At 69.2% G+C, this 57671-nt stretch carries 34 protein-coding genes (1 of these 34 running past the window's edge); 13 read left to right on the top strand and 21 right to left on the bottom strand.

Features of this window, described 5'->3' with window-relative positions; translation table 11 throughout:
* The 13 genes from QHF89_RS25280 to QHF89_RS25340 form a co-directional block, all read right to left on the bottom strand.
* Positions 1-2694: hypothetical protein (locus QHF89_RS25280; protein WP_284720918.1), on the bottom strand; the 2694-nt coding region annotated here is incomplete at its 3' end.
* A 180-nt stretch (positions 2695-2874) separates the two neighbouring features.
* Positions 2875-3933: a type VI secretion system baseplate subunit TssG gene (gene tssG, locus QHF89_RS25285; protein WP_136969116.1), complete on the bottom strand. Its 1059-nt coding sequence runs from the start codon at positions 3931-3933 to the stop codon at positions 2875-2877.
* A complete protein-coding gene (gene tssF, locus QHF89_RS25290; protein WP_136969117.1) occupies positions 3897-5705 on the bottom strand; it encodes a type VI secretion system baseplate subunit TssF in 1809 nt (602 codons plus the stop codon). The genes tssG and tssF overlap by 37 nt, the downstream gene beginning before the upstream one ends.
* The gene (gene tssE, locus QHF89_RS25295) at positions 5702-6178 is read right to left on the bottom strand and encodes a type VI secretion system baseplate subunit TssE (protein WP_136936135.1); all 477 of its coding nucleotides are present in this window, start codon (positions 6176-6178) and stop codon (positions 5702-5704) included. The genes tssF and tssE overlap by 4 nt, the downstream gene beginning before the upstream one ends.
* A gap of 36 nt (positions 6179-6214) precedes the next feature.
* Positions 6215-6709, bottom strand: a complete 495-nt coding sequence (locus QHF89_RS25300; protein ID WP_136936134.1) for an Hcp family type VI secretion system effector — start codon at positions 6707-6709, stop codon at positions 6215-6217.
* A 104-nt stretch (positions 6710-6813) separates the two neighbouring features.
* Positions 6814-8316 (bottom strand): type VI secretion system contractile sheath large subunit, encoded by a 1503-nt coding sequence (gene tssC, locus QHF89_RS25305; protein ID WP_136969118.1) that lies wholly within the window; start codon positions 8314-8316, stop codon positions 6814-6816.
* Between the two features lie 20 nt (positions 8317-8336).
* The gene (gene tssB / locus QHF89_RS25310; protein WP_136936132.1) at positions 8337-8837 is read right to left on the bottom strand and encodes a type VI secretion system contractile sheath small subunit; all 501 of its coding nucleotides are present in this window, start codon (positions 8835-8837) and stop codon (positions 8337-8339) included.
* Between the two features lie 174 nt (positions 8838-9011).
* Positions 9012-10097 (bottom strand): type VI secretion system protein TssA, encoded by a 1086-nt coding sequence (gene tssA / locus QHF89_RS25315; RefSeq protein ID WP_136969119.1) that lies wholly within the window; start codon positions 10095-10097, stop codon positions 9012-9014.
* Between the two features lie 14 nt (positions 10098-10111).
* Positions 10112-14164 (bottom strand): type VI secretion system protein, encoded by a 4053-nt coding sequence (locus QHF89_RS25320; RefSeq protein WP_136969120.1) that lies wholly within the window; start codon positions 14162-14164, stop codon positions 10112-10114.
* Positions 14161-14916: a DotU family type IV/VI secretion system protein gene (locus QHF89_RS25325; RefSeq protein WP_136969121.1), complete on the bottom strand. Its 756-nt coding sequence runs from the start codon at positions 14914-14916 to the stop codon at positions 14161-14163. The genes QHF89_RS25320 and QHF89_RS25325 overlap by 4 nt, the downstream gene beginning before the upstream one ends.
* 4 nt (positions 14917-14920) lie before the next feature.
* On the bottom strand, positions 14921-16249 hold the full coding sequence (gene tssK / locus QHF89_RS25330) for a type VI secretion system baseplate subunit TssK (protein ID WP_284720919.1): 1329 nt from the start codon (positions 16247-16249) through the stop codon (positions 14921-14923).
* 1 nt (position 16250) lies between these two features.
* A complete protein-coding gene (locus QHF89_RS25335; protein WP_136936127.1) occupies positions 16251-16577 on the bottom strand; it encodes a hypothetical protein in 327 nt (108 codons plus the stop codon).
* Positions 16578-16930: 353 nt separating this feature from the next.
* On the bottom strand, positions 16931-17374 hold the full coding sequence (locus QHF89_RS25340) for a hypothetical protein (protein ID WP_136969123.1): 444 nt from the start codon (positions 17372-17374) through the stop codon (positions 16931-16933).
* Between the two features lie 93 nt (positions 17375-17467).
* On the opposite strand from QHF89_RS25340, the gene QHF89_RS25345 reads away from it, so the two are divergent.
* The 3 genes from QHF89_RS25345 to QHF89_RS25355 all read left to right on the top strand — a co-directional run bounded on the left by QHF89_RS25345 (position 17468) and on the right by QHF89_RS25355 (position 24587).
* Positions 17468-17626, top strand: a complete 159-nt coding sequence (locus QHF89_RS25345; protein ID WP_284720920.1) for a hypothetical protein — start codon at positions 17468-17470, stop codon at positions 17624-17626.
* Positions 17627-17832: 206 nt separating this feature from the next.
* The gene (locus QHF89_RS25350) at positions 17833-24177 is read left to right on the top strand and encodes an FG-GAP-like repeat-containing protein (RefSeq protein ID WP_136969124.1); all 6345 of its coding nucleotides are present in this window, start codon (positions 17833-17835) and stop codon (positions 24175-24177) included.
* On the top strand, positions 24174-24587 hold the full coding sequence (locus QHF89_RS25355) for an SMI1/KNR4 family protein (RefSeq protein ID WP_136969125.1): 414 nt from the start codon (positions 24174-24176) through the stop codon (positions 24585-24587). Before QHF89_RS25350 ends, QHF89_RS25355 begins: the two co-directional genes overlap by 4 nt.
* Positions 24588-24740: 153 nt before the next feature.
* Here QHF89_RS25355 and QHF89_RS25360 read toward each other — a convergent pair whose 3' ends face one another.
* From QHF89_RS25360 to QHF89_RS25370, 3 genes are all read right to left on the bottom strand, one after another.
* A complete protein-coding gene (locus tag QHF89_RS25360) occupies positions 24741-25673 on the bottom strand; it encodes a LysR family transcriptional regulator (RefSeq protein ID WP_136969126.1) in 933 nt (310 codons plus the stop codon).
* Between the two features lie 83 nt (positions 25674-25756).
* Positions 25757-27340: a hypothetical protein gene (locus QHF89_RS25365; RefSeq protein WP_136969127.1), complete on the bottom strand. Its 1584-nt coding sequence runs from the start codon at positions 27338-27340 to the stop codon at positions 25757-25759.
* Between the two features lie 288 nt (positions 27341-27628).
* Entirely contained in the window at positions 27629-29188 is a 1560-nt protein-coding gene (locus tag QHF89_RS25370) for an FG-GAP repeat protein (protein WP_284720921.1), read from the bottom strand.
* A 117-nt stretch (positions 29189-29305) separates the two neighbouring features.
* On the opposite strand from QHF89_RS25370, the gene QHF89_RS50220 reads away from it, so the two are divergent.
* Together QHF89_RS50220 and QHF89_RS25375 are read left to right on the top strand one after the other, a co-directional pair.
* Positions 29306-29635: a DUF7677 family protein gene (locus QHF89_RS50220; protein ID WP_136969129.1), complete on the top strand. Its 330-nt coding sequence runs from the start codon at positions 29306-29308 to the stop codon at positions 29633-29635.
* 11 nt (positions 29636-29646) lie between these two features.
* Positions 29647-30039 (top strand): hypothetical protein, encoded by a 393-nt coding sequence (locus QHF89_RS25375; RefSeq protein WP_136932028.1) that lies wholly within the window; start codon positions 29647-29649, stop codon positions 30037-30039.
* Positions 30040-30256: 217 nt separating this feature from the next.
* Here the strand turns inward: QHF89_RS25375 and QHF89_RS25380 are convergent, their stop codons facing one another.
* A complete protein-coding gene (locus tag QHF89_RS25380; protein WP_136932029.1) occupies positions 30257-30547 on the bottom strand; it encodes a hypothetical protein in 291 nt (96 codons plus the stop codon).
* Positions 30548-31183: 636 nt separating this feature from the next.
* Positions 31184-32215 (bottom strand): hypothetical protein, encoded by a 1032-nt coding sequence (locus QHF89_RS25385; RefSeq protein WP_136969130.1) that lies wholly within the window; start codon positions 32213-32215, stop codon positions 31184-31186.
* A 256-nt stretch (positions 32216-32471) separates the two neighbouring features.
* On the opposite strand from QHF89_RS25385, the gene QHF89_RS25390 reads away from it, so the two are divergent.
* Both QHF89_RS25390 and QHF89_RS25395 read left to right on the top strand, forming a co-directional pair.
* On the top strand, positions 32472-33152 hold the full coding sequence (locus QHF89_RS25390) for a family 16 glycosylhydrolase (protein ID WP_136969131.1): 681 nt from the start codon (positions 32472-32474) through the stop codon (positions 33150-33152).
* Positions 33153-33359: 207 nt separating this feature from the next.
* On the top strand, positions 33360-35444 hold the full coding sequence (locus QHF89_RS25395; protein ID WP_136969132.1) for a hypothetical protein: 2085 nt from the start codon (positions 33360-33362) through the stop codon (positions 35442-35444).
* A gap of 583 nt (positions 35445-36027) precedes the next feature.
* On the opposite strand, the gene QHF89_RS25400 is transcribed toward QHF89_RS25395, so the two are convergent.
* Positions 36028-40404, bottom strand: a complete 4377-nt coding sequence (locus QHF89_RS25400; protein ID WP_136969133.1) for a tetratricopeptide repeat protein — start codon at positions 40402-40404, stop codon at positions 36028-36030.
* 182 nt (positions 40405-40586) lie between these two features.
* Between QHF89_RS25400 and QHF89_RS25405 the strand changes: the two genes are divergently transcribed.
* From QHF89_RS25405 to QHF89_RS25425, 5 genes are all read left to right on the top strand, one after another.
* The gene (locus QHF89_RS25405) at positions 40587-41165 is read left to right on the top strand and encodes a peptidylprolyl isomerase (protein WP_136932035.1); all 579 of its coding nucleotides are present in this window, start codon (positions 40587-40589) and stop codon (positions 41163-41165) included.
* Between the two features lie 27 nt (positions 41166-41192).
* A complete protein-coding gene (locus QHF89_RS25410) occupies positions 41193-41489 on the top strand; it encodes a polyhydroxyalkanoic acid system family protein (RefSeq protein WP_136932036.1) in 297 nt (98 codons plus the stop codon).
* Between the two features lie 208 nt (positions 41490-41697).
* Positions 41698-46440, top strand: coding sequence for a tetratricopeptide repeat protein (locus QHF89_RS25415; RefSeq protein ID WP_284720922.1), 4743 nt, complete (start codon positions 41698-41700; stop codon positions 46438-46440).
* Between the two features lie 32 nt (positions 46441-46472).
* Entirely contained in the window at positions 46473-51479 is a 5007-nt protein-coding gene (locus tag QHF89_RS25420) for a tetratricopeptide repeat protein (protein WP_136969134.1), read from the top strand.
* Positions 51480-51588: 109 nt separating this feature from the next.
* Positions 51589-52494, top strand: coding sequence for a formylglycine-generating enzyme family protein (locus QHF89_RS25425; protein ID WP_136969135.1), 906 nt, complete (start codon positions 51589-51591; stop codon positions 52492-52494).
* Between the two features lie 48 nt (positions 52495-52542).
* Here the strand turns inward: QHF89_RS25425 and QHF89_RS25430 are convergent, their stop codons facing one another.
* The gene (locus tag QHF89_RS25430) at positions 52543-53970 is read right to left on the bottom strand and encodes a haloacid dehalogenase-like hydrolase (protein WP_284720923.1); all 1428 of its coding nucleotides are present in this window, start codon (positions 53968-53970) and stop codon (positions 52543-52545) included.
* Positions 53971-54136: 166 nt separating this feature from the next.
* Here QHF89_RS25430 and QHF89_RS25435 point away from each other — a divergent pair, with 166 nt between their 5' ends.
* Positions 54137-55786, top strand: a complete 1650-nt coding sequence (locus tag QHF89_RS25435) for a hypothetical protein (protein ID WP_136969136.1) — start codon at positions 54137-54139, stop codon at positions 55784-55786.
* 112 nt (positions 55787-55898) lie between these two features.
* Here the strand turns inward: QHF89_RS25435 and QHF89_RS25440 are convergent, their stop codons facing one another.
* Positions 55899-57671, bottom strand: the final stretch of a protein-coding gene (locus QHF89_RS25440; RefSeq protein WP_136969137.1) for a M36 family metallopeptidase. Its footprint extends 2727 nt past the window's final position; 1773 of the gene's 4500 nt are visible here — the last part of the coding sequence; its start codon lies beyond the right edge, outside the window; the stop codon is at positions 55899-55901.

Consider the following 57671-nt stretch of genomic DNA (forward strand, 5'->3'; position numbering starts at 1 on the left):
GCCCGCCGCCGCGCCATCCGCGCCGCCGGCCCCGGCCTGCGCGCCCGCGCCGGCTTGCGCGCCGTCGCCGCCCTTGCGCGCGTCCTGGGCCTCCTTCATCGATTGCATCGCGGTCTTGCCGGCTTCCTTGACGATGTCCTTCGCCTTTTCGAGGCCCTTCGTCAGGTTCTCCGCCGACGCCTTGACCGCGTCGCCCGTCGCATTCGCCGCCTCCACGACCTCCGCGGCCGCGGCCTGCGCCGCCTGCGCCGCCTGCGTACACGTATCGGTCGCCTCCTTGGCGACCGCCGTCATCTTCTCCTTGGCCGCGGCAATGACGTTCTTGGCCTTCTCGCCCTCCGTCCGCACCTCGCCCATCTGCTGCGAGAGCACGCCCGTCAATGCATTCGCCGCGCCTTCGAATCCCGCCGCGCTCATCGCGGCCGCCGCCTGCTCCGCCGCCGAATTCACGGCCTCGGCCGCATTCACGCCCGCCGTCACCACGGCCGACGCCGCATTCGCCGCCGACGCGATCATCCCCTCGAGCCCGCCCGACACCGCGAGGTTGATCGCGCCCGCCGCGTCGAGCCCCGCGCCCGCCGGGATCACGAGCGCGAGCGAGCCCTGCACGGCGCCGAGATCCCCCTGGATCCCGCCGAGGACGCCATACGCCGCTTTCTTGATCTCCGAGAGCGCCGTCCGCGCCTTCAGGAGAATGTCTTCCTTCGTCGCATTGGCGAGCCCCTTCGCCAGCGCGATTTCCCGATCGACCGCGACCCGCGCGACCTGCTCCAGCTTCATGAGCCGCGCCGGGATGTCGTTGATGAGCGCGTTCGTCTTGTCCTCGAACGCCTTGCCGAGATCCTTGAAGCGCTGGATCGAGGTCTCCACCGTCCTGCGAATGGAGGCCACGAGCTCGAGGACCTGCGTCTCGATGAGGTCCTTCATCTCCGACGCGAGCTTCTTGAAGCGCGCCTCGGCCGCCTTGATCGTCGCCATGAGGTCGGCGAGCGTCTTCTCGTAGAACGTCTTGCCCGCCTCGACGAGCGCGTCCGCCGCGGCCTTGATCTGCTTCTTGCAGTTGTCGAGGTAATCGGGGATCTTCTTCGTGATCGCGTCGACGAGCGTCTTCTGCAGCTCCTCGAACGTCTTCTTGACCGCCTCGCCCTTGTCCTTGATGCTCGAAGCGATGCTCGTCGCGATCTGAACCGCCTGCATCGCGAGCTTCGGCCCGAGCGCGGCGATCTGCGCGACGACCTTGATGCCCTGCGCCTGGATCTTGGGCTTCAGCAGGGTCGCCTGCATCTCGAAGTCCTTGATCAGCTTCTCCCCTTGGGCCTTCGTCTTGGCCTCGATCTGCTTGATCGCAGCCTCGCCCTTCGCGCGGATCTTGGGGATGACCGAGGTGTCCTCGGAGTACCCGGCGCTGATGAAGTCGGCGAGCGCGTCGTCGTGGCCCTTCGCGCCCTCGGCCACGAGATCCCGGACGATCTTGTCGGCGTCGAGGTTCAATTCGGCCTGGAGCGCCTTGATCGAGGCGTTCATCTTGCCGCCGAGCTCCTCGACCGAGCCCACGACCGAGTCCTCCATCGTCTGGAGGATCTTCTTGCATTCGGTCTCGAACGTGCCGAGCAGCTCGTTCGCCGCCTTGCGCACGTCTTCCAGCGTGCCGAGCGTCAGGTCGCGGATCTGCTCGAGCAGCTTGTCGAGAAGACGATCGAGATCCGCCTTGATCCCTCGCACGAGCGCGAAGCCGTCCGCGAGGAGTTTGTCGATGGTGCTCGTGATCGTGAGCAGCGCCTCGTTGAGCAGCTCCGCCGTACGCGCCACGAGCCCGTGCGCGAGGTTCGAGATCTCGTCGATCGTCTTCTGGATCGCGTCATTGACCTTCGCGATGATGTCCTGCGCGCACTTGTTGATGCGCTCGGGGACCTCGCCGATCGTGCGCCGCACGTCGCCGATCGTCTGCTTGATCGTGTCGTTGGTCTGCTTGACCAGCGACTTCAGCGTCTCGCGCGCCTGATCGATCGAGTCCTTCGTCGCCGAGCGCAGCTCCGCGACGACAGCGTCGACGTTCGCCGACATCTCGACCTTCGCGCCGTCGTGATCCGGCACCTTCGCGAGCGAAAGCTCGAACTTGGCGCGCAGATCGGCGCCGATCCCCTCGATCTTGCCGTCGATCTGTCCGCCGAGATCGCCGAGCTTCTGATCGACCGTGTCCGACTGCGCCTTCACCGCGTCGAGGACCTTCGTCGCCTGATCCTCGCCGAGCTGCCCGATCTCGTCGATCTTGCCCTTCGCCGCGTTGGCCGCGCTCTGAATCTGATCCTGCGCCGTCTTGACGAGGGTGTCCTTCTGCGATTCGAGTTTGCCCTCGACCTCGTCGACGAGGCCGTCGAGCTTGCCCTTGGCCGTCGAGATCGCGTCCTGGCCCATCTTCTTGAGCTCAGGCGTGATCCCTTTGAGCTGGCCCTCGGTCTCCTTGATCGCCGTGTCGATGCCGGACGAGATCCCGTTCTTGGTCTCGTAGAGGGCCTTGTTGAGCTTGAGGATCTGCTCTTCGGCCTTGCCGATGATCTGGTTCGTCGAGTCGCGGACGGTCGAGACGCCCTTCGTGACCGTGACCTCGGCCTTGTCGATCTGCTCCGAGGCGAACTTCCCGAGCTTGCTCGGAATGCTCTCCGTGGCGCCCTGGCTCTGTTCTGCGGTCGTCATGCGGCTAGGAACCGTCCTCTCCCAATGGCGCGGTCACGGCGAGCGATGCCCACGAAATCGGGATGTCACGATACCGCGGCGCGCGCGCGCTTGACAAGCCTCACCCCCTGCCAGACGCCTCTTCTCCCCTCTCCCGCGAGGGGCAAGGGGTGAGGGGGAGGGCGGCGGTGAGGGAGTCCTTCAGCCCAGCGCCTCGCCGAGCCCCTTCCGAATGGCCGCACGGGACAAACGGACCTCGCGGTTCTCGCCGCCGTTCTTGTTCACATTTCCGAGCCAGGCGATCTGGCCGAGGAGCGCGCACGTGGTCCTCCCGAGCTCGATCCGCGGCGCCTCGCCCTCGGCGAGGACGAGGATGAGGCCGAAGTGGAATCGTGCGCCTGCATAAAAACGCACGAGGGAGCAGAGAGGCGCGAGCGCGTCGCCGTCCGGCAGGAATCGAAGGAATTCCCCGAGCTTCATGGGCCCGATGCGCAGATCGAACGTCGACTCCTGATCCCAGAAACGCCCCCCGAGGCAAGCATCACGGCCGAGCGCGCGGTTCTGGCCGGATCGGCCGATCGCCGTGCGATCGGCGTCCTCGATCGGGTGAAAGGCCCCGGTGAGCGGGATCGGCTCGATCGCAACGCCGAAATGCCGGCGGAGGATCGCGACGAGGCCTTCGAGCGAGCGGGCCTCGCTCCCCAGGTTCGCCGCGTGTTCGAGCAGCGCCCGATCCTGGACCGCGAGCCGGCCTTCGAGCGCCTTGAAGCCGAGGCCGAGCAGGGCGAAGAGGTGCCGCGCCGCATCGTCCTTCTCGGGCGAGGAGGCGCCGAGGCCGACGCGGTGGCCCTTGCGGATGCGATAAGCGAACGAGACGAGGCGGTGGTTGAAGATGTCGAGGAAATCACGCGCCGCGGTGTCGCCGCGGACGGCGCGCATGTAAATCGACTCGACGATGGGCGGCGGCAGCGGGCCGAGGGCGCCGCCGAGGCTGAGGAAGTTCACGAACATCTTCGCGGGCTCGCCCTCGCGGTGCGGCGGGCGAATGCGCGCGACGTCGGTCTCGGGGAAGTCGAGCGCGACGCTCCCGGCAAACCGCACGGACTCGCGCGACGGATCGGAGCCCTCGCCGAGGGGAACGGCATCCCCCTCGCGCCAGTGTTCGAGGAGGGAGACGGCCTGATAAAAATCGAAGGCGTGCCCCTCGTCGAAGAGCCAGGCCTCTACAGAAGGGCTCTTTCGCCAGCCGTGGGCGGCCATCGTTTCCAGACCTCCGCGCGCGACGCGCGCTTCAGCACGAGCTCGGTGAACGCATTGATGTGCGCTTGCAAGGCGAAGAATCGGCTCAGGATCGAGGCCAGGAGGACCGGGCTCGATCCGGCAAACTGCTCGTCCGCGAGCGTGAGCGTGATCTCGAGGCCCCGGCAATACCCCCGCCACGCGTCGCTGCCGAGGCGGCGCGTGACCACGCGGCTCGACACTTCGAGGAGCGCGTCGATCTGGCGCTCGGCGTCGGGCGCGTCGCCGAAGACGTAGGCGCGCAGGATCTCGCGCAGGGCCATGACGCCGGTCTTGCCGTCCGTGATCGAGAGGTGGTTCTGCGAGAGGTTCGAGACGAGCCGCCAGAGCGCTTCGCCGCCCATGGGCGCGGCGCGCTGGGGCGTCGGTTTCGTGAGACAAACGATTTTCCGCGCCGGGACGGGGCGCTCGGGCGAGAGCTGCGTGTCCTTGGCGATCTCGTTCGCGAGGTCGCGGTTCGTGCAGAGGACGCCGGCGTAGACGGTCTCCGACGGGGGACGCGCGAGCTTGAAATCCGTGTCGACGAACGTGAGCCAGAGGTCGGTGCCCGGCAGCTCCTTGCGGCCCGTGGCAACGCGACGCGCGTGCCAGAACGCGCGCGGCCGCTCGCCAGCGCGGTGGTGCACGAAGGAGAAAAAAGGCGCGTAGTCGATCTGCTTGGGCTCGCCGGGCGCGGTGGCCGCGACGCGCGTGATCGAATGGACCTCGGTGGTCCGCTCGCGGCGCGCGTCGGCGACGAGGCGATACTCGGGCCGCGTGTGATCGACGCGGATGGGCTCGGCGCTGCGCGGGAAGAGGTTGATGATCGGCGTGCAGCCGAGCTTCAACGTCGTCGGGCGGACCGCGACGCCGGCCGGCGGCTTCTGATCGAAGAGGACCAGGATCTTCGCGTTCTTGCGCGGCGGGAGCTTCGGCAGGTCAACGTCGAAGAAATGAAACTTCTCCGGGAACGCGAAATACTCCTGCACGAGGCGATGGCCGCGGTGCGCGTGCGGAGGATAGGGCAGGACGTCCTCGTTCGCCTCGAAGCCCACGGGCCGAATCTTGCCGTACGTCCAGTCGTGGGAGGGGTTTTCCCCGACGACGAGGACCTGCACGGCGTGCGCCGCGAGCAGATCGTAGAGGCGCGCCGCGCCCATGCCGCCGCCCGTGATGTGGAAGCGCAGCGAGCGCATGCCGAGTTTGTCGAGGGGGACGCCGCCGGTCGAGATCTCGATCTCGAGCGCCGCCGCGGCGTTCGTGAGCAGCCACGAGGGGACGTCGAGGTTCTCGGGCGGGACCATGCCCGCATTGACGATCTCGATCGGCCAGAGCGTGACCGGAAACGCCGTACGGAAATAACAAACAGGGCCGCTCTGCGAGGCCGCGAAGAGCGGCGTGTGCTTCTCGACCGTGTACCCGGAGCCGAGCTTGGCCTCCTTCGGGTCGATCTCGAACCCGGCGATCGCCATCGCCGGCACGGGACACGCGAGCTGCGGATAGAGCGCGCCGAGCAGCGAGGTCGTGTAAATCGGCAGCTCGGCCTCGATGTCCCGCGTGAGGCGCGCCGAGAGGAACGCAAAGGCCTCGACGAGGCGCTCGACGTGTGGATCGGACGAGGCCTGGCTCGACGTGCCGAGGCGCGCCGCGATCTTCGGATAGTCCTTCGCGAACTCGGCGCCGCGCTCGCGCAGATACGCGAGCTCACGCGCGTAGAGCTCGAGCATCTCGCGATCCGGATCTCCCTTGCTCATGACGCCCCCTGGCTCCCGTCGAGCGGAGCCTCGAACGAGAGCGGCTCACGCACCTCGTCCGTGACGAGCGTCGCCGAGAGCGCGACCACGAGGCGCGCATGCGGCGGCGCGTCCTCGCGTCGCTTGATCTCCACGCGTACGTTCTGGAGCCTCGGCTCGTACGCCTCGATCGTCTTTTGCACGAGGCGCACGAGGCGCCGAAGCTCCTCCGGGACGAGCGCACGGCCGCCGAGCTCGAGGTCGGGCAAACCGTAATCGATGGTCGTGCGCTGTCGGGAGAGAGCCTCGTCGCCGGAGATGGGGCTGCGGGTGCCGAGGATTCGACCGAGCTCGCGGGCCACCGAGGCGCGCAGCCCGTCTCGATCGAGGGTGCAATAGGGGACCGCTTCTTGTTTTTGAGCAGGGTTCTCGTCGACCAACCGGTCGAACAGGGGAACCCTGCCCGCGCTCGTGGATCCCCACGCTTTCGCCATTCTGTCGTTCCCCTGGGACGATGAAACGTCCTCGGGTTAGAGCTTCTTGTTCTCTTCGAGCGTCCAACCCGCCTCGGCCGTGCCCTTCTTGCCGGCCGGCGAAGGCTGGCCCTGCTGGGCGTACGACCACTTGATCTTGCGGTAGTTGAACGTGACCGTCTCGATGGGACGACCGCCGCTGCCGCCGCTCACGGAGACGTTCGTCAGGATCACGTCCTCGAACGTGATCTTGTAATAAAGGACCATGTCGCCGTCGTTCTTGTCGGCCTGGAAGACGGTGAGCTCGGCCTTCTTGATGTTGTCGCCGCCGCTGCACTTGAGGTTCAGCGTGGGCGACGTGATGTCGAGGAACTTGCTGAACGTGAAGTCCTGATGAACCGTGCGGCCATGCGAGCGCGCGTTCGCCGAGGCGCCCGCCGTGAGGGGCATCGCGACACCGTGGCTGAAGGAGAGGATCTCGACCTTGTCCTTGCCCTGGCTCGCCGTGCTCTCGCCCTTGACGCCTTCAATCTCCAAAAAACTCGTTTCCATCGTTCACTCCTCCGCGTCCCCGTCGACGGTCACCGCCCGCGCGCTCCGTTCGAGCGCGGGGCGGTAACTTCCTGATCATACCCTACACTGATTTGCGAGGCCCGTCACGCCACAGGAGGCGGGAGCTCCGCCACGAGGCGCATCGAGACCGTGAGCTCGTTGAGCTGGAAGTGAGGCTTCAAGAAAACGACGGCACGGTACGCCCCCGGCTTGCCGGGAACGTCGGTGACGTCGATCCGCGCCTCGCGTAGCGGCAGCCGCGCCTTCGTCTCCTGACCCGCGTCGTCGTTCAGGAGCACGTAGTCCGCGATCCAGTTGTTGAGGTACGACGACACGTTGTCCTTCGTCATGAAGCTGCCGATCTTGTCGCGCATCATGACCTTGATGTAATGGGCGAACCGGCTCGTCGCCATGATGTACGGGAGCTGCGCCGAGAGACGGGCGTTCGCCGTCGCCGAGGGCAGGTTGTACACCTTGGGCTTGTTCGCGGTCGCGCCGCCGAAGAACGCGGCCTGGCCGCTGTTCTTGCGATAGCAGAGCGAGATGAACCCGAGCTCGGAGAGCTCGTTCTCGCGACGATCGGTGATCGACACCTCGGTCGGCGTCTTCACCGCGAGATCCCCCTCGCTCGTCTTGAAGACGTGCACCGGGAGGTTCTCGACGAGGCCGCCGCCCTCGACGCCGCGGATCGCCGCGCACCAGCCATAATGCGCGAACGCGTTCGTGATCCGCTGGCCGAGCGCGTACGCCGCGTTGCCCCAGAGGAAGTTCTTGTCCTCCGCGCCGACGTTCTCCTCGTACATGAAGCCGTCCACGGGCACGCCCTTCGGGCCGTAGGGCAGGCGCATGAGGACGTGCGGCAGGACGAGGCCGACGTAACGGCTGTCCTCGGTCTCGCGGAACTCCTTCCACTGGATGAGCTGCGTGCTCTCGAAGAGCTTGGCGAGATCACCGGGCACGCCGATCTGGCCGAAGTTCTCCATGTCGAAGAGGTGCGGGCTCGACGCCGAGATGAAGGGCGCGTGCGCCGCCGCCGCGACCTTCGAAAGCTCGGTCAAAAGGCCGACGTCCGGGCTCGAACCGTCGAACTCGTAGTCGCCGAGGAGCAGGCCGTAGGGCGCGCCGCCGAACGTGCCGTACTCCTCCTCGTACACCTTCTTGAAGAGCGAGCTGCGATCGAACTCGGGCGAGGCCTCGAAATCCTTGCGGAGCTCGTCCTTGCGGACGTTGATCACGCGAATCTTGAGCCGCGTGCTCGTCTCCGTGTTCATGACGAGGTAGTGCAGGCCCCGCCACCGCGCTTCGAGATACTGGAACTCGGGCGCGTGCAGGATCGCGTCGAGCTGCTTGCCGATGATCTCGTCGATCTCGTTGATGCGATCCTGAATGGCCGCCACCGCGCCCAGATCGATGGCGCGCTGCTTGTCCTTCGGATCCCGCTCGTCGAGGATCTGCTGGCAGAACTCTCCGACGATGTCGCGGGCGTGCTTCTTCTGAACGGGGTTGTCCCCCCGAACCATCGCGCCCTCGGAGAGGATCTGATCGATGATCGCCCCGCCGTCCGCGCTCGAGGCGATGAGTTCTTTGACGCTCGTAGTCTCCGGCATGTTCGTATCCTCCGCGCGGCCTAGCTCTGATCCTTGGAAACTTCCGCCGTGATCTTCTGGAGAGCCTCGGTGCTCTCCATGACCTCACGCAACGCCGCCGAGAGCTCGTCGTTGCCTTCGAGCTTGCCGAGGAGGTCGTTCAGGCGCTCGCGCGCGCGGAGCAGCTTGCGGAGCTCCGGGATGCGCTCGACGAGGCGCTCGGGCCGGAAATCGTCGAGGTGCGTGAACGTCAGCGGGATCGAGATCTTGCCCGCCCCTTTGATCACGTCTTCGACCTTCACCGTGATCTCCGGCTTCGTCGAGGCGAGGACGTCGTTGAAATTGTCGCGGTCGATCTCGACGAACTTGCGCTCCTTCAACTTGGGCAGCGGGTTCGCCGGGTTCTGCCCCAGGTCGCTGAGCACGCCGACCACGAACGGGATCTCTTTCTTCTCGATTGCGTTGCCCGTCTCGACGTCATACGTGATCTGCACACGCGGCGGACGGTTTCGGTCCAGCCAGTGCTGCTTGCTCTCTGCCATCGATGGCTCCCTTCCTCGGCTCTCGCGGCGACGCCGCGGCTTTTGAAGTCTCCGAAAAACCGCCCGCGCACGGCGTGTACTCGTGGGCATTACCCTTTTACCGTGCCCGGGCTCGTCAACACAACACCCTCGTGAGGGCGCTCGCTCCCTCCCGCCTCGGGTCCCTCCCCCCGGTTACTCCTCCCTCCCGCGCATCCCGAGCAGGCGCTGTATCGCCACGAGATCGTCGGGGTTCCCCACGAACTCGTAGAGGAGCTGGGCGAGCGACATGTTGCCCCACTGCACCGCACGTTTGACCAGGTACGGCACCGGGCTGTGCGGCTCGGTCCGCATGAGGTACTCGGCCGCCTCGGCGAGCCGATAATAAGCGTCGGCGCGGCTCGAGATCGCAAACGATCCGCCGCCTCCCCCTCCCCCGCCCGGCGTCGTGAACCCCGCCGCAGCCGCGACCGCCGCGGCCGATCCGAGCGGCGGCGCGCTCGCCGCGGGCGCGCTCACCTCCAGGCTGCTCTCGCCGTTGATGCGCGCCGCGTCGCGGGCGAGCACCTCGATCTGCCCGAGGACCTCGCGCACGCGGCGGAGCGTGGGCGAGCGCGGGACGTGCGCCGCGATCGCCGCCTCGGCCGCCTCGGCCGCCATGATCGACGTGCCCGCGTCGAGCGCGATCTCGGACCAGCGCGTCACCGCGCCGCCGAGCGAGATCTTGGCGAGCAGCGATTCTCGTGTCGGCCGCGCGCCCTCCCCGTCCCCGTCGGGCGCAGCCTGCCCGCCGAGCTCCCAATCGAGCAGCGAAAACGACCCGTCGCCGTCCCCGAAAGGCGTGCGGCGCAGGCGATCCGAGAGGATGTCGTCCATCCACTCGTAAAGCGCGACGCGCGCCGAGGCATCGTCGTCGTCGCCGAGCGCGGGGAAGAGGCCCTCCCAGTACCGCTCGCAGAGCCCCGCGACGAGGGACAAACCCTGGCCGAGGCCCTTCACGCGGGAGCGCCGCAGCCAGGCCTCGACGAGCCAGGCCGCGATCTGGAGGTCCTTCGATTTCTTGCGCAGCGCCTCCTGGCAAAGTTTGTCCACGAGCGCGAAGTCGGCGACCTTGAGCTTGGTCTCCCATTCGCCCATGGGCAGCGAGGGATCATCCTCGCGGCGCGCCTCGCGCACGCGGTCGTACGTGCCTTCGTACCGGAGAGACGTGCCCGTGGGCGCCTCCTCGGAGATGGGCAGGAGGAGCGTCTCCAGATCGATGAGCGGGGCCTTCGTCGACATCGAGGCTCTGTCTCCTAAAGGTTCGGAGCGGTCGCGGGGAACTCGGGGTACTTGAGCATCCGGTCTTTCTCGACGCCGGTGAGCGCGAGGCGGACGAAGACACGGACGGTGTTGGCGTCGGTGCCGACGCGCTCGATGAAGCCGCCCGTGGAATCGGGCGACGATTGCACGACGAAGCCGAGCACGTGCGATCCACCCTCGGTCTTCTGCGAGCCGTCACGCGCGGAGCTCTGGTGGAATGCGATCATGCGCAAGAGCGCCCAGGGACCACGCTCCTCGAACGTGACGGTCCGCTCGTTCACGAAGACATTCGGGCCCTGCGTCGAGAGCGGCACGTCGAGGCTCGTCTTCGCCCAGCGCAGATCGACGCGGACGGGGTCGTTCACGCGCCAGCTCGCCTCGGCCTTGGGGCCGTCGCGGAAGAGGCGTTCGTCCGCGAGCCGCATGGCCCACTCGGCGATGCGGTTGCCGCCGACCTCGAGGCCGGGATTGACGCGGAACTCGACCTTGACGTCGTAGATGCCGTCCTCGGCCGACTCCACCTGCGCCCACATGGGCATCATGAAGGCGCGGACGGCCTCGATCTTTTCGAGGAAGCGCCCGACCTCGCCGGCCGAGGCCTTCGTGTCCTTGCCGAGGACATACCCGAAATCGGAGCGGAAATCGGCCGCGTCCTGGAGGAAGCGCCGCACGGTCTCGGGGCGCGCGTCCTCGACGCGGATGCCCGGCTCGATCTTGACGAAGGGGAACTTGCCCGACAGCTCGCGGTTGAAGGTGCGGCGGAGCGCGGCATAACGATCCCGCATCTCCTCGCTCGCGAGGACACGGCAGCGCTCGCGCAGCTCCTCGACGATGTACTTCTGTTTGCCCGCGAAGAAGCCGCCCGCGCCGTCGACGCCGGCGCGTTTGTCGAGCTCGGCGATGCAGTTCTTCGCCGTGATGAGCGGCAGGTCGGAGAGCATGAGGGTCTCCAGGTTCGAGACCCCGTTGCCCGCCTTCTTGTTCTCGTAATCCTTGAGCGGCCAGGCGACGTTTTGCCAGAGCGAGACGTTGGGATCGCCGCTCGCGTCGCCCGCGATCTCGGGGCTCTCCATGGCCGCGAGCAAGGGCTCGGCGAGCTCCTTGTGCATCGTGGCCGCGCGCGTGCGCTGGGCCGCGGCATACTCGGACAAACGGCCGGCGTCGGGGACGCTGAACGCCTCGAAGGCGGGCGTGGATTTGCCGTCCCACCAGGTGAAGCCGCCCTTCTTCAGGCCGTAGAGGTTCTCGGCGCGGAGGACGTCGGCGGCGCGCCCGAGCACCTCGGAGCCCTGGCCGCGCATGAGCTCGCGCAGGCGATCCCGCGTGTCGTCCATGCGCAGGCGGACGAACGCGCCGATCATCTCGCGGATGGGGGCCATCGCCATGCCGAGGTTCGCCGCGTCGCCGCGGACGGTTTCGAATTGGCGATTGTTGTTCCCGGGCAGCGGCGTGGCCGGGCGCGCGGCGCGGGCGACGGCGCCGAGGGTGCTCGCCTTGATCTGGCGGACCGTGAGATCGGAGATCGTGTTGCGGATGCGCGCGTCGACCGTCTTGAGCACGCCGCCCTGGAGGAAGCCCTCGTAGTCCTTGGGCAGGCGCGCGGCCTCCTTGAGGACCTCGGCGTCCCAGTCGACGCGCGACCGATCGAGATCGGTCGTGAGGGTCTTCTCCTCCTCGGCCGTCATGAACGTCTGCTGGCGGAGCGCGTCGATGGGCGCCTTGAGCCCGAGGATGAAGGGCGAGAGGCGCATGAGCAGGACGCCGCCCTTGCGCTCCAGGATGGGCCCGGAGAGGGGCGCGCCGGCACTCGCGACGTAGGTCTTGAGATCGAGCAGGCGCGCGTCGACGCCGCCGCGCAAGGACGCCTCGACGTCGGCGCCGAGCAGGCGCGAGTTCTTGACGGTCTTCAAGAGGCCCGCGATGCCCTCGTTCGGCGGGAGCGACTCGCCCGAGACCCAGGAGAGCGTGGGCGCGCCGAGGTGCGCTTCGACGCGCGCGATCGCGTCGCGCAAGGTCCAGAGATCCTGCGCGGTGTACTCGGCGCCCTTCGTCTCCAGGTCCTTGAGGCTCTGCACGAGCTGCTCGACGTCGGCGCGGACGACGGCGTCGCTGTAGGCTTCGAGGACACGATCCTGCAGGCCCTTGAAGAGCGCCGTGGCCTTCTCGCGCGCAGGATCCCGGCGCGGGGCGAGGTCAAACGGTTGACGGCGCGCGCCGCGGGCGAGGGCGTTGCGGTAGTAGTCGACCGCGATCGTCGGCGAGGTCTTGTAGCCGAGCAGGTAGTCCGAGAGATCGGCGACGCTCTGCATGCGGGCGTCGGGCGTCGCGTCCTTGGGCAGCTCGCCGAGCAGGCCGTCGTGGCGCGCGACGTGGGCCTCGAACGCGGTGAGCTCGCGGAGCCACGTTTCGAGGAAGATGTACTCCTGGCTCTTCTCGACGCTGAGCGGGAAAAACGCGTCGGGCGGGGGCTGCGGCGGGAGCGGGCGGAGCAGGTGCGTGGCCTCCTCCGTGAGGCCGGCGCGGAACGTATCGACGAGGACGTGCTCGAGCGCGACGACGAAGGCCGTGTCGACGCGGCGGTCGAGGCGGCCCCACCAGGACGCCGGGTTCAGCGGCGAGCGCAGGCGGCCCGACTCCTCGATCGTCTCGAGCTTCTCGATGAGCGCCTTGGCGCGGAGCTTCTTGGCGTCGAAGCTCGCCTCGGTGCCCGGGGTCTCGCTCTTCGCCGAGAGGACGTTGCTCTGGACGTCGCGCAGGAAAGGCATCACCGCGGTCGTGCGGCGTTCGAGGCGCGAGGCGTCGATCCAGAGGGCCGCGAGGAAGGCGCCGCCGAGGCAACACGCCACGACCTGGAGCGCGAGGTTGATGCGCTGGCGGCGGCGCAGCGCGGTGACCGCGGGCTTGCCGAGGTTGCGCTCGGCGAACACTTTGTGCTCGAACAGATCTTTCGCGAAGAGGACCTTGCCCGGCGCGGCGGCGGCCGCGGGCTTCGGCGGCGCGGGCGCGGCGGGGGCGGCGCCGGGGGCCGTGAGCTGCGGAGGGCCCGCGGGCGGATCAGCGAGGCCGCAGAAGTAGATGCCGCGGAGGGTGAGCGTCTCCTGGCCGGCGCCTTCGAGGAAGACGGGATCGACGTAGGTGCGCAGGCCGTCGGCGAGGGACTCGATCTCGCTCGGGAAGAGGAAGAAGTCGTCGGGGGAGCGGACGACGGGGGCGCCGGCAAACCGCCGCGCCTGGTACCGGAGGAGCGCATCCCGGACAGTGCCGAGCGCTTCCTCGACCCAGTCCTCGTTGCCCTCGGTGAAGGGCGGGTGCGGGCTCGACCAACCGAGGATGTCGTCGCGGCCGGTCTGCGTGACCTCGATGCCGAGGCTGCGGAAGCCGGAGAGGCGATCGGTCTGCGTGACGATCACGTAGACCGGCACGTTCATGCCGAGCGTCTGCTGCGCGAGCGAGACGGCGGCGCGCAGGATCGTCGCCTTGCGCTTGCGCTCGGCCGGCGTGGAGCGCGCGGTCTGCATGACCTCGCCGCAAGGGACCGTCAACAGAATGCCGTCGACGGGGCGATCGGGGTGCAGGCGCTTGAGCTCGTTCAAGAGCGCGCGGTACGGCGGATCGGGCGCAGGCGTGCCGCCCTCGCCGAAGAGGAGGCGGCCGGCGACGTCGACGAGCAGCGCCTTGCCGAGCATCCAGAGGTTGACGGCCGCGGTGTCGCCGGGCGCGGGATCGCCGCCCTCGATGAGCTGGACGCTGAGGCCCGAGCCGCCGAGGAGCGTGGTCTTCCCGGACGAAGGTTCGCCGAGGACGAGGTACCGCGGCATCTCCTCGCGCGCGGTCTTGTCCTGGACCTTCTTGACGAGCGCGGCCTTGGCCTTGGCTACGGCGGCGCGGATCTCGGCCGTGGGATCGGGTTTGCCCTCGCGCTTGGCGAGCTCCAGGGCCTTCTGCGCTTTCTTCTTCTGCGCGAGGAAGAGCGCGTACGCCCCGGCCACGACGACCGCGAGCGCGACGAGGCCGGCGACGATCTTGAGGAGGGTGCCGACGGTCACGTGGCGTCCTCGATGCGGTCGAGCACGTCGTCGAGCTCGGCCGTGCGATAAAGCCAGAGGATCTCCCCGATGACGATCCAGCCGAGGATGACGACGAGAAACGGCAGGAGGCCTCGGGAGAGGGAGGGCAAACGCTTCTGCGGCGCGTCGGCCGCGGTGTGCTCGTGCGCCTGGGGGCAGAGGTCCTCGCCGCGGACGATCTCGGGATCGGTGCGGGCGAGGAAGTCGACGATGCGCTGGCGGTAGGTCTCGGGCTCGCCGGTGCCGAAGGGCGCGTAACGTCCGCGGAAGCCGAGCGCGAGGGCCGTGAGGTAAACGGTGAGGAGCTGCGACGAGGCGGGGATCCGCCCGTTGAGGGCGTCGTCGATGCGGTTGAAGAAACGGTCTCCCGAGTCGCGCGTCTGGAAGACGACGGACTCGAGCGGTTTGTCCGCCCAGGGCTCCTTGCCGGTCCAGTCGAGGTGGAGGAAGACCTCGTCGGCCATGGCGATCATGACGTAGCGGGTCTCCTCGAAGAGGCGGCGCTCGTGCTCGGGGAGCGAGCCCTGGATCTTGCCCGCTTGTTGCTCGAAGGCGTCGAGCAGGCGCTGCTGGACGGCGTCGTACGGGAGCACGCCGCCCGAGGCGACGACCACGCGCTTCTGCGTGACGACGTCCGCGTGGAAGTTGCAGAACGCGTCGACGAGGACGCGCTGATCCCGCAGGGCAGCCTGCTTGGGAGAGAGCGCGGGTCGTCCCGGAGAAGCAGCCATCCCCCTACCCGCTCTTCACGTAGAGGACCGCCTCGGAGGGCCCGCTCTGCCCCGTCGGATCGGCCGTGTTGCACAAGGTGAGCGGTTCGCCCGGGTCGAGGAAGACGCTCTGCTCTTCGAGCTCGAAGAGCAAGATGCCGGGCGTGGCGACGAGATCGCCGTTGCGCTCGACGCGCTTGCGTCCGGCGCCGAGGATGCGGCTCTCCTGCATGGTGCGGAGGCGCGCCGGGGCGCCGATGAGCGCGCCGTTCATCCAGTTGAGGAGCTGATCCTCGCGCACGCCGCGCGCCGCGCGGACGGCGACGACGAGGGCGCGGGTCCGGAACTCGCGCTGGAAGAGGACGTTGTACTTGCCGTCCTTGAGATCGAAGGGGTAGGCCGTGAAGGACTCGATGATGCCCTCGTCGACCATGCGGAAGATGTGATCGCGGGCGTTCTCGTAGGTCGTGCGGAGATCGTCGTGCCGGTACTTGGGCAGGAGCGGCGGGACGGGCGTGCGCGCGAGCGAGGAGATCTGCCCGAGCAGGCCCGTGAGCGCGACGAAGAGCGAGAACGGGTGCGGGCGCTCGGAGTAGAGGACGGCCTCGAAGGGAGGGAGCGCCGCGACGAGGCACTGGATCTGGCGGCGCACCTCGCCGATGAGCTCGCGATCGGTGGTGCGCGACAGGAAGTTCGCCTTCTCGGCGAGGCGCATGGCCTTCTCGCGCAGGCGACCGGCGAGACGTTGACACATCTCGTCGAGGTCCGATCCGGGCGTCACGCCGAGGGTGGGCGGGATGTAACCGGTCGAGACGAACGCCTCGCCTTCGAGGCGGACGCGCGCGATGGGGAGGCACACGAGGCGCGGCGGAGGTTCGGCGGCGACGAGGAGGCGGACGCTCGGCGCGATGCGCGGGATCTCGAGCGGATCCTCGCCGGTGTGTTCGTCGACGACGGGCGCGCCTTCGGCGGAGCGGTTGCGCGCGAGGTCCGCGGCGGAGGCGGAGACGGCCGCCTGCGCGCGCGGGACGGCGAGGTAGACGGTGGCGGGTGCGTCGCGGACGAGCGCGGCCTGGGGCCGTAGATCGACGGAGAGATCGTGTTTGCCGCCGGCGTGATGGACGAGGGTGCCATCGGGCATGATGGCCTCGACCTGCTGGATACGAAGGAGGCCGCTGCCGAGCGTGCCTTCGGCGAGCTTCAGCGAGACGATGCCGTGGTGGTAGGGCGAGGCCTGGCCGAGGTGGTAGGCGAGCAGGCGCTCGGACCTGCGATCGGCCTCCTGGAAGTGCTGCGGCGACAGGAGCATCCCGTCATGCCATTGAATCGCGAGCGGAATGTCGTCGGCGCTCATGTCATTCCTCCGGAGCATCGAGGGGGCTCACGACGAGGTCGTCGTCGCCGAGGTCGACCCGCATCCGGCGTTGCGGGCCGATTCGAAAGCGATGATCGCCGGGCGAGCGATAATTGGCAAAGATGACGGCGCCGACGGCCTTGCCGTCGACCTCGACGACCATGGGCGGGGGCGCCTGGCCCGGGACGAATTCCCAATCCCACTCGGTGAACGCGGTGCCGCTCGGGAAATCCCGGCGCATCTGCTCGCGCTGCTCGTACCACTGCTTGGCGGTGAGCTTGATGATCTGGTCGAAGAGCTTCGCGTCCTGCACCGCGACCATGGTCATGGGGACGGGCGAATTCCGGTTCGCCTTCGCGGTGATTGCGACCTCGACGAGAAACCGCGTCGCCGGAGGCCCCGAGGAGCACCCCAGGCTCCAAGGAAGGGCTAGGGCGAGCGCTGCGATCCATCGCGCCCTGCCCATCACCCCACCCCGAACGTGCCTGGAGTTACCCATGAGTCTCGTAAGGGTAGAGCGATCGTGTGCGACGGGTCTACAAACTCGCGAAGGTAGCGTACGGAGGAGAATGGAAACGATGGGTTAGCGCGGACGGCTGTGCGATGGCCGTGGAGGGGGGGCAGGGGTTTGGGGCGTAGCTCGGCTCGTCCGAGCTACGCCCCAAAGAGTAGAGCGAAGGGCTACTTGTCGAGGCTTGACGTGGCCGCGGCTTTCGCGGCTTCGTTCTTGCGGCGGGTCTTCGCGGCCTTGAGCGCGGCCTGGGCGTTGTAGCGGAGGGTCTTCTCGAAGGGCGCGAGGATGCCCTTGTCGCGGGTGCGCTGGGCGGTGGACTTGGCGATGTCGACCATCTGGGCGATGGTGTTCTCGCGCTGGTGGACCTTGAGGCGCCTCGACTCGCGGGTGGCCTCGAGCATCTTCTCGAGGACCGCTTCCTTCTTGGTGAGGGCGTCGATGCTCTTCGTTTCGACGGTGAAGCGCTCGTAGACCTTCGCGGGGATCCCCGCGGCATCGCCGAACACAGGAATCGCGCCGGCGAGCTCGTCGACGACGTCCTCAATGCCGGGCTGCACGCCGCGGAAGCCCTTGGAGGCTCCGGCGGTGAGGTCGACGAGGTCCTCCTTCACGTCGACGAGGGTCACATCAAAAGGGCCAGCATAAGGAGAGAACGTACCAGTCGTCATCGAGCACCTCCGGTTCGGGGTGCGTATTCGACGTTGATGGCGGATATTTCTTGGAAGGGCAGCACGATCGCTTCCTGGGGGGAGGCTGAACTCAGCCTGCGGGAGGGTGAGCTCAACCTGCGGGAGGGTGAGCTCAACCTGCGGGAGGGTGAGTTCAACCTGCGGGAGGATGAGGACAGGCTCGCAGGTGGGTGAGAACGGGTTGTGGGCAGGAGGAGGTCAGCCTGCTGGGTGGGTGAGGACAAGCTCGAAGGGAGGTGAAGACGAGCGGACGATGGCTGAGGACGGGCTGGAGGAGGCTGAAGACGGCTTGGCCGGTAGGCGAGGGCGGGCTGGAGGAGGAGGGAGGACAGCCTCTCTGGTGCTTGACGTGGGGTCCCGTCTTCCGTGCACTGGCTTGCATGCGCGGGGCCAGCGTCTTCCTCTCATGCTTGCTCGTCCTCGTTGCCTTCGCGCAGGGCTGCACCTGCGAGAATGGCGCCACGCTCTCTCCGCCTACCGTGATTGCATGCAAGCCCCAGCATTCATCGCTCCCGGGGGCGCGAGCCGTCGGGCCGGCGAGGACGGTCGCGGCCACGCTTTCGGCTTCTTTCTCGCTCACCGACACGGGCGAGGCCGCGATTTCGATTCCGCTCACGGCGCCCCGGGGGCGTGGTGGAATCGAGCCTGCGCTGTCCGTCGCCTCTAGCAGCGCCGCGGGCGATAACGTGATGGGCGTCGGGTTTTCGCTCGTGGGCACGTCGGCGGTCACGCGTTGCGCGAAGACGACGGCCATCGATGGCGAGATTCGCGCGGTTCGATTCGACGCGAGCGACACGGCGTTTTGTCTCGACGGCAGGCGCCTGGTGAAGGTCGCAGAGAAGGGAGCGACCGTCGAGTACCGGACCCTGCCCGACGCCCACATCCGGGTGCTGGGCCATTTCAAGGGTGAGGAGCCGGCCTCGTTCGAGGCGCACTTGCCTTCGGGTCACGTCGTCGCGTACGGCGAAGACGCCGGGAGCCGACCACGCGCGCGGGGAGGCACGACGCGCGCGTGGCTCTCGTCGTCGAAGAGGGACTTGCGCGGCAATACGATGACCTACGGCTATTGCTTCGCCGAGGCGGACGGGTACACCGCCGAGTACGCGCTGGACGAGATTCGTTATACGAGCTTCGACGGCGCATCGGAGTTCCCCGCGACGCGGGCAATATCACTCGTCTACGGCACGCGAGACGCGCGTGACGTGCGCTTGCATCACGCAGGCGGCATGAGGCTGCAACGCTCGCTGCGGCTCGACGAAGTCCAGATGCGTGGGCCGGGGGATACGTTGGTTCGGCGATATGCGTTCACCTACGACGCCAGCGAGACGACGGGGCGGACGCGGCTCATTGAAATGAAGGAATGCGGCGCGGACGACGCGTGCACCGAGACGACGAGGTTCTTGTATCCCGCGCGGGAGCGGGGTTTTGACGAGGTCGACACAGGCATCGCGGCGCCCACGTCATTACGTGCGAGCCCCTTGCTCCTCGACGCGGACGGCGACGGGCTGGATGACCTGCTCGTGCCGGACACGAGCGCGCTGAGCACGCCCCAGAATCCGATCACGGAGTGGAGGATCACGAGGAACGAAGCGGGGACACTCGGCGCGCCGAAGCTCGCGTATTCGCAAGAATGGCCGCTCGTACCCGATCCGCCGGAGCCGGCGGATCCCTCCCGCATTCAGCCCGAGCCGGGCACGCCCATCGATTACGATCAAGACGGCCGCGCGGACGTGCTGCTCCATGACGTGCGTGGCTGGAACGACAACCATATCGTCCTTCGATCGAAGGGGGACGGCACCTTCGAGGAGGTCGATACCGGAATTCCGAGGCCGTTCCCGCTCGGCGCGACGCCGCACGGCCTGCGATCGAGTGGTGGATCCGTGCATCTCGGGGACGTGGACGGAGACGGCGTGCCGGACTTGATCCAATGCGAGGATCACGGTGGCCTCCCGGATCCGACCCTGTCGTCGTGGAGACTGCATCTGTGGCGCCCGGGTGGCTTCGAGCCGACTTCCTCACCGATCACGCTCCTGGATGGGGTTGGGTGCGGCGTCGAGCTCCATCTCGTCGACATCGACGCGGATGACAAAGTCGAACTCGTAACGCCAGGTTTGCGCATCTTTGGCGGCGACGAGGCCGTACAGCTCGCGACCTATACCGCATTCGCGCGGGCGAGCAACGGAACGTGGACGAGCGTCGATACGAAGTTGCCGCTCGCGCCGGTGGGCGGTCGCGTGATGTTCCTGGACGTCAACGGGGATCGGCTCCCGGACGCCGTGATGGGTGGTTTCTCGGATACGCGGCTCTACACGAGGCTGAATACGGGGCGTGGCTTCGACGCGCCGCCGGTGCATGGCCTCGCATGGGATGGGGTCTTCCCGCAGGACAGCTATTTTCGTCTGGCGACGCCGCTCGATTTCGACGGGGATGGCCGGATGGATCTCCTCCTGCCCCTCCGCGCGGGAGCAGGCATCTTGCCGAAGTGGACCGTGCTGCGCGCGGCGAGCGGCGAATTCACGTTCGAGTCCGTCGATTCGGGGATTCCCTTCGAAGCCGAGCTCGGCGACGCCATCACGCTCGCGGATCCTCGCGGGCCTCGTATCGGTGACGTGAACGGCGACGGCGCGAGTGATGTCTTGATCTTCCTCGGGAGCGAGCTGCGCGTATTTCGCAACGAGGCCGTGGACCCCGACAGGGTCGTGGGATTCTCGGACGGCGTGAACGTGGATCCCCCGAACGTGGAGTTCGCGTACGGCCACATGATCGCGGATCCGGATCATTATGATCCGCGGGCCGATCCGGCGAATGCCTGCGCGTATCCGCGGGTGTGCGCCGTCGGCGCGCGCCGCGTGGTGACGAGCTACGCCACGATCGACGGAAACGGCGGCCAGCGTCATTTCGACGTGCGCTACGAGGACGGCCGCTACGATCGCCGCGGGCATGGCTTCTTGGGCTTCTCCGCGCGTGTGGTCACGGAGCGGGAGACGGGCGCGGAGACGACGGACCTCTACGACAACCACACGTATCTCGAATCCGGCGAGGTCAAGGCGTACCCCTTCGCGGGCCAGGCCCTGGGGCGGCATCTGCGCTTCTCGTCGCTCGATCCTGCAAAGGACGAGGTCTCTCGCGTGGACGTGACGCCCACCCACCTCATCACGGAGAATGGCAGGAGCTACTTTACATTGCCCCTCACGCGGCGAACACAGCGGAGACAAGGCGCGACGCTCCTTCGCGATACGAAGACGGAGGTCCTCGATTTCGATGCCTTCGGCAACGTACTCGAAGTGCGTCAATCGACCCTCGGCGTGGACCTCTCCCTGCACACGACGCGCGTCGTCGAGAACGACACCCAAAGGTGGGTGCTCGGGCAGGTCCAGAGCCAGAAGGAGTGCAGCGCGGCCGCGGGGATCTCGCAATGCCGTTCGCGATCGCAAACGACGAACACGTTCGGCGAGGTCGAGACGGCGTCCCTCTCGACCGACGACGGCGGCCTCGATACGAGTTTGACCGTGAAGTACGAGCGGGATGAACTCGGCCATGTCACGACCGTGACGGCGGATGACGCCTTCGGACACCATCGCGTCTGGCGCACGGCCTTCGATGCGGAGGGCATCTTTCCGGAGCAAACCACGAACCCGGCCGGGCACGTCACGCGCTCGAAGTACGATAGCCGCTTCGGCGTGCCGATCCGGGAGACCGATCCGAATGGGCTCGTGACCGAGTGGTCCTACGACAGCCTGGGCCGGTGGCGGCACGAAAAGAGGCCCGACGGGTCCGAGACGTGGATGGAGCTGTCGCGCAGGGCAGACGGGCATTTCGTGAAGACATCGAGGACGACCGGGGGCGCCGAGGACGAGGTGGTCCTGGACGGTCTGGGTCGACCGATTCGCCATTTCTGGTACGGTCCGGAACCGATCGAGGGAGAGGGAAAGCCACCTCGGTTGATGCAGATCCTCGAATACGACGATCGCACGGGGAAGGTCCGGAGGCGCTCGGTGCCGACGAGCGAGGGCACGCCCGACGCCGAGCTTCTCTTCGACGAATACGAGTTCGACCTGCTGGGGCGCGAGATCGGGCACACGGCGCCCTGGGGGGCCGTCACGAAGACGACCTATGCCGGCCTCTTCGTCGAGGTGCAAGGCGCGCTCTCGCACCTGACCGTCACCGAGCACGACGCGCTCGGCCGTCCCGTGGTCGTCACGGACGCGGGGAACGGGGAGACGTCGTTCACGTATGGACCCTTTGGCGTGTTGTCGAGCGTCGTGGATCCTGGGGGCGACGTGACGACGATCAAGCGCGACGCCTTGGGGCGTCCGCGGGAGATCGACGATCCGGATCGAGGCAAGACGAAGCTCGTGCAGGATGGGTTCGGCGATCTGTTATCGACGACGGACGCGCTCGGGCGCGTGACGACGTTCGAGGTGGACGCGCTCGGGCGCGTGACGTCGCGCGTCGACAAGGAAGGCGGAGCGACGTGGACGACGCTTTTTACGTGGGATACGGCGGCATATGGCATGGGGCGATTGCGGGAGGTGACGAGCCCGGACGGCGTCAAGACGTATACCTATGACGATCGGGGGCGAACGGAGCGCATGGCGCTCTTGGTGGGCGGGGAAGCGTTCGAGGTGCGTTCGTCGTACGATGCTCTCGGCCGCGTGTCGTCGATCTCGTATCCGGGCGTCGAGCCATTCTCGGTGACGTATACGTACGACGCTCACGGCCACCGGGTGGCCGTGCGTGACACCTTCACGGGCGCTGCTTATTGGCGCCTCACCGAGGTGGACGAGGCCGGGCGAGTTCAGAAGGAGGTCTTCGGGAACGAGGTCGTGACCACGCGGAGCTATTTTCAGGACAAGCAGGCGCTCCACCACGTGCGGACGACGTTCGGCGCGACGAAGATCCAGGACCTCTCGTATGAATTCGACGCGCGGCTGAACCTCACGAGCCGCACGGACGCGTTGCAAGCGCAGAACGAGACGGAGCGATTTCGCTACGACGCGCTCGAGCGATTGACGTGCGCCTCCTTCAGCGTGTCGCCGGATCCGGCCGCGCCCTGCGACAGCTCGTACGCGTATGCGCCGAACGGGAACCTCCTCTCCCGGTCCGGCGTGGGCGCGTATGTGTATGGTGATTCCCTGCACCCGCACGCGGTGACGAGCGCGGGCGGCGCTGGGTATTCCTATGACGCGGTCGGCAACCAGGTGGCCCGTCCTGGCGCGACGGTGACGTATACGCCCTTCGATTTGCCTCGCACGATCACGATGGGCGCGGGGACGACGACGTTCGGGTATGACGGCGACGAGGCGCGGATTCGCAAGACGACGCCGACGAAGGAGACGCTCTATGTCGGGGATCTCTACGAGCGGATCGAGGACAAGGCGACGGGGGTGGTGGAGCATCGGTATTCGGTGCATTCGTCGGAGCGGGTGGTCGCAGTCGTCACGCGGGGAGGCGCGGAGGCGGGGACGCATTACCTGCACGTGGATCACCTGGGTTCGATCGAGAGTGTGACGGACGAGGAAGGGAGCCAGGTCGAGAAGCGCAGTTACGATCCCTTCGGGCAGCGGCGAAACGTGATCTGGGGGTTGCCGCCGCCGGCCCCGCCCACGAGCAAGGCGACGACCCGGGGTTTTACCGGGCCCGAGGGGGACGACGAGCTCGGCCTCGTGAACATGAAGGGGCGGATGTTCGATCCGCGGCTCGGGAGGTTCTTGACGACGGATCCCGTGATCGCGGACGTCTTCGACGGGCAGAGCCACAACCGATACAGCTACGTCGTCAACAATCCGCTTTCGCTCGTCGATCCGACGGGGTTCTCGCCGGTGGGCGGGGTCGTGCATCAGCCGGGATATCCGGATGTGCCGTTGTCGGAGGATCACATTCGGCCGAGCCCGTGGTTTCTGGCGGGGCAGGAGGTGCGGCGGCTGCTCGCGCACGAAATCGATCCACCAGGCGTCGGCGCGGGGGCGGCGGCGACGGACGTGGAGACGACGGGGAGCACGAGCGCGGCGCGCGTGGATCTGCCGACGGTGGAGATCCCGCACCCGTCGGGGCCGGGGACGGACGATCCGTTTGGCGTGTATTCGCCGGACGTGATGCTGGATTCGAGTGCGATTCCGCTCTTCGATCAGCTCCTCGCGGGCAGCCCGAGCGCCGGGCGAACGGCGTTCGTCGTGCAGGAGGAGGACGGTTTCGCGCGGGATCTATCGATCCTGTTCGGGCCGGAGCGGGAGGTGATTCTGCTGCGGCCGCAGATCGGGGATCCGGTGTTGCGCGACCCGAGGGAGCAGGCCGCGGGGCGGCTCGTCTTCGAGGGGACGTTGATGCTGGGCGCGGTATTGACCCCCGGGCCGGAGGATGATATCGCGCTGCTTGGAAGCAGGGCCCTGCGGCGGGGGTCGAACGCTGCAGGGGGTGGAGCAAGGGTTGGCGAATTCTCCGTCATCGATTGGAGTGGCTATCCAACTGGAGCGGCGAAGCCGACGGGCCCCTTCCGCCTTCTCGAGGGCGCCGAATACCAAGCGGCACGGGAAGCTGCGAACAAGGCGAACGTCGCTCTTCGAGCCGCCGATCCGGCCAGGTACGCCGGGAAGCAGATCCACGAGATCCATCCTGTAAAGTTTGGCGGAAGCCCGACGGCCCCCGCGAACAAGGTGGCGCTGACGCCGTCCGAACACGCGAAGTACACGACGTTCTGGAACCGGCTGATGAGGGATATCCAATGAGTACGCTTGACGCCTTCTTGGCAACAGCCCAGACGCGGGCTGGAGCCAAAGACTCGGAAATCGCCTTGGTAGAACGCGAGATTGGTCAGCGATTGCCGGACGACTACAAGGCGGTCCTCCGTAGAAGCAATGGTCTTGAGGGGTTTGTTGCTCCGCATGCGTATCTCATGCTCTGGTCGATTGATGGGATCCGCTCTCTAAATGAGGCATACTCCGTCGCGGAGTTTCTACCAAGGGTCATCCTCATCGGCACAGATGGTGGCGACACGGGCTACGGCTTCGCGTGGGAGGAAGCAACGGCATGCTACATCAGCGTGCCGCTGATTGGCATGGAACCGAAGGCGGTGACGAACCTCGGCAGCGCTTTGACTGATCTCATGAACCGACTGAGGAAGGAGGGCACGACCTGATGCATGATACGCCTGGTCGAACGCTCGCTGGGCGCGCCGACGACCGCCGTGTCGCCTCGCCGTCGAGACGGACGAGCGCCCATTCACCGTCATCGGCTTTGCCGTGCGCCCTCCCAAGCCCGCGCGCGCCGCGGAGGGCAAGGAGACAGCCGGCTAGCGCGACGATACGGGCCCCGGCTTGCGCCCGGTGGAGGAGCGAGGCGCCGAGCGCAGCGCCTTGCCGTGGGCGACCAGCGCGTCCTTGAGGCGCATCGCCCCGCGCGTCTTGTGCAGGTCGCCGCGGTAGACGAGATGGATCGCATCGTCGAAATGGGGGAGGTCTGGGTGCAGCCGCACGAGGCCCTCGCCCGCGCCGTAGGCAGCGACGCGCCTCGGCAGGATGCCGATGCCAATCCCCTCGAGGACGAGCGTCTTGACGAGCTCGAAGTCGCCGCACGAAAGCTCGCGCTCTGCGACGACACCCTCGCCCTCGAGCTGAATGATGAGCGCTTGGCTCTCGGTGACCCGCTTCGCATGCACGAGGGGGCCGCGCCGGATGCGGTCATACGCGACAGAGAGTGTACGGGCCGGGCTTTCGGCTGTGAAAAAGTCCACCGCGTCTTCGAACATCCGGACGAGCACGAGGTCCGGGTGAGGCGAAGGGTTCACCACCACCCCGAAATGGACCTCGCGGGCGACGACGGCGTCGCGCACGCCGGCCGACGAGCCGTTCCACAAGGTGAGCTCGATCCCTGGCGCCTCGACCAGAAAGCTCTGCATGAATGCAGGGAGGAAATAGGCGCCGAGCGACTCATGGCAGCCGACGACGAAGCGCCCGGTCTCCTCCTCCTCCAGGCCGCGGATGCGCTGCTCTGTGCGCGCGACCATGGCGAGGATGTCGTCGACGTCGCGGGCGAGCGCGAGGCCCGTCTCGGTGAGGGCGACGCCACTGCGTCCGCGGTGCAGGAGCGTCGTGCCCAGCTCACGCTCGAGGCGCTGCATCGCGAGCGTCAAGCTCGGCTGGCTCACGCCGAGGCTGCGCGCGGCGGCCGTAATGCTCCCGCGGCGCGCAACCTCTTGAAAGGACCGAAGAAGGTAGAAGTCCACGCGTCATCATCGGCGTCCAGGTGAACAATGCAAGCACCCAGATCGTTCGAGATGCCCAGCGCGCCCCTCGACCCTCGCCTCGGTTACTCGACCTGCCAGTCGGTGATCGTCGTCGGGAGCACGCGCCACACGTCCTCGCCCAGATCGTTCGTCACGCTCTCGCCCCCCGAGTAGATGACGTTATGCTCCTGGTACCCCACCGAGCCGAAGTCGCAGGGCGAGAGCACCACCCCCGCGCCCGGCACCGACTTCACTTGTTGGTTCTCGGGCATCACGATGTCCTGGTCGAGGTTCAGACAGAGGCCGGTCGCCAGGTGAATGAAGTACCCATTGGGATGGTGACCCCAGCTCTGGCGCGAAGGCGGCGCCGCGGGGCTCCCGTCGAGATTCGGCTCCGGCGGCGCCACCTCCTCGCAGGGCCCGCTCGAGAGGACGCCTGCGTCGTCCGCCTGGAGGCAGACCTTCTGGCCGAGGCTGTAGAGCTGGCCGGTCGTGGGGATGAGCCCAAAGAGGAGGTCGGCGTTCGACACGTCGTCGTCCGCCCCGCATACCGGCACCGAGAACGTCCCCTCGGGGCTGGCGCTGAGGCAGACCCTGGGCGAAAGGGCGCTCGTGACGACATTACGGTAGTTGTTGCGCCCCGACTCCAGCTTGAACGCAGGGGCCTGGGTGTTGAACAACGCGTTCTTGAACGCCAGGTAGTTGCTGTCGATGACGGTGTTTTGCTTCGTGCGGAGATCACGAAACTTGTTGCGCGCCTCGAGGAAGAACTGATTGCGCCGGTCGAACCGGTTGCTGCATCCGTTGGGTTGAAAGGCGCTCCTTTCGCAGTACCAGTCGACGAGCACCACCGTGTCGCTGCCGTTCGTCACCTTGGTGTCGATCCAGAATCGATTGCCGTTGAAGTAGTAACTCCGCTTCAGCGTCTGCCCGCGCGTCACGAACCGGGTCTCGTGCCCGACGAGGATGTCGATCGACGCCTGCCGCTCGCTCGCGAGCATATCTTCGAGGTTGTCGCGCTCGGGTCCAGGCTCGCGCAGCTCATAGGCCAGTTGGTACATGCCGAGCTTGAGCGAAGCGAACTGCACGTAGACCGGGAGAATCGGCCAGTTGAGATTCGCGGTGTCTGCCTCCAGGAAGACCGCGTGAATGGCGAGGTTCTCGAGGTCCTTGGAGAGCTGCGCCCGCTGGGCCACGGTGAGCGCGTCGATGTCCACGAGCTCGTCCTGGTAGGGCTCGAGGAGGCGGAGCAACGTGTCGGCGGACTGGACGAGCTGCTTTCGCAGGGCCTCGTCGACCACCTGGCCGCTGATGGACGTGATCTGGGCGCGGATCTGATCCATCGTCAGGAATTCGGCCTGGTTCTGGGAGCAGCGACCCGACTGGAGCGCGGCGAGGAGGGAGATCCCCGCGCTCGCGGCGTTGCCAACGCCCGGGATGTAGGTGGCCATCAGGCCGGCGGCGCGCCAGATGTTCTTCGCTCGATCCGAGCAGTTGTTGGGGAGGAGGGCCAAGCTCGCCTCGTCGGTGGCCTCGATCGCGTCCGCGCGCTCGTCGTCGACGCCCGGGCCGTCGACGCAGCCGACCACGCCGGCGAGAAGCGCGCCCAGGCCGAAGAGCCGCGCGGTCTTGGAGAACGCGCGGGAGGAGGTCTTGCTGTGGTTCATCGTTGCTCCTTGGACAGGTTAGGGAAGGACAGGTAGGGAAAGCCGCCGCTGGCTCTCCGTTGCTCCAGCGACCCCTCCACAATGCGTCTTCGCAGAGACTCGAGAAACCCCGCGAATTCGCATCCCTCCCATAGGCGCAACGAATGACCTTCGTGGACCCGGAAGGCCGAGCCCGGCCGCGAACCGCGCCCCGCCAGGTCAGCGAAGCGTTTCTCGCAGGGGATGGGCTTCGTGCGCGAGGGCAAATGGGGTGACTGGTGATCGCTGCATGGCTCCCGCAGCGTGAAGCTAGAACGTCGAGCCGTCGCCCCGCCGCACAAGGCTCCGGGAGCGCGCACGCCGCTGACTCCCGGCGAGGATCACCCCTCCCAGCACGAGCAACCATGCTGCCCCGCCGCCTCGCTCCGCGCCGGCCATCCGGCAGCCGCAGCCGCTCTCTTCCGTCGACGGAGCGCCGCCGGCACCGCCCATTCCGCCGGCACCACCTGCGCCGCCGGCACCACCCATTCCACCGGCACCACCCATTCCACCGGCACCACCCATTCCGCCGGCGCCGCCCATTCCGCCGGACCCGCCCATTCCGCCGGACCCGCCCATTCCGCCGGACCCGCCCATCTCCATCGCGAACACGTACGCCGCGCCCGAGGAGCCGCCTTTTTCTGCATCGCTGGGCGCGCCGACGACCGCCGTGTCGCCGTCGAGACGGCAAGACCAGCCGAACCTGTTCTCCACCGCCACCGCGTCCGAGGCCGTGAGCTTGTTCGCCTCGGTCCAAACGCCGCCGCTCCTCTCGAAGACGTACGCCGATCCCGGCTGCGTCACGGCCGTCTTCATCGTGGGGGTACCGATGAGCACCCTGTCTCCCTGCACCGCGACGCCCCACCCGAACTGCGCCCTCTCCTGCGCGTCGCTCGCGACGAGCTTCTGCTGCTGGCTCCACGTGACGCCATTGCGGACGAAGACATACGCCGCGCCGGCCCACGTCCCCTTCTCGCTGTCGCCGATGGCGCCCACGACCGCCGTATCGCCGTCGATGGCGACCGAATACCCGAAGTTTTGCCCCACCGTCGGATCGGACGGGAAGACCTTTTGTTGCTCCGTCCAGGTCGCGCCGCTGCGCACATAGAGATAGGCCGAGCCACCATCGACGCTCATCGTGGGATCCGCGAATGCCGCGAGGATGGCCGTGTCGCCGGAGAGGTCGACGGCATTGCCGAAATGCGTCGTGACGTGATCGGCCGGCGCGATCTTCTGCTGAAGCGACCAGGTCGAGCCGCTCTGGGTATACACGAAACCTCCGCTGCCCTCGCCCCCCAGAAGGATCGTCGTCCCGCTGATGGCCACGGTAGCGGCGTAGCTGCCGAGGGTCGCCGGAGGTGGCAAGAGCTTCTGCTGCATCGTATAGACGCCCCCGCTCCGGGCGTATACATAGGCCGAGCCTTTGTTCAGCCCGTTGTCGTCGTCGGAGGAGGCGCTGATGATCGCGATATCACCGTCCACGTCGACCGCGTGGCCGAAATAGTCGTCGGGCTGCCCGTCGTCGGGGGAGAGCGCCTGCGTCGGGGCGAAGGAGCCTCCCGCTCGAACGAAGACCTGCGCCACGCCGGATCGGCTCCCCTTGAGGTCGGCCTCTTCCGCGCCGACGATGATGACATCACCGGAGAGGCCGATCGCTTGCGCGGCGAGATCGCCGACCATCGGGTTCTCGAGGAAGAGTTTCTGCTGCTGGGTCCAGTTGAACTGCGCCACGGGGACGGGGGACGCCAGGGCGCGCGTGCCTCCGAAGGAAAGAAGGGCCCCGACGAGGAGCACGAGCGGGCGCCGACGCAGCATCGATGAAATGGGCATGCCGTTCATGGAGCCGTATATAACAGAGTCGGACGCATTGTCAGAATCGAAACGCCCACCTCCGCACGAACGACGCTCCCCTCGCCGCCGACCTTTGCGGCCGGGCGCGCCCTCGAAATGACGTACGCGCTCTTCGTCAACGTGCTCGAGCGAGACGAGGAGAGCGTCGTACGCAATGCAAAGCAGGCGGAGAACCGCGCCGCCCAGTGCATCCGGAGCTACGTGGACGCGGCGTACGTCGTGGAGCCACCCTTCGAGGATTGGGAGACGAACTTGTACGGAAGGGGTGGAGCGGCGCCCGGCGCGCGATTTGTTCCGAGGTGTCGCCGCGCCCGTTCAAGGGCGGCACGCTCGACGCCTGATCCACTGCGCCATTCGTCCCGCCGTTCGCGCCGCCGCGATCTCCCCGCGGCATCGTCGTTGACCGCGACGCGCGCGTGCTGCTAGGTATGCCACGCATGATCAAGACGTGGCTCCTCGTGCTCCTCCCGACGGTACTCGCGTGTTCGAGCAACCCTGTGTCCACCGTGCGCATGGGTGGGGTGTTTCCGCCGCGGCCAGCGGACTGCGCGCTCGAGCTGCGCACGGGCAACATGACCCAGGAGCTCCTAGCCAGCTACGACGCCGTGGGCACGGTCAACGTCCAGGGCGAGAGCGGCGAAGCGCCGAACGACCCACGGATTCTCTCGCTGCTCAAGCCCGAGGCGTGCGCGCTCGGCGGCGAGGTCGTGCTCATCAACACGTCGGCAAACGTCGCGTACCAAGGGACGACCAGGACTGAATCCCGTCACAGCTACTTGGTGTTCCGCAAGAAGACCGAGGGCGAGAAGCCACAGAGCCAGTCCTTCTGAGCACGGAGCCTGAACGCATTGGGCCCTGTGGCCGTGCAGCATGCACGCGGCACAGGTAGCGGGGGCGAATCCGTCCCCGTGCCACGCGCCTCATGGCAGGCACGCAGCTTCTCGGCAAATCCGCAGGCTCGCCGACTACGTTCTCGAAGGGGCGGGATGGTGGATCAGGCGTGCCTGGAGATGCACAGGCGCGTGGATGGGGCGGGGCCTTTGCAGATTACTTGATCCGCTCGATTCGCGAATGGTCTGGGTTGGCCCACTTGTACGTCGCCTGGAGCGTCACCTTGTCGGTTTCGATGGCCTCGACGCAGTAGAACGTGTCCTTGAAGAGCTGACAATCCCCGACGTTCATCGTGAACCCGAGGGGCGGGAGATAGTCCTTCGACCAATTCTTCTCGAACAGGTCCGACTCCGGTAAGCCTCCGCAATTGTAATTGAGAGCCGCGAACGGCTCGTAGCCATCGTCACGGATGGTGATCTGAATGAGGCGGATGTTGCATCCACTCACGTGGGCCACCTCATCGTATCGCAGGACGAGTTGATGGGACGCATTTCGTTCGCATCCGCAGAACAATGCGAGCAGTCCGCCCACGAGGATGGCTGCGAGTCCGGGTTTGAACGAGTCACCTGCACGACTCGAAGTTCCATGATTTGCAATCATCGCAGCTCCTGAACACACTGTTACAGCAATCTGCACAGCTTCCTGGGGCATGACGCTGGGCGCAGCCGTTGAAGCAGTTGTCTCGTTGCACGGCACATTCGTCTGGATCCGTGCACGGTGGTCGCCTGCTGGGCTCGTCAACGCACCCCTCCACGAGGACCGCAACACAGAAGAGTGCAAGAAAGGTTTGCATGTCCCGTATATCGGCTTACGCCACCCCCGGGAGCCTTGTCAACATCCTACGACCACCGCGCGCATCCGATCGATTCTGCTCTCGTCGTCCTGACCATCGATCGCATCTTCGTAAGTACTCGAAACTGTTGAGCCCGACTCTGGTGATCGAGCTAAGAGTTTTGCGTACTTAGCGAGATGAGACCACAGGTCAGCCGCGCCTGCACTCCGCAGAATGCGCGCCTCGGGGAGAGGACGACATCGGCCCCAGGGAGGACGGTGGCGTCCTGGAAATCGGCCGAAGGCCAAGGGTCATTCGACGACCACGAGATTGAACATCTCGTAGTAGGTGCCCGCCGTGACCCCGAGCGTCGCGGGTCCGAGTTCCTTCCCGGAGAGCGTCACGCAGCCCGGCGTCGTCCAGGGCTGCACATCCCACGGTGCGTCCTCCTCCGACGGCAGCGCCGGAGGCTCGATCGAGACGGTCTCGCCCGGCGAGAACTGCCACGTCGCCCCGACGACCGTGGTCTTCTCCAAGGCTGCGCGGAAGCAGATCTGCGTGCCGGGCGCTCCGCGCTTGATCGCGATGGGGTGCCCCTCCTCCGGGGCCGCCGGGGATCGCAGGACGATGCCGTCGACCGACGAGGCGACATCAACGGCGGCCAAGAAGGGACGGCCGCCCGCCCGCATCGTGAGCATCACCCGGTTCTGGGAGGCGGCCACCACCGTGACCTGGAAAAGATCCCACGCATGCCGCACGACATCGGCCGCGTGGGCGCGCACCTCGAGCCCCTCGTCGACGAGCTGTTGGTCGTTCCGGTCCAAGAGCAAAACCCCGAGCGACGCCGGGCTCCCGGCGAGCACCTTCCAGCGCGCGACGTCCGCATTCTCGTCCTGAAGCTCCCGCGGGAGCAGGGCGACACGCGCGATGGGCGCGACCTTGATCTTGTACCTGTCGAGCAGCTTGTTCGTCCCCGGCTCGAGCAGACGCAGCAAGGCGCGGCCCTCGGAGACACCTCGCAGGACGACCGTGGCGGGGCCACTCGATTCGATCGCGGCAACCCTGGAATCGATGAGCATCGCGTCGAAGCCAGCCACGTAGAGATCATAAGGCGGCTCCGGGTAGCGGATGGATAACGTCTGCGTGCCCCCGAGGGCCGTGGCGAGTCCTCCGCCCTTCGTATCGCTGAATGCATGCGCGCCAATGAATGCCAGGCCCGTCGGCGTCCGCTCCGAGCAGGTCTCCCCGGGCGGGCACGTGCCGCTCCCACGCGCTCGGTCCCCGATCTGTTCATCACATGCCACGAGCGACATCCCCGCGAAGATCAAACCCAGGGAGATCATCCATCGACGCTCCGCGTCCCCTCTCGGCCTTCTCGATTGTCGGGTCATCGTCGGTTTCCCCCTCGTGTGTGGTCCCCTCGCGCCGCGCCGGGCGCATTCGCGCCGCCGCACGGTCTCGTCAAGACCGTACGTGGAGCCGCTCGCTTGGGGCCGCAAGTCGACCGGCTGAAGCAAGGGCTTCGGCCATTCGAAAGCCGGGCAGCCGGAGGCCCGGGTCCCCTCCCCTCCCTCCCTCCCCGCGCCTACACTCCGCAGGATGCGCGCCCCCCTCGTCCTCTGCTCGGCCGCCCTCGCCGCGGCTTGCTCCCCGGCTCCCGCTCCACGAACCGACTTCCCCGATTCACCCCAAGGCGACCTCGCCCCCACGAACGAGAGCAAGCTCCCCCGACGCGCCACGCGCGGCGGCATCGAATACGAGCTCTCGTGGTTGGATGATTTCGAGCAGGGGCTCGGTCCCTCGACGCTCGGGGACTGGACCTTTGGCTCGAACCTCGCCTGGCTCCATCCCTCGAACGTCCGCACCAGCGAGGGCGCCCTCGATCTGTGGCTCACCGCGCGCGGCGACACCGTCATCGACTCGGATCGCACGATTCTGGGCGCGGAATACGCTCGGACCGGCGCACAGAAGTTCGGGCGGTTCCTCACGCGCATGCGCCCCACTGCCCGCCCGGGTATGATCGCCTCGTTCTTCACCGCCTTCTACCAGTTCGACGCCAGCGACTCGAAGCTGCTCGAGACCGCCGAGATCGACATCGAGTTCGTCGGCGGGACCAAAGCCGTGCAGTTCGCGCTCCACTGGGTGGACGATGGCGGGACGAAGCACCAAACGGAGAAGAGGGTGGACCTCGACTTCGATGCTTCCGCCGATTTCCACACCTGGGAGATCGTCGTGCACGGGAGAACGGAGGGAGCGCGCGAGCCCCTTCGGGCGATGTAGGTCGCAATGACCACCGCGCATTCGCCCTCGCCCATTCTCGGCGGTTCCACGCGACGTGACTTCGGAGCTTTGGCCGTCACCTCGTGAGAAGCCATCGAGCCACACCTCGATGGCTTTACGGCTCAGGCCAGGGTGTGATACAGCACAGCCATCGTGCCGGAATTACATTCTCTTCGCACCTCGCGCCGGGCACTATGGCTCGCGGCCTTGTCCAGCGTGCTTGCGGGTTGCGCGGAGAGCCGTCCGCTCCTCGCCGCTGGGGACCGCGCGTTCTCCGAGCATGCCTACGCCCAGGCGCTCGCGAACTACGATGCGGCGGCGGCCAAAATCGAGCCCGAGGACGATGCGATCCAAGAGATCGCAGCCAAGCAGCACGACACGCTCACGCAGCTCGTGAACGCCGAGGTGGTCGCGGCGCGAAAGGAGCTCGAGGCGGGGAAGCCGCAAGCTGCGTTCGCGCGGCTCGAGGCCGCAGCCTTGCTCGCGCTCGACCGCAAACGCGCGGAGCTCATTCGCGAGGCGATCACGCCGGTCGGCTCGGCGATCGCGCGGGCATTGTGGCCCGAGGTCGTCGCGAAGGCGAAGCCCGCGTCGTACACCGCCGCCCTGAAACAAGCGAGCCGCCTCCTCCGCCTGGCGGACGAGAAGGAGCTCCGAGAGGACTTTCGCCGAATCCAGGAGAGCGCGCTCGCGTTCCATCACCAGCGCTTGACGGAGATCGACGCCGCGCACCACGGCGCGCGCGCGCTCCACGTCGGCCTCGTGCGAATGTTCGGCGGGAAAGACACCCTCGATAGCGACACGAGCTCCGCGCTGCGCCAGCGCGTTGATGTCGGTTGGACGCTCGGCGGCGACGACTGCAAGCCGATCGCAGCCGCTGCGACAAAGCTCGGCGGGAGCAGTGGCTTGCCGACCGAGATCGAGTTCCGCGCGAAATGCACGACGCGGTCCGAGCCCTACGTCGAGAAGGTGAAGCGCGAAAGGATCTCGTACGAGACGACGAGCCGCCTGGTCGGCGAATCGCGCTGTCAGAGCACCTCGACGTACGTGGGCACGGAGACGAAGACGGTTCGTGAAGACGCGCACTCCCGCTACGTCGAGACGTCACCGATCTACAACACGGGCCAGTCCTGCACGACCGACTATGTCCAGAAGGAAGAGAGTCGGCCCATCACCGAAACCTACTTCGAGGATGAGCACCGCTTGCGCTGGACGCTCGTCATCGAGGGCACGCAGCGCCGCCGCGCCGATGCCTCGTCGGCGAAGCCGATCACGCTGAAGATCCAGGTCGAAGGCGTCGATCCGGACAAGGCCCAGAACTCGCTGCTTATGGGCACGGAGAAGCAACGGCGGGCCGACGAGCTGGCATCGAAGGCGGAAGAAACCCTCCTCGCCGAGCTCGGGCCCCTGTTCACCGCCGTCCGCGAAGCACGCAGCGCCGAGCTCGTGACCCAGGCGCGCACCCACCTCGGGTCCGGCGACGAGGCCGCGGCCGAGGACGCGTTCGCGCTCGCGACCCTCGTTCGCCGCTCGCCGCCCCCCGAGGCGGTCTCCTTCTTCGCGAAGCGCTGGTCGCTCGACGAAGCGGACGTGAAGACCGCCCTCGTCGACGCGCCGCCGAGCAGCGGCGCCGTGCCGCTCGCGCTTCCGCCGCCCGACGGCGACGCGATGCGCGAGCACAACAAGAGAGCCGAGACGGAGGCGTTGATGCGCGCGGCGGCGTCCGCGGGGATGGGCACCTGGCAGATCGGGCTCGCGACGGCGTCTGCGCCCAACGAAGCGACCGTATTCGCGCCGGTGGTCGGCTTCGGAGGGTTCCTCGATGGGGTGTGGAAGGGGAGCGACGTGTTTTACCGGATGCCGCTTCAGGCCCGCGGTGGCTACGTGACGACGAAGGGGTTGATGCTCGACGCCGAGTTCCACGCCGGCATCGGCTACCGCGTCCTCGGGATCGGCCTCCAGCCGCTGCTCGGCGGAGGGATCGCCGGTATCGACACCGCCGACCGCGACAAGAATGCGGGCGTTCGCGTCAGGCTGCATGGCGGGTTCGGCGCGATGCTCGACGTTCAAGTCGCCGCGCCGGTGTGGTTCGCCGTCTGGTGGACGCGCGCCTACCGCTTGCAGGCGGAGGGGAACGCCTCGGATCCGGCCCATGTCGACAACATCGACGCCCGGTTCACGTGGGTCCTCGGGTCGCCGAATGACCCGACGCGCCTCACGATCGGGGGCCGTTACTCGGACTATGACGGCAAAGGAAGTGGCCTCACGGGGCTTGCCGGCTACAGCTTCTGACGTTCCCCGCAGCACCGCCCCGCGGACGCGGCGGCGACGGCGTGGCAGAGGGGCAGGTTGCCGGCAACCACGGGCGACCCTCTCGACAAAGTCCCCAGCCGTTGCCGACGAGCCCGGCGAGCATGTCGACTACCTCCCCGGCCCTTGCCGGCAACCGCAGCGAGCACGTCGACAACCTCCCCGGCCTTGCCGACAAGCCCGGCGAGCACGTCGACTACCTCCCCAGCCTTGCCGACAAGCCCGGCGCGCATGTCGACAACCTCCCCGGCCCTTGCCGACGAGCCCGGCGCGCATGTCGGCAACCTCCCCAGCCCTTGCCGACAAGCCCGGCCGCATATCGGCAACCTCCCCAGCCCTTGCCGACAAGCCCGGCCGCATATCGGCAACCTCCCCAGCCCTTGCCGACAAGCCCGGCGCGCACGTCGACAACCTCCCCAGCCTTGCCGACAAGCCCGGCGCGCATGTCGGCAACCTCCCCAGCCCTTGCCGACGAGCCCGGCGCGCGTGCCTTCGACCTCTCGCACCTCGTTCGCTACCGCTGGGGCCACCGGCTTCTTCTTATGCCGTGGATGCCGCCCCCGCCCTATGGACCGTGCCCCAGCGATACCAACGCCCGCTCCACGTCGGTCCGGTACGCATTGTCCATCGACGCGACCTCCTTGAACCGGAGGTAGCTCTTCACGGCCTTGTCCTTTTGCCCCGTGGCGCGCATCGCCTCGGCGTGGAGGAAATACACATCGGCCTGCCAGTTCTCGGCCGGACCGCCCTTCTGCGCGAGAAGCTCCACGGCCTTGTCGAGCTCCGGCGTGGCCGCGAGCTTGTTCCCGTTTGATTCGAAGATCTTCCCGAGCCGGTAATGCCATTCGGCCACCGAGCCATTGCCGGCGATCGCCTTTTGCCACGCCGTCTGCGCCTCCGGCCAGCGGCCGAGCTCCTGATAACAAAGCGCCATCGTGGCGTGCGCCTCGTGCCGAGAGGGGCGCTTTTGCAAGGCGATCTCCAGGTCGGCCAAAGCGTCGAGCGTGCGACCCTGCTTGTGCGCCAGGACGCCGCGTTGCCAGTACACGTCCGCGAGCTCGCGATCGAGCTCCAAGGCGCGCTTCAAGGCCGCCTCGGCCTTCGGGAACTGGCCGAGGACGTTCGCCGCCCAGCCGACGTAAAGGAAATACTCGGCGCGGTTGCCGTCGATCTCCGTGGCCCGTTCGAGGAAGCGGATCGCCTCGCCTGCGGAGGACGAGCCGCCCTTCAAGAGCAGGGCCCGGCCGAGGAAATGGTTCGCGTCCGCGGAGCCGGCGCGCTCTTTCAAGACCTCGCGCAGGATCGGCTCGGCCTGCGCCGCGTGGCCCGCCATGACCTGCGCCGAGCCGACGCGCATCTTGAGGTCGATGTCCGTCGGCGCCTTCTCCAGCGCCGCCGCATACATCTCCAGCGCGCGCTCGCTCTGGCCCGTCTCCTCGTACAAGAGGCCACGCTCGAGCGAGAGGCCCGGGAACGCCTTGTCGACAGCCGCGATCTGGTCGAAGACCTTTTGCGCGTCCTCGAAAGCGCCCATGCGGCGGAGCGTGATGCCGAGGCGGAACCGCGTGCCGAGGTCGTCCTCTTTGGCGAGCGCAGCCTCGAATTCGGTGCGCGCCTCGGCGTACCGGCCCGCCTGTGAGAAGACCTCGCCCTTCGCGCGGTGGAGCGCCGCGAGGTCGGGGAACTTGGCGCTGGCCTCGGCGAGCTTGGCCTGCGCCTCGTCGTTGCGGCCGGCAGCCGCGAGGATCGAGGCGAGCGCGACGTACGCCTCGACGGCGTCGATCTGCGTGCCGCCGAGCTTGATGGCCTGGAGGTAGAGGGCCTCGGCCTCTTTCTTGTTGCCGAGCGCGTCCTCGGCGCGGCCGAGCCAGTACACGGGGGAGGCAGCGTCGGGCTTGTCGGCGCGGAGCTTTTCGGCGAGCGCCTTCGCGTCCTTGAGGCGTTCGAGCGCGAGGAGGGTCTTCGTCGCGCCGATGCGGGCCGGGATGCTGCTCTCGTCGACACGCGTGGCCTCCTCGAAGCGGAGGAGCGCCTGCGAGAAGCGGCTCGATCGGTAGAAGAGCTCGCCGTCGCCGATGAGCGCGGGGGCGCTGCGCGGGTCGATCTTGAGCGCCGCGGCGAAGGCCTGCTCGGCCGCGGTGATGCGCGAGCGGGCGAGGTGGATGCGGCCGGTTTCGATGTAGGCGTCGACGAGCTCGCGGTCGCTGCCAGAGGCGCGGATGTCGCCCTCGGCCGTGACCTTGCCGAGGATGTCGAGGGCCTCGGTTTCCTTGGCAGGATCGCGGCCGAGGATCGAGGCGAGCAAGGTGCGCGCGCCGGCGTGCTTGGGAGAGGCTTCGAGCGCGGCGCGGGCGCTCTTCTCGGCGGACGCGGCGTCGCCCTTGGCGAGCTCGGCGCGCGCGAGGCCGTAGAGGGAGCGGGCGCCTTTGCGGAGGGTGACGGCGCGTTTCCAGGCGGGGAGCGCGTCGGCGATGGAGCCGGAAGCGAGCTCGATCTCGCCGAGGAGGACGGCGGCGTCGATGTCGTTCGCGTCCGCGTCGAGCGCGTCCTTGGCGAGGCGACGGGCCGGGTCGAGGCGGCCGGCGAGCGCGTGTTGCGCGGCCACGGCGAGGGTGCGCTCGCGGCTCGGGGTCTCGGTCTGGCCGAGGAGCTGCTTGCCGAGGGTCTCGTCGTCGCCGCGGCGGCCATGGCGGAGGCTGCGCGAGAAGGCGACGAACGCCGCATACGCGGCCGTCGGGCGGTGGCGCGGGCGCGAGGCCTGCGCGGCCTTGGCAGCTTCCAGCCCGCGCGCGGCCGCGGCGGCGGTGTCTTCGTCGAGCGTGGCCTGCGTGTTCTTTTCGAGCCCGGTGAGCGCCTCGGCGTGCGCGGAGGCGTTCACGAGATCACTCACCGCATGCACGCCGAACGGGCCGATGTCGGGGAGCAACGCGAGGGCGCCGCCGCCGATCGCGATGAGGACGGCCGCGCCGATGCCATAGACACGGCCACGTCCGCGGGCGCGCTTGTCCCCGGCGGCGGGTTTGGCGAGGCTCTTCGGGGCTTTGTCGCGCTTGCCGAGCGCGTCGAGGTCTTCGGACTCGCCCGGCGCGAGGTCGACCTCGTCGCCGATGCTGGCTCTGCTGTCCGGCGGCGGCGCGGGCTCGTCGGGCTCGTCGGCGGCGTGGAGGGGGGCGCGCGAGGGCGGCGCGCCCACGCTGATCGGGGCGCCCGTCGAGAGGTCCATGTCCGGCTCGCCGAGGGAAAACTCCTCGCCCGGCGCCGAGATGGGGCCCGCGGCGCGCGTGCTCTTCGGCGGCTCGGGCGTGGGCGCCTTGGGCGGAGCGGCGGCCTTGTTCGGCGGAGGATCGGCGAACGCCGCGTCGAAGGCCGCGTCGTCGAGTTCGAAGCCGGTCGTCACGGGCGCAGCAGCGCGCGGCGGGGACACGAGCGGAGCCGCGGGGGAAGGCGGAGGGGCACTCGCGAGGGGGAACTCGAGCTCCCCGAAGTCGCTGTCGCCCGGATCAAAGGCCGCGATCGAGGCGGCCGGCACGGTCGCGCCGGGGTCGAGCTTGCGCGCGGCGCCCGCGGGCGGGGAGAGCGGGGCCTCGAGGTCGGCGAACGAGACGCCGCCGTCGGGCGCAGGCAGATCGATCTCGCCGAAGGCGCCGAGGTCGGGCGCGGGCAGCTCGATCTCGCCGAAGGCGCCGAGGTCGAGCTCGGTGTCGGCCGTGACGGCGGGCAGGTCGAAGCTGCTCAGGGGTTTTGCGCGCATCGGCGCGCGCATCGCGCCGGAGGAGCGGTGCTTCGGGCCGGGCGGGGCCGGCGCGGGGAGATCGGCGGGCTCGTTCTTCACCGGCGCGCGCGCCGGCGCGGGGAGATCGATCTCGCCGAAGCCCTTCGCCGCAGGCGGCGCGGGGCGCGCGGCGGGGGGCCGCGCCGCCGCAGGGAGATCGATCTCGCCGAAGCCCTTCGCCGCGGGCGGCGCGGGGCGCGCGGGGGACGGCAGATCAAACGCGGGCGTGCTCTTCATCCCGGGACGCGCGGGGCTCGGCAGATCGATCTCCGGCGCGGGCGCGGCCTTCGCCGCAGGACGCGCGGGCGCGGTGAGCTTCTCGTCCGGCTTCGGCGGCGGCGGCTTCGGCGCGGCGGGGCGCGCGGGCGAGGGCAGGTCGATCTCGCCAAAACCCTTCGCCGCGGGGCGCGCGGGCGCGGTCGGTTTGTCGACTGCCTTCGGAGGGCTCGGCGGCGGCGTCCTGGCGGCGGCCGCACGTGCGGGCGAAGGCGAGGGCGACGGCGAGGGCAGATCCACTTCGAGCGACGACGTCACCGGGGTCGTCATCTGCCGGACCGTCGGCTTGTTCGGCGACGACGCGGGCATCTCGATCGCCGCGAGCGCCGCGTCCTCCTCCTCTTCATCATCGAGAGGGAACTCGTTCACGACCGCGGGCATCTGCCGCACGGTGGCCTTCGCGGGCATCGGCAGGTCCGCGAGCTCTTCCTCTTCGGCTTCGGGCGCGGGCACGGACGCGGCGTGCATCTGCCGCACGGTGGCCTTCGCGGGCGAGGGAAGGTCGATCTCGCCGAAGCCGGGATCGTCGTCGCGGCTCCACAGCTCGAGCTCCGTGGCCTCGGCGGGCTTCGGCGCGGGCGCGGGCGCCGCAGGCTTCGGCTTGGCGGCGGGGAGCACGGGCGGCTTCGGCGCGAGCGGCGCGGCCGGCGCCTTGCCCGCCGCGGGGCGCGGCATCATCGGCTCGGTGCCCGCCTTCGCGCGCGGCGCGACCGGCGAGGGGAGATCGATCTCCTCGGCGCCTCCGAGGCCCGACGCGGCCTCCGCGGGCTTGCGCACCAAGATGCTGTTGCCGCACTTGGAGCAGCGCATCTTGAGCCCCGTCGCCGGGATCCGTCGTTCCTCCACCTGGTACGGCGACTTACAGGCGTCGCACTCGACCTTGACCATGCTCATGCCTTCGAGGGGCCCTGGGGCGCGCGATGGTTCCGCGTTCGTCACTTCTACCAGGGTTTGAGGCTTCGCGGCTCTTTTGCGACAGAGGACGGCGGCGGGCGCGGGGGCAGCGGGCAGCCGGGCGGCGCAGATTCGTCGCGCGCTTCCGCTGGGCCGGGGAAATGTGCTAACGCGCTCGCCCCATGCAGAAAGCGACCGCCCTCCTCTTCGCCGTGTTGGTCCTCGGGGCCATCGCGCTCGTCGCCGTCCCGCGCGGTCGCAACGCAAACACGTCCACCGAGACGGCCGCCGCCGACGCAGGCGCGCCGAGCGACGCAGGCGCGACGCCGAGCGCCGACGCAGGCGCGGAGCCCTCGGACGCCGGGGCGAGCGGGGAGCCGGAGCCGGGAGGTCCGGTCGACGCAGGCGGGACGCTGCTGCTCACGGGCGAGGCGCCGCCGCCGCTCGCGGGTGAGGCGCCGAAGTCCGTGATCTTCGGGGTGGTGCTCGTGCAGTACAAGGGCGCCCAGGGCGCGCCGCCGAACGCGCGGCCGCGCGAGGAGGCGCTCACGCTCGCCAAGCAGCTCGCCGAGGAGGCGAAGACGGACTTCAAGGCGGCGGTCGCGAAGGGCGACAAGGGCTCGATGGAGAACGCAGGGCGGCTGCCACGCGGAATTTTGGAGCCCGCGCCGGAGTATGTTCTCTTCAGCCTGGCCAAGGGCGCGGTGAGCGAGGTCGTGGACACGCCGCGCGGCTACTGGATCCTGCAGCGGGTCGAGTAAGCCCACGACGCAGAGGGGACGGACGCGATGGCGCAGATCGACATCCTGAAACCCCACGGCATGAGCCAGGACGCGGCGCGTCGGCGCGCGGAAGACCTGGCGCGGCGGCTGGAGCAACGCCGCGGGGTGCGCTGGCGCTGGGAAGGCGACGAGCTCTGTCTGGACGCGCCGAGCGGGCCCGCGAAGGGGACGCGGGGGTCGGTGCGCGTGACCGCGGAGGCCGTGCGGATCCGGGTGGAGCTGCCGCTCCTGCTCCGCGCGATGCGGCCCGTGGTCGAGTCGACGCTGCACGAGAAGCTCGACGCGATGCTCCGCAAGGGCTGAGCGAGCGAGCAGGCACGAGCCTCACCCCCTCCCCTTCCCCCCACGGGACAGGGCGAACTGCGCGGAGGGGCGCAGGATCGTCGCGATCCGTCGCGAGCACGCTTTACTCCCGACGCACCGTTTGGCTAGTCTCCCCACGCAGCATGCAATGGACCAGAAACCCGTCTCCGCGGGAGGCGCGTCGAGCCCAATGACGGTAGAGACACCCATGCCCACGGGGCAGGCCGAGGATGCGGCGGCCTTCCTCAATCGTTTACGGTCCGAGCACGCCGCGCAGGAGGATCAGGCGCTCCAAGCCCTGCTCCTGCACGAGTGTGGCGTCCTCGAGGAGAAGCACGGGGAGGAGCCGTCCGCCGCGCGGGACTACCTCGCGGCGTTCAACGCGGACCCGCAGTTCCGCGAGCCGCTCGAGTCCCTCGTCCGGATCCTGACCCGACGCAAGTCCATCAAGAACCTCGGGAAACTGCTCGAAGCGCTGACACGCGCCTCCGTGACCCCGGAGGAGCGCGCACGCGCGTTCTGGGAGCGCGCCGCGTTCCTGCAGGACTACGAGCAGAATCTTCCGGGCGCGAAAGAAGCGCTCGAAGAGGCCGTCGGCGCGAGCCCCGAGGACCCGACGCCGTGGCTCGAGCTCGAGCTCATCGCGGCGAAGGACGGCGACCTGCCCGGCCGCATGCGCGCCATCGAGGCGCGCGCCGAGCTCGCCAGCGATCCGACGTGGAAGGCGTACCTGTTCATCGAGCTCGCGGAGCTCTCGGCGAAGGCCGGCGATGCGCAGCGCGCCTACGATCTGATCGACGCCGCCGCCGCGCTGGACGGTCAGGGGCAGTTCCGGTCGCAGGTGACGCTCGAATCGATCTCCGCGCGGGAGGACAACCCGACGGCGCTGGCGCGGGCCCTCGAAGGGCAAGCGCAGCTCATCGAGGAGGCCCTCGAAGACGAAGCGCGCGGCGACGCGAGCGGCGTGCCCCGCTTCGCGCGGCGCGCCGAGTACGCAGCCGACGCATGGCTGCGCGCGGCCGAGCTGAAGCGGCGCGCAGGGGATCAAGAGGGCTGGGTGAAGCTGCTCGCGCGGGCCGCCGAGCAACTGCCGCAGTCGTCGGTCATCGCGCGGTCGCGCCTCGCCTCGCTGGAGGCGAACGGCGACGCAAAGGGCGCCGCGGATCTCGCGCGCGCCGAACTCGCGCGGGGCGCCCCGGGCCCGGCCGCAGCAGCGCTCTGGCTGCGCATCGCCGAGGCAGCGATGCTCGACAACGACCGGGACGGCGCGCTCGAAGCGCTGCGCAGCGCGCTCGAAGCGGACCCGGCGTCGATCATGGCGCGCGCGCTCGAGCTCGATCTGCTGAGCGACGCGCAGGATCCGGCGGCGCTCGCGCGCTCCCTCGAAGCGTCGGGCGCGTCGTGCTCGACGAACGAGGCGAAGGCGCGCGCAGAGATCATCGCGGCCTACGTGTGGGCTTGCCAGGCGGGTGACTCGGACGGCGCGAAGGCAGCGCTCGGTCGGGCCGCGGCGCTCGGCACGCCGGCGCCGCTGCTCGCGCGGATCGCCCGCACCCTCGCCTCCGTCCGCGGCGACGCGGCGTGGTACGAGCAGGTGACGGCGGAGCTCGTCGCAAACGGCGCAGAGCAGGGCGAAGACGCGAGCCTCTGGTTCGAGCTCGGCCGGAGCCGCGCGCTCCGCGGCGATGCGGACGGCGCAGCCGAGGCGTTCGCGAAGCTCGCGACGCTCGACGGCGACGCCTCGACGTGGCTCGGCCGCGTGCTCGCGGCGTACGCGCTCGGCGCGAAGAAGGCCGCGCCGGGCGAGGTGATCGCAGTTCGGCCGCTCGCGTCGACGATCGAGGAGCTCGCGAAGGTCGAGACGGACCCGACCCTCGCGCGGGGCCTGTGGGTGGTCGCTGCGCTGCGCAGCACGCGCTCGGGCAACACCGATCAGGCGCGCGCACGGCTGCGCGAGCTGCATGAAGCGGCGCCGTCGGACGAGGTGGTCGCGCTCTTCCTCGCGGAGCTCGAGCGCCGCGCAGGGGACCTCGCGTCCGCGTCGACCATCCTGTCGACGTGCGCGACGATGACCGAGGACATCGAGCTCGGCGCCGCGCTCTACCTGGAAGCCGCGCTTCTCACGTGGCGGATCGGCGATCGGCAGAAGACGATCGAGCTCATCGAACAGGCGCGCGGCAGCGCGTCGAAGGCGGCCGCGGCGCTGCTCGCGTGGGCGCTGCGCGGGGCCGATCCGGACAGCCTCGACGGTCGCCGGCGCGCGCTGCTCACGGCCGCAGAGGCGGGCGCGGATCCGGCGAGCATCGCGATCGAGCGCTTCGGCCTGGAAGTGGGCCAGGGCGAGGCGGGCGATCGCGCCGAGGCGCTCACGGCGCTGGAGACGGCGGAGGCCGAGGGCTCGGGCGACATCACGGTCGCCGCGGGGCTCGCGCGGCTGACGTGGCCCGATGCGCAGAGTGACCGGGCGGCGATCGATCGCGCGCTCGATCGGCTGGAGGATCAGGGCGACGAGGCGACGGCGATCGCCCGCGCCGAGGCGTACCGGCTGGCGCGCGTGGTCGATCAGGATCCGGGCGCGGCGGTGTCGCGCGCGGCGGCCTGGGCGGACGCGGAGCCGAAGCTCTACGCCGCGCTCGAGTGGCTCGGCGCGTCGCTCACCGCGAAGGATCGCGAGGCCGAGGTGGCCGCGCGGCGCGCGGTGGGCTCGTTCCTCGACGACGAGCCGTGGTCGGCGATGGAAGCGTCGGCCGCGCTCGTGGCGATGCTCGATCAGCCGAGCACGCCGCAGCCCTTGCTCGCCGGCACGTCGGACGCGACGCGCCTCGCGAACCTGGAGCTCGCGATGCCCGGCTGCGATCCACGCCGCCGCGCGTTCGCCCTGCAAAACGTGGGCGGGGCGCTCGGCGAGGAGGCGGGGAGCGACGCATCGGCGCTCTCGGGTTGGTCGGAGCTCGCGGCGGGCAACGTGGAGGCGGCGCTCGCCACCTTCCGCGCCTCCGTCGAGCGTCGCCAGGACGACATCGTGTCGTGGGAGGGCGTGCGCGCCGCGAGCGAGGCGCTCGGCGACCACGTCTCCACGGCGCTCGCGCTCGCGCAGCTCGGCGCCCTCAGCAAGGACGACACGCGCGGCGCGGCGTTCTGGGAGTCCGCGGGCATCATCCTGCTCGACCACACCGACGCGCACGACGACGCGGAGATCGCGTTCGCCCGCGCGTTCGATCGGGATCCGAGCCGCAGCGTCGCCTTCGACAAACTCTTCCGCCGCGTACGTTCGCGCAACGAGGACGACAAGCTGCTCGACATCATCGGGCGTCGCCTCGACGTCGCCGACGACGAGGCGGAGATCGGCAAGCTCTTCTGGGAGCGCGCGCGCGTGCTCCGCAAGAAGGGCGATCGCGAAGGCGCGCTCTCGGCGCTCGAGAACGTCACGATGCTCGAGCCCGATCACGTCGGCGCGCTCGCGCTCGCGGGCGAGATCTCGATCACGATGGGCAAGTTCGCCGAGGCGGCGGACCTGCTCGGCCGGCTCTCGGGCATCGGCGAGGCGCCGGCGCAGCAGCGGCTGATGTCCGGCGTCGCGGCGGTGGACATCTACGAGAACAAGCTGAACGCCCCGGAGAAGGCGCTCAAGGTGCTCGTGGGTCTCCACGAGGCGGGCCTGTCCACGCCGCCCGTGCGCGAGCGCCTCGCGCGCGTCGCGGCGAAGACGGGCGCCTGGTCGCGCGCGACGTCGATCCTCGAGCAGCTCATGCAGGAGCGTGAGAAGCGCGAGGGGCGCATGGAGGCCGCGCGGCTCTCGATGGCCATCTGGCGCGACAAGATCAACGAGCCGCTGAAGGCCGAGGCCTCGGTCGTGAAGCTGCTCGACGAGTCGCCGGACGACGGCGAGGCGCTCGATCTCGTGCTCACCACGAGCTACGACGCGTCGCTGCGCCAGCGCCTGCTCGGCCGCGCGAAGTCCGTGCTCGTGCAGAAGCTCTCCGAGGATCCGTGCGATGCCGACCGCGTCGAGCGGCTCGCGAAGATCGCGCAGGCCGGGCAGGACGCGGCGCTCCGGCAAGCGACGCTCGGCTGCCTGGTCTCGCTCGGCCGCGACGACGACGCGATCTCGACGGAGCTCAAACGAATCGACGGTCGCGTCGCGACGCGGCCGCAGATCGTGCTCGACGCGAAGGCCATGGCCGAGATCGCCGATCCGGAGGACAACGGCCCGATCGCGGAGCTCTTCGTGCTCATGGCCGAGACGGTGACGCTCGCGCTCGGCCCGACGCTCGGCTCGCTGAACGTCGGCAAGAAGGAGCGCATCGACTCGCGCGGCGGCCATCCGCTGCGCGTGGCGGTCGCCGAGTGGATGGGCGCGGTGGGCTTCGAGGGTGACTTCGAGCTCTACGTCGGCGGCCCCGAGCCGAAGGGCGTGCACGGCGTCGCCGGCGAGGTGCCCGCGATCGTCATCGGCTCCGGGATCACGGCGCCGCTCGACGCGGCGGCGCGCTCGGCCATCGCGCGGACGGTCTTCGCCCTGCGGCGCGGGATCACCTCGCTCCGCACGCGCGACGAGGCCACGGTCGCGTCCGTGGTCATCGCGGCGTGCAACGAGGTCGACATCAAGGTCCAAAACCCCGGGTACGCGGTCTACGGCGAGATCCAGCGCGCGGTGCACAAGGAGATCTCGCGCAAGATCCGCAAGAGCATCGGCGACGTTTGCCAGAAGGTCGTGGCGAGCAAGCAGGACGCGCGCGCGTGGACGAACGCGGCGCGGCGCAGCCTGGATCGCATGGCGGTGATCGCCGCCGGCGACGTCTCGATCGTGCTGAGCGACACCTTGAACGTGCCGCGGGATCAGCTCGGCTCGGTGGTCACCGAGAACGAGCGCTCGCGTCGCCTTCTCTCGTTCGTGCTTTCCCCCAGCTACCTCGAGCTGCGCAAGAAGCTCGGCATGGGTGTCCGGTGAGCGACGACTCTGGAGCAAAGGATCAAGGCCCCGTGAGCGAGCCCCAAGACGAGATCGACCTCGCAGAGGACGCGATCGTCGACGACGACGATGACGACGCTGCGACCATCATGGCGCACGTGCCCGACGAGCTGATGCAGTCGCTGCGGAACGCCCGCAACGAGCCCGAGATCGGCGAGGCGAGCACGCGCGTCGTGAAAGAAGACACGCGGCACGAGATGCCCACGGTGCCGCCCGAGGAAGACGGGCTGGTGGAGGCCCTCGTCGAGGAAACGAAGGTGCCATCGGCCGTGGAGGAGAGCGCCTACGACGCGGTCACGCCCGCAGGGCCTTCCGTCGAGGAGACGCCGGTGGCCGCGGTCGTGGCCGAGGCGGAGCCCGTGGACGATGTCCCCGTGGCGCCGTCGCGTCGCTCGCGCGCGCCCGTCGCGGGAGCGCCGAAGTTCGACGACGAGCAGGACGCGAGCGCGCACCTCGTGCGCACGCAGCAGCGTGACGCGTGGGCCGAGCGGGCCGCGTGGCTGCGCGCCGAAGCGGAGGCGATGGAGGACAAGGCCGCGCGCGCGCGAGCGCTCGTGGCGGTGTCCGAGATCTACGTGATGGCAGGCGAGGAGCAGACGGCGCGCGCGATCGCAGCCGAGGCGCGCGAGCTCGCGCCGAGCTCTCCGCTCGCGCATCGCCAGATCCGCGGCTTGCTCGCGCGGGATCAGGACTGGCAAGGCACGATCGAGGTGCTCGACACCGAGGCGCGCATCGCGCCGACGCCGGACGCGCGCGCCCACGCGGCCGTGCTCGGCGCCGAGGTCCTGCGGGTCCGCCAGGAGGACGAGGACGGCGCGCAGAAGTACATGGATCTGGCGCAACGCTCGCTCACCTCGGATCCGCGCCCGCACGTGCAGCGCTTCTGCGCGGCGCTCGGCGCGACGGACGACACGTTCACGAGGGTGCGCGCGCCGGAGGCGAACGAGCTCTCGGCGCTGCGCGACGCGTTCACGCAGGTCGCGATCCACCGCGGCGTGGTGCCGCGTGGCCTCCGGGGCGTCGTCTCCGCGTACGACGCGCTCCTTCGTGCGCGCGCGGCGCTCGAAGCGGGCGACGTGTCCCTCGCGGTGTCGAGCCTCGGGCGCCTGCGCAGCACAGCCTCCCTCAAGGGCGGCGCGGGCTGGCTCGCGGGCATGCTCGCGGCCGCGAGCAAAGACACGCGTCCGGGCTCGATCGAAGCCCTGCGCGGCGCGCTCGACGGCACGCACGACGCCGACGCGCGGCGCGCCCTCGCGGCCCGCGCGATCGAGCTCGGCGACGCCGCCGCCGCGCGCGCGGCCGTCGAGGGCAGCGACACGATCGCGTTCTCGGCCGCCGACCGCCTCTCCTTGACGGCGCTCACCGGAGGCTCGCGTGAGCTCTTCGAGCAAGCCGTCGAAGCAGCCGCGGGCGACGATGAGCTCGCGCCGCTGCTCGCCGCGGCGAGCGCGGCCTCCCGTGAGGCCGACGCGCCTTCGACCAGCGTCATCGGCGCAGGCAGCCCGAGCGCGCGCGCCTCCGCGTCGCTCGGCCGCGCCCTCGCCGACGCGCGTCCCGACGGCACATCCCTCGGCGAGAGCGAAGCCCTCGCCGCAGCGATCCTCGGCTACAACGAGTACGCGGCCGACAGCGGCACGGGCCGCGCGCTGAAGCTCGAGCTCGACCTCGAGTCGAAGGCCGGCGCGAGCGTCGCCCGCGCCGTCGCTGCGTGGCGCGGCGCCGACGACGGGGACCGCGACAGCGCGCTCGCGAGCGCGCTCCTCGCCGAGCTGGCGGGCGACGCCGAGCTCGCGGCCGAGGGGTACGATCGCGCGCGTCAGTCCGATCCGGCCCACGAAGGCGCCACGCGCGCTCGCGCGACCGGCGCCGACGCGGCGACCGCGTCGAGCGTCCTCGCCGGCCTCGCGCAGTCGATCGAGCCGGGCACGCGCGCTGCGCTCCTGCTCACGGAGGCGGCGATCCGCTTGCTCGAAGTCGAGGTGCCCGACACCTCGATCGACGACGAGCGCGACAAACTCCTCCGCGGCGCGGCCGAGATCGACGCGCGCCTCCCGCTCTCCGTGCACCTCGGTGAGCGCACGGCGCGCGGCGTGGGCGATCGCGACGGCCTCATCGAGTGGCTCCACCTCCGCCGTCAGGCGAGCGAAGATCCGATCGAGCAGGCCCGCGACTTCGTGCGCGAGGCGCTCATCACGCCGGAAGGCGCCGCGCACGGGGCACGCCTGCTCGCGCAGGCGCTCACGGCGCGGCCCGACGACATCGGCCTGCGGGAGCTCTACGAGCGCCTCTCGCCGGAGCGCCCCGCGGATCGTGCGTCCTGGCGCGCCGAGCGCGCCGCGGCGTCCACCGGCCCCGATGCTGCGCGCTTCTCGCTCGAAGCCGCGCTCGAGTTCGAACGCGACGGCGACCTCGAGAAGGCCGCGGCCCTCGCGCGGCAAGCCATCGCCGCGGGCGAGACGTTGCTCGCGCCGCTCTGCGCGTTCCGCGCGGCGCTCGCGGGCCATGGCACGAGTGATCTCGTCGACGGCCTCTTGCAGTACGCCCGCGCGACAGAGGATGCGGTCGAGCGCCTGCAAGCGTACGAGCGCCTCGCCGAGCTCGACGAGGTCGGTCGTGGCGACGCGGCGAGCGGCCTGCTCTGGCGCCGCACGATCCTCGAAGAGACGCCGACGCACCTGCCGACGCTCCGCCGCGTCGCGAGCGCCCTCATCGCGGGCGGCCGCGACGAGGAACTCGAGCCGGTCGTCTTCACGCTCGCGCGGACGCTCGAAGGCCCCGAGGCGATCGCGCACGCGCACCTCTCCGCGCGCCTTCGTCTCCGCATCCACGGCTGGGACGAGACGCGCGAGCCGGTCGAGATCGCCTATCGCAACGAGCCTCGTGGGCTCTGGGCGCTCCGCCAGATGGCGGCGCATGCCCGCGCGCGTGGCGACGAGGCGACGGCGCTCGAAGTCGATCTCGAACTCGCGAACCGCACCGAGCGCGCCTCCGAGATCGCGACGCTCTCGCTGCGCGCTGCCGAGTCCGCGGCGCGCGCGGGGCAACCCGAGAAGGCGCGCGAGCTGCTCGACAAGGCGATCGAGCTCGTCCCGGGTCACCTCGTGGTGCACCTGGAGCGTGCGCGTGCCCTCGAGCAGAGCGGCGACGCCGTGGGCGCTGCGACCGCGCTCGAAGCTGCCGCGCAGACCAGCGCGACGGCCGAGGAGCGCGTGCGCAACCTCTACCTCGCGGCCGTGCTCTGGGCCGACAAGACGAGCGAGACCGAGCGAGCGCGGAGCGCCTTCGAAAGCGTCTTCGCGGTCGATCCCTCGTACCTCGACGTCTTCCAGCGCTTGCAGACGATCTACGTCGCCAGCGGCGCGCGGGCCGAGCTCGCGGCGCTCCTCGAACGTCGCCTCGATGCCGTCACCGATCCGGCCGAGCGTGTCGAGATGGAGGTTCTTCGTGGCCGCGCGCTCGCCGATGTCGGTGACGCGGCGGCGGCGAAGCAGGCCCTCGCGGCGGCGCTCGATCAGAACCCCGACCACGTCGAGGCTCTGACGGCGTTCGCCGACGTCTGCGCGAAGGAAGACGACTGGGGCGGCGCGGAGCAGGCCTGGATCCGGCTCGCGCGCCTCGTCGCGGAGCCCGAGCGCCAGGCCGAGCTCTACATGCGCCTCGGCGACCTCTACAACGGCCCGCTCCCGAACGCCGAGCGCGCCGAGCTCTCCTACCAGGAGGTCTTGAAGCGCTTCGCGAACAACGAGGCGGCGCGCGAGCGCCTCGTCGACCTCTACAAGAACCTCGGCGATACGGCGAAGGCCCTCGAGCAGCAGACGATCCTCATCAACAACGTCGAGGAGCCCGAGGCGAAGTGCCGCCGCACGACGCAGCTCGCCGAGATCTACGAGGCGATGGGTGACCTCAAGAAGGCCGAGCAGACCTTGCTCCAGGCGCGCAAGACCTGGCCCAAGGACGACGTCGCGCTCGGCTCGCTCGCGAGCTTCTACCAGCGCACGGATCAGGCGCAGGCCGCGAACGTGCTGCTCGACCGTGCCGTCGCCGACGCGCGGCGCGCGCTCGGCACCGGCCGCTTCGAGCCGTACCTCTTCAGCACCGTCGCCACCGTCGCCGACCTGCGCGGCCGGCCCGAGGTCGCGCGCATCGCGCGTGGCAGCGTGTCGGCCCTCGACGGCGGCGCGGTCGAGCTCGCGGGCGCGGGCGTGGCGGCCGCAGACATCTCGCTCGACGAGCTCATCGCTCCCGACGTGATGACGCCTGCGTTCCGCGACCTCTTGCAGCGCACCGGGCCGATGCTCGACACCGCCGTGCCGTTCGACGTCACGTCGGTCCGCGCGACGCCCTTCCCGCCCCCGCAGGCGCACCTCGCCGAGGAGATCAAGGAGCTCGCACGCGCCTACGGGATCGAGGATCTCAAGGTGCTGCAGTCGTCCACGCTCGGCTCGGTGTGCGTCGCGGCGAGCGCGCATCCGCCGACGATCGTGCTCGGCGCGCCGCTCGTGGCCGCGACGAACGAGGCGGTTCGCTCGTTCCTCGTCCACCGCGCGCTCAAGGTCGTCCAGGCGAATGCCACGGCCTTCGCGCGCACCGCGCCGATCGACCTCTGGCCGCTGCTCGCCGCGTATCTCAAGGCGTTGAGCCCTGGGTTTGCCCCGCAAGGCGTCGACCCGGCCAAGCTCAACGATGCCTCGACGCGCGTCGCCAAGGCGCTCCCGGCGAGCCTCGATCCCCAGGTGCGCACGCTCGCGACCGACGTCATCGCCAACATCGGCAACCGCGCCTCGACGCTCAACACCGCGGTGAACGGCTGGGGCGCGCGCGCGGGCCTGCTCGCGGTCGGCGATCCCAACATCGCGCTCACGGGCATCGCCTGGGCCGGCGGCCACACGAACCAGCCTCCGGCCTCCGGCAAGGAGCGCCTCACCTGGATCGGCCGCAACGCCGAGGCGCGCGAGCTCATCGTCTTCTCGGTGAGCGACGCCTACGCCGACGCACGCGCGCGCCTCGGCCTCGACTGATCCCTCCCGAGCGCGCTTGGCCTCGCGCCTGCTCCCCTCTGCGGCGGCCCTCTTCCTGGGGGCCGCCGCCTGCTCCTCCCCGGACGCATCTCCCGCGCCCTCCCCGCCCGTGTCTGCGGCCTCGTCGCCGCCTGCGCCCGCGCCTCTCCCCTCGGCTGCGCCGCCGCCCGAACCCGCCCGCTGCGCCGCCGTCGTTTGCGCCTCGATCGAGCGCTGCGACGAGGCCACGGGCGCGTGCGTCCCGCATTGCCCTGCCGGCGAGGTTTACATCCCGAAGACCGGGCCGGACGGGTTCGTCATGGGCAAAGGTTTTACCTTGAACGGCGGCGCGCGCCGCCTGCGCAAAGGGCATCAGCCCGACTCCGATCGCCCGCACCGCGTCGTCCTCACCCGCCCCTTTTGCATGGACGCGACCGAGGTCACCGTCGCGGCGATGAAGACGTGTGTCGACGCGAAGACCTGCGACGCGCCGAAGACGCTCGAGGTATGGGCGAATTATCCTCGCCGCCCCGATCATCCGGCCAACGAGGTCTCCTGGGACAAGGCCAAGAAGTATTGCAAGGCCCAGGGGAAAGACCTCCCCACCGAGGCGCAATGGGAATGGGCGGCGACCGGCGGCGACGGACGCAAATGGCCCTGGGGCAACGACGAGCCCACCTGCGAGCACGCCGATTTCACGATTGGCGTCCTCGTCTCGCCCGGCGGCGACTCCGGCTGCCACGGCGGCGGCACCTCGCCCGTTCGTTCTCATTTGAAGGGCGACCGCACCTGGCCCACCGGCACGCTCCACGACCTCGCGGGCAACGTCTGGGAGTGGTGCGACGACACGTACGCCAAATATGGCACAGGCCCGGTCACGGATCCCCACGTGCAGAAGCCCGGCGTGCTCGTGCACGTCGTGCGCGGGGGCGGCTGGAATCGATCGAACCTCGGCATCCAGACGGCGTTTCGAGGCGCCGCCATTCATACCTACGAGGTCCCCGGGCTCGGCTTTCGTTGCGTGCGAAACCCTTGAACGCCCGGGGAGGGCCCCGCGCGGAGCCCTCTCCTCGCTCGTCCGCGATCAGAACACCATATCCATCTGATCCGGGATCACCTCACCTGCCTCGTTCACGCACGCCACCCCGGCGCCCGTCGCGTCCTTGCACCCGGTCGTCGCACACGGGTACGCCGCGGCCTTCTGCGGGTTGGGCAGGATGAACATCGGATTCACGATCCACTTGTCCATGTAGTTCGCGTACGCGTTGCACATGATCTCGTTCTTGTTGCGGTTGATCACGAGCTTCAACATCGTCGCGTCGTGCAAGAACGAGATGTCCGTATCCGAATCGCCTGCGCCGAAGACGGGACGCTTCTTCATGTCCGCGTTCGGCTTCTCGGCGTCGGGGCCGGTCACCCCGTAGATCACCTTGTTCATCCAGCAGCGTTTGCCCTCGATGTACGTGATCATCGTATTGCCGACCGGATTGCCGCCGTCGTTCCCCGACCCATCCACGACCGACCCGCAGCCCTCGAAGTCGTACGTGAGCTTCCCCGTCCCGTCGAGCAGGTTCCGGATCGCAATCACGTGATCCGCGCCCACGGCCACCCGCTCCGCGAACGCCTCCACGTTCGGCTGCGGCGACGCCGAGAGCACCCACACGTCGAGCCCGTTCTTCTGCATCACGTCGATCAGGTTCTTGATCTGATCGTACACCCGCACGTAGGCATTGACCGACGTCGTCCCGATCGTCTGCTTCGCCCCCTCCGCGGCGGCGAGCCCCTCCTCGATCGCCGTGTCCGCGAATGCCTTCATCTCGGCCGGCGTGTATCCCGCTTGCATCTGCGAGGCCCAGGCGTACGCCGGCTCCATCGTGCGGTAGTTCCAGGCCTCGAACGCCGCCTTGGCGTCCGCCGTCTTCGCCGTCGTATACACGGCAACAATCTCGTCCGCGCAATCCGCGTTCGTGCTCGTCGGCAGCGGCATCCCCGCGTCGGCCAGGTCCCCGCACGCCGCGCTCAGCGCGTTTCGCGCTTCATTCGTCAAGAAGCGGCTCGTCGCGCGCCAATCCTTGTTCGGCGGCTGCATGATCTTGTCGTTCTTCACGAGCCAGAAGAACACGAGATCCCCCACGTCATTCTTGATGACCGTGTTGTCCCAGTCGAAAATCGCGACGGGCTTCTGCGCGGGATCGTAGGACGAGCCGTTCACCCCGGCCTCGTCGATCATCTTGTCGAGCGCTTCGCGGTTCTGCCCGTACCACACCAGGCTCGTATCCAGGTCGGGCGCGGCCATCGAGCCGCCCGCGCCCCCGGCGCCGCCCATTCCACCCATTCCACCGGCGCCGCCCATTCCACCGGCGCCGCCCATTCCGCCCGCGGCGCCCGTGCCGCCGGTCGCGCCTGCTCCCCCGTTCCCTCCGAACCCGTTCTCCCCCTCGTCCGTGCATGCCGACAGCGTCGCCATCCCCACAACGAGCGCGACGGGAAGAAAAGATCGAATCTTGTTCATGGCAAGGATCCCCTTTCAGAGAGCACCCTACCACGGAAAGCACGAATCCCGTGAACACCATTTTCACGACATCGTGGCAACGGGGTGAGCCATTCCCCATTTCCACGCAAAAAAGCCGCTGCAAGGCGCGAGCGCGCTTGCTCGATTCGATCCACGCTCACCGCACATGGCCTTCCCCCCGGCCCCTCGATTCACGCCCCGATCCCTCGCCCACCTCGCTCTCCTCGGCCTCGCCGCGTGTTCTCCCGCGCCGAAGGCCGAGCCGCAGGCATCCGCCCCGCCCCGCGCGCCTGAACGCGCCGCGGACGCCACGACGCCCGCGGCCACGCAAAGTGCCTCGTTCGAGCGGGAGGCCCGCGGCACGAAGCTCCGCCTCGTCTTCCACGCCGATCCTCTCCCGAACCTCGTCTACCAGCTCGATTGCATGGCCGGTCGCCACCCTTGCTCCCGCGCTGCCTACGAGGCCCTCTGGCGGGACGATCTCGGCTGGGACGACGAGGATCGCCGCGCGCTCGCAACGTTCCGCGAGATCCGCGAATCATGGAACGGCCGCATCGAGCTCCGCACCCCCGCCCCCGCTGCGCCCCTCCCGCTGCCCCGCGCCGATCGCTCCGTCGCCGCGCGCCTCTCCATCGCCGGCCTCCTCGCCCACACGCCCGACGAGCACGTCCGGTACCTCGGCCTCGTCACGTCGCCCCAAGGCGCGCAGCGCGCCCAGGCCCTCGTCGACCATTTTCGCCCTCGATTCGATCGCTACTGGGAGCGCGAAGGCCGCGCCCATTGCGAGGCGTCCGCCGACAAGCTCGCCGCCCTCTTCCAGCGCGAGGGCCTCACGGGCCACGTCGAGACGCTCGTCGGGTTTTACCAGGCCGACCTCCCCGACGGCGCCCCGCTCCATTTCCACCTCATGGCCCGCCCCGCCCATCGCTCCGTCGACGCCGCCCGCCAGATCGGCGGCCACGCCGTCATCGAGATGCCCGCGGGCGAACCCCCCGAGGCCCGCGCCCCCGTCGTCGTGCACGAAATGCTCCACCACCTGCACGCCGCCGCGACGGACGAGCGCCTCGCCGCGCTCTCCCGATCGTTCGTCGAGACGAAGGATCCCCTCGCCGCGGCCTCCTATGCCGTCCTCGACGAGGCCCTCGCCACCGCGCTCGGCACCGCCAAGGCCATGGGGCGCCTCGATCCGCCGGGTTTGTCCCAAAAGCTCAAAGCCCCGATGGGCCTGTATGCCGAGCCGACGATCGACCGCGTCGCCAAGGCCGCGCTCCCCTTCCTCGACGCGCGCCTCGCCGAGGGAAAGGGCCTGCACGACCCCGGCTTCGCGCCCGGCTTCCTCGCCGCCGTCCGCAAGGCCTTCCCGGACGGCCTGCCGCCCCTCGCCCACGCACGCCCGCTCGTGGCCGTCGTCGCTCCCGGGTTATGGCCGGCGTTCCACGCCTTCGACGGCGCCGCCATGGCCTCCTCGCTCGGCGGCTCCACCGCCTCCGACGCCATGCGCGCGCCCGAGACCGTCGCTCTCTTCGCCTCGCGCCCCCACTGGGGCGGCGCGTTTTTCGTGACCCACGCCGAAGTCGCCGACCTCGCCCGCTTCGAGGGCCCCCTCGGCGCGGCCGCCGTCGCCGCGATCACCGCCGAGGCCGGGCGCACGCGCGCCTTCGTGTATTCGACGCAAAAGAGCCCCGGCGTGTATCGATTCGTCTTCGTCGCCGACGACCTGCCTTCGATGAACGACCTCGTCCGCGCCCTCGCGGCCCAGCCCGCGCCGTTCGAGGGCGCGCTGGAGGTCGTCGCGCGCCGCTCGGACCCGCATTGATGCGACACTGAGGCGCGGCGGGCCACAAAAAGACGCCGCCCGCGCCATCTCGAGGACGACGCGGGCGGGTTTGGCGGGGCGCGATGGGCTCGCGCCTCGCCGATGCAGGGTCTCAGGACCGCTTGCTGCTGCGGCGGCGCTTGGCCATCCAGGCGCCCACCATCGCGAGGAAGCCGCCCACGGCGCCCACGCCGCGCGCCGGCGCCTCGTCGCCCGGCACGGAGCAGCCGCAACCGCCGAGGACGACGGTGTCGTCGCTGCCGCCGCCTGCGCCACCGGCACCACCGGCACCACCCATGCCACCGGTACCGCCGCCGCCTGCGCCGCCCATACCACCGGCACCACCGGCGCCGCCCATGCCACCGGCACCACCGGCGCCGCCCATGCCACCGGCACCACCAGCACCGCCCATACCACCGGCACCACCAGCGCCGCCCATGCCACCGGCACCGCCGCCGCCACCGGCGCCGCCCATGCCACCGGCACCACCAGCACCGCCCATGCCACCGGCACCGCCGCCGCCGCCTGCGCCGCCCATACCACCGGCACCACCAGCGCCGCCCATGCCACCGGCACCGCCGCCGCCACCGGCGCCGCCCATGCCACCGGCACCACCAGCGCCGCCCATGCCGCCGGCACCGCCGCCGCCACCGGCGCCACCAGCACCGCCCATGCCGCCTTCACCGCCGGCACCGCCGCCGCCGCCTGCGCCGCCTGCGCCACCGGAACCGCTCGAGCTGGAGCTGCTCGTCCCGCCCGGCGGCTGCACGAGCACGTCGACCGTATCCACCGCCGAAGCCTGACCGTCGTTCACGGCGAGCTGGAACGTGAACAGCGTATCCGCCACGACAGTCGGCGCCATGAAGTCCGGAGCCGCGGTGCTCGCCCCGTTCAGCCCCACGTCCGCGCCGACCTGCTGCGTCCACGCGTACGTCAGCGCATCGTTATCGGGATCCGAGCTGCCGGACCCATCGAGCATGACGTGATCGCCGCTCGTCACGACCTGATCCGGGCCCGCGTTCGCGATCGGCGGCTGGTTCGGGTCGTCGCAGTTCCCCTCATCCGCCACGATGTCCGAGAACGGCGTGTTCGTCAGGCCGGTGATGCTCAGGCTGTCGATGTACCAGCCCAGGGTGCCGACCTCCTCGTCCGTGCCGATGCGGAAGCGGAGCTTGATGGTCTTGCCGGCGAACTGGTTGCTCAGATCGATGTTCGTCGTGACGTTCGTGCCGGCCGCGAAGCCCGTGCTCTGCCCGAAGAAGCCCTTCTGGCCGAACAGCGGATTGCCGGCTTGCGCGAAGCCGATGTCGCCGTTGTAGGCCGCGCCGAGGTTCGCGTACGTGTTGATGTTGACCCAGGTCTGGCCGCCGTCCTGGCTCAGCTCGATGATGCCGCCGTCCCAGTTCGTGGCCGGCGTGCCGCTCCGCTCGAACTGATAACGGTGCACGAGCGCCATCGTCAGGTTGCCATTGCCCACCACGAGATCGGGCGACTCGTAGCGCTCGTCGGAGATGCCCGACGCGGCCTCGCCGTGGGCGAGCACGTTCGACGACGTCGCGAGCGGCCGGATCCGCGCCCACGCGTTGCTCGGGCCCGACGCATTTTTCGCCGTCCACGTCTCGATGTTGCTCTCCCACAGCTCGTTCGCCGTCACGCTCGGCACGCTGTCGAAATGGCCCTTGCGCACGCTCGAGTTGCTAAGCGTCGGCGAGCAGGACCCGGGCGCGGTCAGGTCGACCTTGAGCTGCAGATCCGTGATCGTCGCGACGGAGTCCGCGAGCGCGATCGGGAGGATGATCGTGTTCGAGGCGAGGATGTTCGTCGTCGGCAGCGCCGCGGTCGTGCCGTTCGGGAACGACACATTCGGGTTCGTCGAGCTCAACGT

This window comes from Polyangium sorediatum (assembly GCF_029946465.1).
GTDB lineage: Bacteria > Myxococcota_A > Polyangia > Polyangiales > Polyangiaceae > Polyangium > Polyangium fumosum.

Bases quoted from the DNA above. Each gene is read 5' to 3' on its own strand.
- tssG (WP_136969116.1), bottom strand. From the start codon at position 3,933: ATGGCCGCCCACGGCTGGCGAAAGAGCCCTTCTGTAGAGGCCTGGCTC.
- tssF (WP_136969117.1), bottom strand. From the start codon at position 5,705: ATGAGCAAGGGAGATCCGGATCGCGAGATGCTCGAGCTCTACGCGCGT.
- tssE (WP_136936135.1), bottom strand. From the start codon at position 6,178: ATGGCGAAAGCGTGGGGATCCACGAGCGCGGGCAGGGTTCCCCTGTTC.
- QHF89_RS25300 (WP_136936134.1), bottom strand. From the start codon at position 6,709: ATGGAAACGAGTTTTTTGGAGATTGAAGGCGTCAAGGGCGAGAGCACG.
- tssC (WP_136969118.1), bottom strand. From the start codon at position 8,316: ATGCCGGAGACTACGAGCGTCAAAGAACTCATCGCCTCGAGCGCGGAC.
- tssB (WP_136936132.1), bottom strand. From the start codon at position 8,837: ATGGCAGAGAGCAAGCAGCACTGGCTGGACCGAAACCGTCCGCCGCGT.
- tssA (WP_136969119.1), bottom strand. From the start codon at position 10,097: ATGTCGACGAAGGCCCCGCTCATCGATCTGGAGACGCTCCTCCTGCCC.
- QHF89_RS25325 (WP_136969121.1), bottom strand. From the start codon at position 14,916: ATGGCTGCTTCTCCGGGACGACCCGCGCTCTCTCCCAAGCAGGCTGCC.
- tssK (WP_284720919.1), bottom strand. From the start codon at position 16,249: ATGAGCGCCGACGACATTCCGCTCGCGATTCAATGGCATGACGGGATG.
- QHF89_RS25335 (WP_136936127.1), bottom strand. From the start codon at position 16,577: ATGACCATGGTCGCGGTGCAGGACGCGAAGCTCTTCGACCAGATCATC.
- QHF89_RS25345 (WP_284720920.1), top strand. From the start codon at position 17,468: ATGGCGGATATTTCTTGGAAGGGCAGCACGATCGCTTCCTGGGGGGAG.
- QHF89_RS25350 (WP_136969124.1), top strand. From the start codon at position 17,833: ATGCGCGGGGCCAGCGTCTTCCTCTCATGCTTGCTCGTCCTCGTTGCC.
- QHF89_RS25355 (WP_136969125.1), top strand. From the start codon at position 24,174: ATGAGTACGCTTGACGCCTTCTTGGCAACAGCCCAGACGCGGGCTGGA.
- QHF89_RS25365 (WP_136969127.1), bottom strand. From the start codon at position 27,340: ATGAACCACAGCAAGACCTCCTCCCGCGCGTTCTCCAAGACCGCGCGG.
- QHF89_RS25370 (WP_284720921.1), bottom strand. From the start codon at position 29,188: ATGCCCATTTCATCGATGCTGCGTCGGCGCCCGCTCGTGCTCCTCGTC.
- QHF89_RS50220 (WP_136969129.1), top strand. From the start codon at position 29,306: ATGACGTACGCGCTCTTCGTCAACGTGCTCGAGCGAGACGAGGAGAGC.
- QHF89_RS25375 (WP_136932028.1), top strand. From the start codon at position 29,647: ATGATCAAGACGTGGCTCCTCGTGCTCCTCCCGACGGTACTCGCGTGT.
- QHF89_RS25385 (WP_136969130.1), bottom strand. From the start codon at position 32,215: ATGATCTCCCTGGGTTTGATCTTCGCGGGGATGTCGCTCGTGGCATGT.
- QHF89_RS25390 (WP_136969131.1), top strand. From the start codon at position 32,472: ATGCGCGCCCCCCTCGTCCTCTGCTCGGCCGCCCTCGCCGCGGCTTGC.
- QHF89_RS25400 (WP_136969133.1), bottom strand. From the start codon at position 40,404: ATGAGCATGGTCAAGGTCGAGTGCGACGCCTGTAAGTCGCCGTACCAG.
- QHF89_RS25405 (WP_136932035.1), top strand. From the start codon at position 40,587: ATGCAGAAAGCGACCGCCCTCCTCTTCGCCGTGTTGGTCCTCGGGGCC.
- QHF89_RS25410 (WP_136932036.1), top strand. From the start codon at position 41,193: ATGGCGCAGATCGACATCCTGAAACCCCACGGCATGAGCCAGGACGCG.
- QHF89_RS25415 (WP_284720922.1), top strand. From the start codon at position 41,698: ATGCCCACGGGGCAGGCCGAGGATGCGGCGGCCTTCCTCAATCGTTTA.
- QHF89_RS25430 (WP_284720923.1), bottom strand. From the start codon at position 53,970: ATGAACAAGATTCGATCTTTTCTTCCCGTCGCGCTCGTTGTGGGGATG.
- QHF89_RS25435 (WP_136969136.1), top strand. From the start codon at position 54,137: ATGGCCTTCCCCCCGGCCCCTCGATTCACGCCCCGATCCCTCGCCCAC.